Annotated in this window: 58 protein-coding genes, 4 tRNA genes and 1 pseudogene; 9 read left to right on the forward strand and 54 right to left on the reverse strand. The window is 67.9% G+C overall.

Annotated features, from left to right (window positions below; genetic code table 11):
* The 45 genes and pseudogenes from ACIQU6_RS34495 to ACIQU6_RS34715 form a co-directional block, all read right to left on the reverse strand.
* Positions 1-533, reverse strand: a pseudogene (locus tag ACIQU6_RS34495) (DNA-directed RNA polymerase subunit alpha); the annotation flags it as partial.
* 108 nt (positions 534-641) lie between these two features.
* Positions 642-1,268, reverse strand: a complete 627-nt coding sequence (gene rpsD / locus ACIQU6_RS34500; RefSeq protein ID WP_274915086.1) for a 30S ribosomal protein S4 — start codon at positions 1,266-1,268, stop codon at positions 642-644.
* A gap of 27 nt (positions 1,269-1,295) precedes the next feature.
* On the reverse strand, positions 1,296-1,700 hold the full coding sequence (rpsK, locus tag ACIQU6_RS34505; RefSeq protein ID WP_004571845.1) for a 30S ribosomal protein S11: 405 nt from the start codon (positions 1,698-1,700) through the stop codon (positions 1,296-1,298).
* Between the two features lie 64 nt (positions 1,701-1,764).
* Positions 1,765-2,145 carry a 30S ribosomal protein S13 gene (gene rpsM, locus ACIQU6_RS34510; RefSeq protein ID WP_018538741.1) on the reverse strand — a complete coding sequence of 127 codons (381 nt, stop codon included), beginning with the start codon at positions 2,143-2,145 and terminating at the stop codon, positions 1,765-1,767.
* Between the two features lie 198 nt (positions 2,146-2,343).
* Positions 2,344-2,457: a 50S ribosomal protein L36 gene (gene rpmJ / locus ACIQU6_RS34515; RefSeq protein WP_003956441.1), complete on the reverse strand. Its 114-nt coding sequence runs from the start codon at positions 2,455-2,457 to the stop codon at positions 2,344-2,346.
* A gap of 59 nt (positions 2,458-2,516) precedes the next feature.
* Positions 2,517-2,738: a translation initiation factor IF-1 gene (gene infA / locus ACIQU6_RS34520; RefSeq protein WP_003956442.1), complete on the reverse strand. Its 222-nt coding sequence runs from the start codon at positions 2,736-2,738 to the stop codon at positions 2,517-2,519.
* A gap of 173 nt (positions 2,739-2,911) precedes the next feature.
* On the reverse strand, positions 2,912-3,748 hold the full coding sequence (map, locus tag ACIQU6_RS34525; RefSeq protein ID WP_376564397.1) for a type I methionyl aminopeptidase: 837 nt from the start codon (positions 3,746-3,748) through the stop codon (positions 2,912-2,914).
* Between the two features lie 105 nt (positions 3,749-3,853).
* Entirely contained in the window at positions 3,854-4,507 is a 654-nt protein-coding gene (locus tag ACIQU6_RS34530; RefSeq protein ID WP_403485687.1) for an adenylate kinase, read from the reverse strand.
* The gene (gene secY / locus ACIQU6_RS34535; RefSeq protein ID WP_403485688.1) at positions 4,507-5,820 is read right to left on the reverse strand and encodes a preprotein translocase subunit SecY; all 1,314 of its coding nucleotides are present in this window, start codon (positions 5,818-5,820) and stop codon (positions 4,507-4,509) included. Before secY ends, ACIQU6_RS34530 begins: the two co-directional genes overlap by 1 nt.
* 225 nt (positions 5,821-6,045) lie before the next feature.
* Positions 6,046-6,501, reverse strand: a complete 456-nt coding sequence (gene rplO, locus ACIQU6_RS34540) for a 50S ribosomal protein L15 (RefSeq protein ID WP_274915082.1) — start codon at positions 6,499-6,501, stop codon at positions 6,046-6,048.
* A 1-nt stretch (position 6,502) separates the two neighbouring features.
* Positions 6,503-6,685 (reverse strand): 50S ribosomal protein L30, encoded by a 183-nt coding sequence (gene rpmD, locus ACIQU6_RS34545; protein ID WP_403485689.1) that lies wholly within the window; start codon positions 6,683-6,685, stop codon positions 6,503-6,505.
* Positions 6,682-7,284 carry a 30S ribosomal protein S5 gene (gene rpsE, locus ACIQU6_RS34550; protein ID WP_403485690.1) on the reverse strand — a complete coding sequence of 201 codons (603 nt, stop codon included), beginning with the start codon at positions 7,282-7,284 and terminating at the stop codon, positions 6,682-6,684. The genes rpmD and rpsE overlap by 4 nt, the downstream gene beginning before the upstream one ends.
* 46 nt (positions 7,285-7,330) lie before the next feature.
* A complete protein-coding gene (gene rplR, locus ACIQU6_RS34555) occupies positions 7,331-7,714 on the reverse strand; it encodes a 50S ribosomal protein L18 (RefSeq protein WP_274915078.1) in 384 nt (127 codons plus the stop codon).
* Positions 7,715-7,717: 3 nt separating this feature from the next.
* On the reverse strand, positions 7,718-8,257 hold the full coding sequence (rplF, locus tag ACIQU6_RS34560) for a 50S ribosomal protein L6 (RefSeq protein ID WP_403485691.1): 540 nt from the start codon (positions 8,255-8,257) through the stop codon (positions 7,718-7,720).
* Positions 8,258-8,278: 21 nt separating this feature from the next.
* Complete coding sequence (gene rpsH, locus ACIQU6_RS34565; RefSeq protein ID WP_274915076.1) at positions 8,279-8,677, reverse strand: 30S ribosomal protein S8; 399 nt, start codon at positions 8,675-8,677, stop codon at positions 8,279-8,281.
* A gap of 240 nt (positions 8,678-8,917) precedes the next feature.
* On the reverse strand, positions 8,918-9,103 hold the full coding sequence (locus tag ACIQU6_RS34570; RefSeq protein ID WP_003956452.1) for a type Z 30S ribosomal protein S14: 186 nt from the start codon (positions 9,101-9,103) through the stop codon (positions 8,918-8,920).
* 5 nt (positions 9,104-9,108) lie between these two features.
* The gene (rplE, locus tag ACIQU6_RS34575; RefSeq protein ID WP_274915075.1) at positions 9,109-9,669 is read right to left on the reverse strand and encodes a 50S ribosomal protein L5; all 561 of its coding nucleotides are present in this window, start codon (positions 9,667-9,669) and stop codon (positions 9,109-9,111) included.
* Complete coding sequence (gene rplX, locus ACIQU6_RS34580) at positions 9,669-9,992, reverse strand: 50S ribosomal protein L24 (RefSeq protein ID WP_274915074.1); 324 nt, start codon at positions 9,990-9,992, stop codon at positions 9,669-9,671. The genes rplE and rplX overlap by 1 nt, the downstream gene beginning before the upstream one ends.
* A gap of 3 nt (positions 9,993-9,995) precedes the next feature.
* Entirely contained in the window at positions 9,996-10,364 is a 369-nt protein-coding gene (rplN, locus tag ACIQU6_RS34585; RefSeq protein WP_003974257.1) for a 50S ribosomal protein L14, read from the reverse strand.
* A 100-nt stretch (positions 10,365-10,464) separates the two neighbouring features.
* A complete protein-coding gene (rpsQ, locus tag ACIQU6_RS34590; protein WP_274915073.1) occupies positions 10,465-10,749 on the reverse strand; it encodes a 30S ribosomal protein S17 in 285 nt (94 codons plus the stop codon).
* Positions 10,749-10,973: a 50S ribosomal protein L29 gene (rpmC, locus tag ACIQU6_RS34595; protein ID WP_046927445.1), complete on the reverse strand. Its 225-nt coding sequence runs from the start codon at positions 10,971-10,973 to the stop codon at positions 10,749-10,751. Before rpmC ends, rpsQ begins: the two co-directional genes overlap by 1 nt.
* Positions 10,973-11,392, reverse strand: a complete 420-nt coding sequence (gene rplP / locus ACIQU6_RS34600; protein WP_366329817.1) for a 50S ribosomal protein L16 — start codon at positions 11,390-11,392, stop codon at positions 10,973-10,975. Before rplP ends, rpmC begins: the two co-directional genes overlap by 1 nt.
* 5 nt (positions 11,393-11,397) lie before the next feature.
* Positions 11,398-12,219: a 30S ribosomal protein S3 gene (gene rpsC / locus ACIQU6_RS34605; RefSeq protein ID WP_043264894.1), complete on the reverse strand. Its 822-nt coding sequence runs from the start codon at positions 12,217-12,219 to the stop codon at positions 11,398-11,400.
* Positions 12,219-12,566 carry a 50S ribosomal protein L22 gene (rplV, locus tag ACIQU6_RS34610; RefSeq protein ID WP_009997296.1) on the reverse strand — a complete coding sequence of 116 codons (348 nt, stop codon included), beginning with the start codon at positions 12,564-12,566 and terminating at the stop codon, positions 12,219-12,221. The genes rpsC and rplV overlap by 1 nt, the downstream gene beginning before the upstream one ends.
* Positions 12,567-12,610: 44 nt before the next feature.
* Positions 12,611-12,892, reverse strand: coding sequence for a 30S ribosomal protein S19 (gene rpsS / locus ACIQU6_RS34615; RefSeq protein WP_004571826.1), 282 nt, complete (start codon positions 12,890-12,892; stop codon positions 12,611-12,613).
* 12 nt (positions 12,893-12,904) lie between these two features.
* Positions 12,905-13,741 (reverse strand): 50S ribosomal protein L2, encoded by an 837-nt coding sequence (gene rplB / locus ACIQU6_RS34620; protein WP_016571056.1) that lies wholly within the window; start codon positions 13,739-13,741, stop codon positions 12,905-12,907.
* Positions 13,742-13,780: 39 nt separating this feature from the next.
* Positions 13,781-14,104: a 50S ribosomal protein L23 gene (rplW, locus tag ACIQU6_RS34625; RefSeq protein WP_383411246.1), complete on the reverse strand. Its 324-nt coding sequence runs from the start codon at positions 14,102-14,104 to the stop codon at positions 13,781-13,783.
* Positions 14,104-14,754 carry a 50S ribosomal protein L4 gene (gene rplD / locus ACIQU6_RS34630; protein WP_233657580.1) on the reverse strand — a complete coding sequence of 217 codons (651 nt, stop codon included), beginning with the start codon at positions 14,752-14,754 and terminating at the stop codon, positions 14,104-14,106. Before rplD ends, rplW begins: the two co-directional genes overlap by 1 nt.
* An 8-nt stretch (positions 14,755-14,762) precedes the next feature.
* Entirely contained in the window at positions 14,763-15,407 is a 645-nt protein-coding gene (gene rplC, locus ACIQU6_RS34635; RefSeq protein WP_403485692.1) for a 50S ribosomal protein L3, read from the reverse strand.
* Positions 15,408-15,421: 14 nt separating this feature from the next.
* Positions 15,422-15,730, reverse strand: coding sequence for a 30S ribosomal protein S10 (rpsJ, locus tag ACIQU6_RS34640; RefSeq protein WP_003948644.1), 309 nt, complete (start codon positions 15,728-15,730; stop codon positions 15,422-15,424).
* Positions 15,731-16,153: 423 nt separating this feature from the next.
* Positions 16,154-17,347 carry an elongation factor Tu gene (tuf, locus tag ACIQU6_RS34645; protein ID WP_403485693.1) on the reverse strand — a complete coding sequence of 398 codons (1,194 nt, stop codon included), beginning with the start codon at positions 17,345-17,347 and terminating at the stop codon, positions 16,154-16,156.
* A gap of 157 nt (positions 17,348-17,504) precedes the next feature.
* Positions 17,505-19,625: an elongation factor G gene (gene fusA, locus ACIQU6_RS34650; protein ID WP_403485694.1), complete on the reverse strand. Its 2,121-nt coding sequence runs from the start codon at positions 19,623-19,625 to the stop codon at positions 17,505-17,507.
* Positions 19,626-19,664: 39 nt separating this feature from the next.
* Positions 19,665-20,135, reverse strand: coding sequence for a 30S ribosomal protein S7 (rpsG, locus tag ACIQU6_RS34655; RefSeq protein WP_018538761.1), 471 nt, complete (start codon positions 20,133-20,135; stop codon positions 19,665-19,667).
* Between the two features lie 2 nt (positions 20,136-20,137).
* Positions 20,138-20,509, reverse strand: coding sequence for a 30S ribosomal protein S12 (rpsL, locus tag ACIQU6_RS34660; protein WP_003948652.1), 372 nt, complete (start codon positions 20,507-20,509; stop codon positions 20,138-20,140).
* Positions 20,510-20,855: 346 nt separating this feature from the next.
* Positions 20,856-21,335 carry a DUF1707 and DUF4190 domain-containing protein gene (locus ACIQU6_RS34665; protein WP_383411229.1) on the reverse strand — a complete coding sequence of 160 codons (480 nt, stop codon included), beginning with the start codon at positions 21,333-21,335 and terminating at the stop codon, positions 20,856-20,858.
* Between the two features lie 202 nt (positions 21,336-21,537).
* Entirely contained in the window at positions 21,538-25,437 is a 3,900-nt protein-coding gene (locus ACIQU6_RS34670; RefSeq protein ID WP_403485695.1) for a DNA-directed RNA polymerase subunit beta', read from the reverse strand.
* Positions 25,438-25,535: 98 nt separating this feature from the next.
* Positions 25,536-29,021 (reverse strand): DNA-directed RNA polymerase subunit beta, encoded by a 3,486-nt coding sequence (gene rpoB / locus ACIQU6_RS34675; RefSeq protein WP_403485696.1) that lies wholly within the window; start codon positions 29,019-29,021, stop codon positions 25,536-25,538.
* A gap of 630 nt (positions 29,022-29,651) precedes the next feature.
* Positions 29,652-30,038, reverse strand: a complete 387-nt coding sequence (rplL, locus tag ACIQU6_RS34680) for a 50S ribosomal protein L7/L12 (protein WP_274915061.1) — start codon at positions 30,036-30,038, stop codon at positions 29,652-29,654.
* Between the two features lie 118 nt (positions 30,039-30,156).
* Positions 30,157-30,687, reverse strand: coding sequence for a 50S ribosomal protein L10 (rplJ, locus tag ACIQU6_RS34685; RefSeq protein WP_403485697.1), 531 nt, complete (start codon positions 30,685-30,687; stop codon positions 30,157-30,159).
* Between the two features lie 361 nt (positions 30,688-31,048).
* The gene (locus tag ACIQU6_RS34690; RefSeq protein ID WP_403485714.1) at positions 31,049-31,864 is read right to left on the reverse strand and encodes a hypothetical protein; all 816 of its coding nucleotides are present in this window, start codon (positions 31,862-31,864) and stop codon (positions 31,049-31,051) included.
* Between the two features lie 213 nt (positions 31,865-32,077).
* On the reverse strand, positions 32,078-32,794 hold the full coding sequence (gene rplA, locus ACIQU6_RS34695; RefSeq protein WP_403485698.1) for a 50S ribosomal protein L1: 717 nt from the start codon (positions 32,792-32,794) through the stop codon (positions 32,078-32,080).
* Between the two features lie 82 nt (positions 32,795-32,876).
* Positions 32,877-33,311 carry a 50S ribosomal protein L11 gene (gene rplK / locus ACIQU6_RS34700; protein ID WP_016571043.1) on the reverse strand — a complete coding sequence of 145 codons (435 nt, stop codon included), beginning with the start codon at positions 33,309-33,311 and terminating at the stop codon, positions 32,877-32,879.
* Positions 33,312-33,476: 165 nt separating this feature from the next.
* Positions 33,477-34,361: a transcription termination/antitermination protein NusG gene (gene nusG / locus ACIQU6_RS34705; RefSeq protein ID WP_403485699.1), complete on the reverse strand. Its 885-nt coding sequence runs from the start codon at positions 34,359-34,361 to the stop codon at positions 33,477-33,479.
* A 71-nt stretch (positions 34,362-34,432) separates the two neighbouring features.
* On the reverse strand, positions 34,433-34,729 hold the full coding sequence (gene secE / locus ACIQU6_RS34710) for a preprotein translocase subunit SecE (RefSeq protein WP_403485700.1): 297 nt from the start codon (positions 34,727-34,729) through the stop codon (positions 34,433-34,435).
* A 107-nt stretch (positions 34,730-34,836) separates the two neighbouring features.
* Positions 34,837-34,909, reverse strand: a tRNA-Trp gene (locus ACIQU6_RS34715).
* Positions 34,910-35,091: 182 nt separating this feature from the next.
* Here ACIQU6_RS34715 and ACIQU6_RS34720 point away from each other — a divergent pair.
* A complete protein-coding gene (locus tag ACIQU6_RS34720) occupies positions 35,092-36,327 on the forward strand; it encodes a pyridoxal phosphate-dependent aminotransferase (protein ID WP_403485701.1) in 1,236 nt (411 codons plus the stop codon).
* Between the two features lie 134 nt (positions 36,328-36,461).
* Complete coding sequence (locus ACIQU6_RS34725) at positions 36,462-37,490, forward strand: adenosine deaminase (RefSeq protein ID WP_403485702.1); 1,029 nt, start codon at positions 36,462-36,464, stop codon at positions 37,488-37,490.
* Between the two features lie 27 nt (positions 37,491-37,517).
* Here the strand turns inward: ACIQU6_RS34725 and ACIQU6_RS34730 are convergent, their stop codons facing one another.
* The 6 genes from ACIQU6_RS34730 to ACIQU6_RS34755 all read right to left on the reverse strand — a co-directional run bounded on the left by ACIQU6_RS34730 (position 37,518) and on the right by ACIQU6_RS34755 (position 40,065).
* A complete protein-coding gene (locus ACIQU6_RS34730) occupies positions 37,518-38,582 on the reverse strand; it encodes a UDP-N-acetylmuramate dehydrogenase (RefSeq protein WP_403485703.1) in 1,065 nt (354 codons plus the stop codon).
* Between the two features lie 59 nt (positions 38,583-38,641).
* Positions 38,642-39,076, reverse strand: coding sequence for a MaoC family dehydratase (locus tag ACIQU6_RS34735; protein WP_403485704.1), 435 nt, complete (start codon positions 39,074-39,076; stop codon positions 38,642-38,644).
* Position 39,077: 1 nt separating this feature from the next.
* Positions 39,078-39,533, reverse strand: coding sequence for a MaoC family dehydratase N-terminal domain-containing protein (locus ACIQU6_RS34740; RefSeq protein ID WP_403485705.1), 456 nt, complete (start codon positions 39,531-39,533; stop codon positions 39,078-39,080).
* Between the two features lie 85 nt (positions 39,534-39,618).
* Positions 39,619-39,783 (reverse strand): 50S ribosomal protein L33, encoded by a 165-nt coding sequence (gene rpmG / locus ACIQU6_RS34745; protein ID WP_006604855.1) that lies wholly within the window; start codon positions 39,781-39,783, stop codon positions 39,619-39,621.
* Positions 39,784-39,872: 89 nt separating this feature from the next.
* Positions 39,873-39,945 (reverse strand) — tRNA-Met (locus tag ACIQU6_RS34750).
* A 47-nt stretch (positions 39,946-39,992) separates the two neighbouring features.
* A tRNA-Thr gene (locus tag ACIQU6_RS34755) sits at positions 39,993-40,065 on the reverse strand.
* A 182-nt stretch (positions 40,066-40,247) separates the two neighbouring features.
* Between ACIQU6_RS34755 and ACIQU6_RS34760 the strand changes: the two genes are divergently transcribed.
* Both ACIQU6_RS34760 and ACIQU6_RS34765 read left to right on the forward strand, forming a co-directional pair.
* Entirely contained in the window at positions 40,248-41,501 is a 1,254-nt protein-coding gene (locus ACIQU6_RS34760; RefSeq protein WP_403485706.1) for an amidohydrolase family protein, read from the forward strand.
* Between the two features lie 72 nt (positions 41,502-41,573).
* Positions 41,574-42,236 carry an NAD(P)H-binding protein gene (locus tag ACIQU6_RS34765; protein WP_403485707.1) on the forward strand — a complete coding sequence of 221 codons (663 nt, stop codon included), beginning with the start codon at positions 41,574-41,576 and terminating at the stop codon, positions 42,234-42,236.
* 450 nt (positions 42,237-42,686) lie between these two features.
* Here the strand turns inward: ACIQU6_RS34765 and ACIQU6_RS34770 are convergent.
* Positions 42,687-42,768, reverse strand: a tRNA-Tyr gene (locus tag ACIQU6_RS34770).
* A 189-nt stretch (positions 42,769-42,957) separates the two neighbouring features.
* Here ACIQU6_RS34770 and ACIQU6_RS34775 point away from each other — a divergent pair.
* Positions 42,958-43,446 carry a YajQ family cyclic di-GMP-binding protein gene (locus tag ACIQU6_RS34775; RefSeq protein WP_274915042.1) on the forward strand — a complete coding sequence of 163 codons (489 nt, stop codon included), beginning with the start codon at positions 42,958-42,960 and terminating at the stop codon, positions 43,444-43,446.
* 28 nt (positions 43,447-43,474) lie between these two features.
* Here the strand turns inward: ACIQU6_RS34775 and ACIQU6_RS34780 are convergent, their stop codons facing one another.
* Positions 43,475-44,797: a tyrosine-type recombinase/integrase gene (locus ACIQU6_RS34780; protein WP_403485708.1), complete on the reverse strand. Its 1,323-nt coding sequence runs from the start codon at positions 44,795-44,797 to the stop codon at positions 43,475-43,477.
* Complete coding sequence (locus ACIQU6_RS34785) at positions 44,790-45,653, reverse strand: helix-turn-helix domain-containing protein (protein WP_403485709.1); 864 nt, start codon at positions 45,651-45,653, stop codon at positions 44,790-44,792. Before ACIQU6_RS34785 ends, ACIQU6_RS34780 begins: the two co-directional genes overlap by 8 nt.
* A gap of 91 nt (positions 45,654-45,744) precedes the next feature.
* Here ACIQU6_RS34785 and ACIQU6_RS34790 point away from each other — a divergent pair, with 91 nt between their 5' ends.
* The 4 genes from ACIQU6_RS34790 to ACIQU6_RS34805 all read left to right on the forward strand — a co-directional run bounded on the left by ACIQU6_RS34790 (position 45,745) and on the right by ACIQU6_RS34805 (position 49,024).
* Complete coding sequence (locus ACIQU6_RS34790; RefSeq protein WP_403485710.1) at positions 45,745-45,963, forward strand: helix-turn-helix transcriptional regulator; 219 nt, start codon at positions 45,745-45,747, stop codon at positions 45,961-45,963.
* 146 nt (positions 45,964-46,109) lie between these two features.
* Positions 46,110-46,406, forward strand: a complete 297-nt coding sequence (locus ACIQU6_RS34795) for a hypothetical protein (protein ID WP_403485711.1) — start codon at positions 46,110-46,112, stop codon at positions 46,404-46,406.
* 3 nt (positions 46,407-46,409) lie between these two features.
* Positions 46,410-47,456, forward strand: coding sequence for a bifunctional DNA primase/polymerase (locus tag ACIQU6_RS34800; RefSeq protein ID WP_403485712.1), 1,047 nt, complete (start codon positions 46,410-46,412; stop codon positions 47,454-47,456).
* Between the two features lie 278 nt (positions 47,457-47,734).
* Positions 47,735-49,024 (forward strand): hypothetical protein, encoded by a 1,290-nt coding sequence (locus ACIQU6_RS34805; protein WP_403485713.1) that lies wholly within the window; start codon positions 47,735-47,737, stop codon positions 49,022-49,024.
* The last annotated feature ends 499 nt before the right edge of the window (positions 49,025-49,523 follow it).

Genomic DNA, 49,523 nt, shown 5'->3' on the forward strand with positions numbered 1-49,523 from the left:
ACCTTGTACGTGACCTTGAGCACCGGCGAGTAGATCGAGTCGACCGGGATCCGGCCGATCTCCTGGCCGACCTGCTTGTTCTGGACGGCGGAGACGTAGCCGCGACCGCGCTCGACGGTCAGCTCCATCTCCAGCTTGCCCTTGCCGTTCAGCGTGGCCAGGACCAGGTCGGGGTTGTGCACCTCGACACCGGCCGGCGGCGCGATGTCGGCGGCGGTGACGACGCCGGGGCCCTGCTTGCGCAGGTACATCACGACCGGCTCGTCGTGCTCGGAGGAGACGACGAGCTGCTTGATGTTGAGGATCAGGTCGGTGACGTCTTCCTTGACGCCGGGCACGGTGGTGAACTCGTGCAGCACGCCGTCGATGCGGATGGACGTGACCGCCGCACCCGGGATCGAGGAGAGCAGGGTCCGGCGAAGGGAGTTGCCGAGGGTGTAGCCGAAGCCGGGCTCCAGCGGCTCGATGACGAACCGGGAGCGGTACTCGTCGACGACCTCTTCGGTCAACGAGGGGCGCTGAGCGATCAGCATGATGTGTTTCCTTCAGTCGTGGACGCCCGCTATTTGACGTCCGCTGTACTGACAAGGGTACGGGCGGCACGGCGCCATCGGCTCCGTACCGCCCCCACCGGTCAGCTCTTACTTGGAGTAGAGCTCGACGATCAGCTGTTCCTGCACCTGGGTGTCGATCACCTGGCGCTCGGGCAGGCTGTGCACGAGGATCCGCAGCTGCCCGGGGACCGCCTCCAGCCATGCCGGAACGGTCTTCTCGCCGGCCTCGGCCTTGGCCACCTCGAAGGGGGTCAGGGCGCGAGAGCCCTCGCGGACCTCGATGACGTCGTGCACGGCCACGCGCGCCGACGGGATGTCGGTCTTGCGGCCGTTGACCTGGATGTGTCCGTGACGCACCAGCTGACGGGCGTGGTCGCGGGACTTGGCGAAGCCGGCCCGGTAGACCACGTTGTCGAGGCGGGTCTCAAGGATGCGCAGAAGGTTCTCACCGGTCTTGCCGGTCTTCTGGTTCGCTTCCTTGTAGTAGTTCACGAACTGCTTCTCAAGGACGCCGTAGATGCGGCTGCACTTCTGCTTCTCGCGAAGCTGCAGCAGGTACTCGCTGTCCTTGGTGCGCCCGCGACCGTGCTCACCCGGGGGGTAAGGACGGATCTCGATCGGGCACTTTGCGCTCTCGCACTTGCTCCCCTTGAGGAAGAGCTTCTGCTTCTCCCGACGGCAACGCTTGCAGTCGGCCCCGGTGTAACGCGCCATTGTCTAGTTGTCTCCTACTTCAGTGGGTCAGACGCGGCGACGCTTGGGCGGGCGGCATCCGTTGTGCGGGGTGGGGGTGACGTCCTGGATGGAGCCCACCTCAAGGCCGGTCGCCTGCAGCGAACGGATGGCGGTCTCGCGGCCCGAGCCCGGACCCTTGACGAAGACGTCGACCTTGCGCATGCCGTGCTCCTGCGCGCGGCGGGCGGCCGACTCGGCGGCCATCTGCGCGGCGAAGGGGGTGGACTTGCGCGAGCCCTTGAAGCCGACGTGGCCGGCAGAGGCCCAAGAGATCACGTTCCCGGTCGGGTCGGTGATCGAGACGATCGTGTTGTTGAACGTGCTCTTGATGTGAGCGTGCCCGTGGGCGACGTTCTTCTTCTCCTTGCGGCGCACCTTCTTGGCGCCGGCCGTACGGCCCTTCGGAGGCATTCAATAACTCCCGTGGAGGTGGTCGGTCCTACAGCGAAGACCGCTGGCGGGGTCCTGCTGAGGACTACTTCTTGCCCGGCTTCTTCTTGCCGGCGATCGCGCGACGCGGACCCTTGCGGGTACGGGCGTTCGTGCTGGTGCGCTGACCGTGCACCGGCAGGCCGCGGCGGTGACGCAGACCCTGGTAGCAGCCGATCTCGACCTTGCGGCGGATGTCGGCCTGGATCTCGCGACGGAGGTCACCCTCGGTCTTGAGGTTGTTGTCCACGTACTCGCGGATCTTGACGAGGTCTTCCTCGGTCAGGTCGCGAACCCGGGTGTCCGGGTTCACGCCGGTCGCGGCGAGGGTCTGCTCCGAGAGCGTGCGCCCGATGCCGAAAACGTAGGTGAGGCCGACCACCACGCGCTTGTCGCGCGGGAGGTCAACGCCTGCGAGGCGTGCCATTGATGTGGCTCCTGATGGCTATTCGGAGGTCTTCCGCAGCACCGTTCCCGTAAGACTCTGCGGCATTACGAGCCGGGTCCCCGGCCTCCGAGCCGGGGGTGTCGTCCCCTCGCGCCGGGCGCGGGGGTCGGGTGACTGCGTATGTACGTGTACTTCTCGCGTCGCGCGAACTGCGAAGTTGCAGGTGGTCGGCGTGCGTCAGCCCTGGCGCTGCTTGTGGCGCAGGTTGTCGCAGATGACCATGACCCGGCCGTGGCGGCGGATCACCTTGCACTTGTCGCAGATCTTCTTGACGCTCGGCTTGACCTTCATGGGTGTGAGGTTCTCCGGGTCAGTGCCCATGCCCCACGGGAGCGGGGCTTCGGCAAGATCTACTTGTAGCGGTAGACGATTCGGCCACGCGTCAGGTCGTAGGGAGAGAGCTCCACGACGACCCGGTCATCCGGGAGGATGCGGATGTAGTGCATCCGCATCTTGCCGCTGATGTGCGCGAGGACCTTGTGACCGTTCTGGAGCTCCACCTTGAACATCGCGTTCGGCAGAGACTCGATCACGGTGCCCTCGATCTCGATGGCACCTTGCTTCTTGGCCACGCTTCGCCTTTCGGATCGGCTACCTTGATCGACTCATGTGCACGGCCGGCACCCTATGTGCGGGCACACGGATGCACGAGAGCCGACGCGTCAGTCTACGTCAGTGCCTGAGAAAAGACGAATCCAGGGTTATTGCCCGCGGACGAAGATCCTTATGCGCCAAGGCCGGTGACTTAGCCCAGGGGGTCGGGCGCCGCGGTGATGCCGAGGGAGGCCAGCTTGGCCTTGCCGCCGTCCGGCGCGGTCAGCACCAGCGGGCCGTCCTCGGTCAGCGCGACCGAGTGCTCCCAGTGCGAGGACCAGCTGCCGTCGTTGGTCTTGACCGTCCAGTCGTCGTCCAGGACGTGGGTCTTGGCGGTGCCGAGGTTGACCATCGGCTCGATGGCGATGCAGAAGCCGGGCACCAGCTTCGGGCCCCGGCCGCGCTTGCGGTCGACGTAGTTCAGCAGGTGCGGGTCCATGTGCATCTGCGAGCCGATGCCGTGGCCGCCGTAGTCCTCGACGATGCCGTACTTGCCGCTGGCCGGGCGGGGTTGGCGACGGATGTAGCCCTCGATCGCCTTGGAGATGTCCACCAGCCGGTTGCCCTTGGCGACCGCGGCGATGCCGGCCCACATCGACTCCTCGGTGACCCGGCTGAGTTCGACCAGCTCGGCGGAGTGGCCGGAGCCGACGAAGGCGGTGTACGCCGCGTCGCCGTGCCAGCCGTCGATGATCGCGCCGCAGTCGATGGAGATGATGTCGCCGTCGGCCAGGACCGTGTCGGCGGACGGAATGCCGTGCACCACAACGTCGTTGACGGAGGTGCAGATCGTGGCGGGGAAGCCGCCGTAGCCGAGGAAGTTGGACTTCGAGCCGTGCTCGGCGAGCACCTTGCGCGCGGCCTCGTCCAGGTCCTTAGTCGTGGCGCCCGGCACCGCGACCTCACGGGTCGCGGCGTGGATGGCGGCGACCACCAGCCCCGCCTCGCGCATCTTCGCGATCTGCGCGGGGTTCTTGATCTCCAGCATGCCGGTGCCTACCGCCTTCGCTCGTGTCCGCGGGTCCGTCCCGCCCACCCAACACTACGGCCGCGGCGCCCGTGTGGGACACCGCGGCCGTACCGAGTTGCTCGCTTATTCGCCGCGCCCCAGGGCGTTCATCGCCCGCTGGGTGACCTCCGCGACCTTGCCGAGGGCCGGGATCGTGACGACCAGGTCCTGGGACTTGTAGTAGTCGATGATCGGCTCGGTCTCCGAGTGGTAGACCTCCAGCCGCTTGCGGACGGTGTCCTCGCGGTCGTCCTCGCGCTGGTACAGCTCGCCGCCGCACACGTCGCAAACGCCCTCGGCCTTGGGCGGGTTGTACTCGACGTGGAAGACGTGGCTGGAGTCCTTGCGGCAGATCCGCCGGCCGGCGATCCGCTTGACCACCTCGTCCTCGGGGACCTCAAGGTCCAGCACCGCGTCCAACTTCAGGCCCTGGCCCCGGAGGTACGCGTCCAGCGCCTCGGCCTGACCGAGGTTGCGCGGGAACCCGTCCAACAGGAATCCCTCGGCCGCGTCGGCCTGCCCCATGCGGTCCTCGGCCATCCCGATGGTGACCGAGTCCGGGACGAGGTTGCCGGCGTCCATGTAGGACTTGGCCTCGACGCCCAGGGGCGTGCCCTGCGAGATGTTGGCCCGGAACAGGTCCCCCGTGGAGATGTGCGGGATCGCCAGGTCCTTGGCGAGGTACGCGGCCTGCGTACCCTTACCGGCTCCCGGGGGTCCGACGAGGACGATTCGCATCAGCGGAGGAACCCTTCGTAGTTGCGCTGCTGAAGCTGGCTCTCAATCTGCTTCACGGTCTCCAGACCCACACCCACGATGATCAGGATGCTCGTCCCGCCGAACGGGAAGTTCTGGTTCGCGTTGAACAGCACCAACGCCACTGTTGGTACGAGCGCGATCAGCCCCAGGTACAGCGAGCCCGGCCACGTGATCCGGTTGAGCACGTAGCTGAGGTACTCGGCCGTCGGGCGACCAGCCCGGATGCCCGGGATGAAGCCACCATACTTCTTCATGTTGTCGGCAACTTCTTCGGGGTTGAAGCTGATGGCCACGTAGAAGAAGGCGAAGAAAACGATGAGCAAGAAGTACGCCGCGATGTAAACCGGGTGATTTCCCTTGGTGAAGTTGGTGGCGATCCACGTCGCCCAGCCCGCCTTCGAACCGCTGAACTGAACGATCAGGGCCGGGATGTAGAGCAACGATGACGCGAAGATGACGGGAATCACACCCGCCTGGTTCACCTTCAGCGGGATGTACGTGGACGTACCGCCGTAAGACCGGCGACCGATCATGCGCTTCGCGTACTGCACCGGGATCCGCCGCTGCGCCTGCTCGACGAAGACCACCAGGGCGACCATCGCCAGGCCCACCACGATCACCGAGAAGAACTCGATCCAGCCGTCGGCCAGCTTGCCGGTCAGCTTGATCTGCCACAGCGCGCCCGGGAAACCGGCGGCGATCGAGATGAACATCAGGATGGACATGCCGTTGCCGATGCCGCGGTCGGTGACCAGCTCACCGAGCCACATGATCAGGCAGGTGCCGGCGGTCATCGTGATCACCATCGTGATGGTGGTGAAGATCGAGTCGTTGGGCACGATCTGGCTGGCGACCGGGCAGCTCTGGAAGAGCGCACCGCTGCGGGCGGTGGCCACCAGACCGGTGCCCTGCAACACGGCCAGCGCCACGGTCAGATAGCGGGTGTACTGGGTGATCTTCGCCTGGCCGGACTGCCCCTCCTTCTTGAGGGCCTCCAGCCTGGGGATCACCACGGTCAGCAGCTGGAGGATGATGCTCGCCGTGATGTACGGCATGATCCCCAGCGCGAAGATCGTGATCTGCAGCAGCGCTCCACCGCTGAACATGTTCACCAGGGCGAACAACCCGCTGTTGCCGCCGGCCTGCTTCATGCAGGTCTCGACGTTCGCGTAGTTCACCCCTGGGACCGGGATGTGCGCCCCGATCCGGTAGAGCACGATGATGCCCAGTGTGAACAGCAGCTTCTTGCGCAGGTCGGGCGTCTTGAACGCTCGGGCGAACGCGGTGAGCACGGTGCCTCCTGCGCCCCCCGCCCCATGCGGTCGGGAGGTGACGGTCTTGAGGATCGACGAATTAGCGGCTGTACCGTGCGGAGTCGGCCCGCACGGCGGGTGCCGGGGCGGCCCCCGGACAAATCAAACAGTGCAGGCCACCTTACCGGCGACCGTACCCCCGTGGAACGACCAACCGGGGATGCCCCAATCGATGGGCATCCCCGGTCAGTTGAACCAACGAACTCAGAGGAGTTCGGTGACGCTGCCACCGGCAGCGGTGATCTTCTCCTTGGCGGAACCGGAGACGGAGTCCACCGTCACCTGGAGCGCCACGGAGATCTCGCCCTGGCCCAGGACCTTGACGAGCTCGTTCTTGCGCACCGCGCCCTTGGCGACCAGGTCGGCCACCGTGACCTCGCCACCCTGCGGGTAGAGCGCGGCCAGCTTCTCCAGGTTCACGACCTGGAACTGCTTGTGGGCGGGGTTCTTGAAGCCCTTCAGCTTCGGGAGGCGCATGTGGAGGGGCATCTGCCCACCCTCGAAGCGCTCCGGAACCTGGTAACGGGCCTTGGTGCCCTTGGTACCACGACCAGCGGTCTTACCCTTGGACGCCTCACCACGACCGACACGGGTCTTGGCGGTCTTGGCGCCCGGGGCGGGCCGGAGGTTGTGGACCTTCAGCGGGTTGGTCTCCGCCATGTCAGTCGACCTCCTCGACCGTCACGAGGTGACGCACGGTGTGGACCATGCCGATGACCTCGGGACGGGCATCCCGGACAACACTGTCGTTCAGGCGCTTGAGGCCCAGCGAACGGAGCGTGTCACGGTGGTTCTGCTTGCTACCGATGTAGGACTTGGTCTGGGTGATCTTGATGCGCATCACGCATTCACCCCGGCACGCGCCCGCAGCAGAGCGGCGGGAGCAACGTCCTCCAGCGGCAGACCACGACGGGCGGCGATCTCCTCGGGCCGCTGCAGGCCCTTGAGCGCCGCCACCGTGGCGTGCACGATGTTGATCGGGTTCGACGAACCGAGCGACTTGCTCAGCACGTCGTGGATGCCCGCGCACTCCAGGACGGCGCGCACCGGGCCACCGGCGATCACACCGGTACCGGGGGAAGCCGGCTTGAGCAGGACGACGCCCGCAGCCTTCTCGCCCTGGATCGGGTGCGGAACGGTACCGGCGATACGGGGGACCTTGAAGAAGTTCTTCTTGGCCTCTTCCACGCCCTTGGCGATGGCAGCCGGAACTTCCTTGGCCTTGCCGTAACCGACACCTACGGTGCCGTCACCGTCGCCCACCACGACCAGCGCGGTGAAGCTGAAACGACGACCACCCTTGACAACCTTGGCGACGCGGTTGATCGCGACAACGCGCTCAACGTACGCGGTCTTCTCGGCGGCAGCGCCACCGTCGCGACCCTTCCGGTCCCGCCGCTCGCCGCCACCGGCACCGCTGCCGCGGCGCTGGGGTCCAGCCATTGGATTTACCTCTCTCTGTTACGTCCGCTAGCTCCGGAACCGGGGCTTAGAACTTCAGCCCGGCTTCGCGGGCGGCGTCGGCCAGAGCGGCAATCCGCCCGGCGTACTGCTTGCCACCGCGGTCGAACACGACGGCCTCGACACCGGCGGCCTTGGCACGCTCGGCGACCAGGGCGCCAACCTTCTGGGCCTGGGCGCTCTTGTCACCCTCGCCACCACGGATCGACGCGTCCAGGGTCGAAGCCGACGCCAGGGTGTGACCCTGAACGTCGTCGATGACCTGGGCGAAGATGCCGCGGTTCGACCGCGTCACGACCAGACGGGGGCGCTCCTGCGTACCCGAAATCCGCTTGCGGATGCGGATGTGGCGACGCTTGGCGGCAGCGCGCTTGTAGGCGTTGCCCTTAGCGATCTTCACACCGTATGCCATGGCTTACTTACCAGCCTTTCCGACCTTGCGGCGGATGACTTCGCCCTCGTACTTGACGCCCTTGGCCTTGTACGGGTCGGGCTTCCGCAGCTTGCGGATGTTCGCGGCGACCTCGCCGACCTTCTGCTTGTCGATGCCCTCGACGCTGAACTTCGTCGGCGACTCGACCTTGAAGGAGATGCCCGCGGGCGCCTCGATCAGGATCGGGTGGCTGTAGCCCAGGGAGAACTCCAGGTTGGAACCCTTGGCCTGGACGCGGTAACCGACACCGCTGATCTCAAGCTTCTTCGCGTAGCCCTGGGTCACGCCGGTGATCATGTTCGCCACCAGCGTGCGGGACAGGCCGTGCAGGGCCTTGTTCTGACGCTCGTCGTTCGGACGGGAGACGGCGATGGAGCCGTCCTCACCCTTGGCGACCTCGATGGGCGCCGCGACGGTGTGCGAAAGGGCACCCTTGGGGCCCTTCACGTTGACCGTGCGGCCCTCGATGGTGACGTCCACACCAGCGGGAACCTGGATGGGCAGCTTGCCAATGCGCGACATTAGCTATTCCTCCGTTCCCTGTTACCAGACGTAGGCGAGGACTTCCCCACCCACGCCCTTCTTCTGCGCCTGCTGGCCGGTCAGGAGACCGTGGGACGTGGAGATGATCGCCACGCCCAGGCCACCGAGGACCCGCGGCAGGTTGGTGGACTTGGCGTAGACCCGCAGACCCGGCTTCGAGATCCGCTTGATGCCGGCGATCGAGCGCTCGCGGTTCGGGCCGAACTTGAGCTCCAGGACGAGGTTCTTGCCAACCTCGGCGTCCTCGACGCGCCAGCCGGTGATGTAACCCTCCTGCTGGAGGATCTCCGCGATGTGCGACTTGATCTTGCTGTGCGGCATCAACACGGTGTCGTGGTATGCCGAGTTCGCGTTCCGCAGACGGGTCAGCATGTCTGCGATGGGATCAGTCATGGTCATGAATTGGCCTTCGGCCTCTCTCGCCGGGGTTTCCTATCTGCGCCATCCCTCTCCCCGATCAGGGTCGGGACGGGTGCGGCACGGGGACCTACGGCGTAGTAAGCGACGTTATGCGGGTGGGTACCCGCGGTCGGTCTCGGGCGGCGGGGCGCCCAAACCCTTCCAGCGTACGGGAAGTGGGTCTGGGCACCCGCCGACCGATTGCTTACCGAGAGCCTCCGGTAATCCCCAACTGGGGGATTACCAGGAGCTCTTGGTCACGCCCGGCAGCTCGCCGCGGTGAGCCATCTCACGAAGGCACACGCGGCAGAGGCCGAACTTGCGGTACACGGAGTGCGGACGGCCGCAGCGCTGGCAGCGGGTGTACGCGCGCACACCGAACTTCGGCTTGCGAGCAGCCTTGGCAATCAGAGCCTTCTTCGCCATCTCGCTCACGCCTCCTTGAACGGGAAGCCGAGGTGACGAAGGAGGGCGCGGCCCTCGTCGTCGTTGGTCGCCGTGGTGACCACGGTGATGTCCATACCCCGGGTGCGGTCGATCTTGTCCTGGTCGATCTCGTGGAACATGACCTGCTCCGTGAGACCGAAGGTGTAGTTGCCCCGACCGTCGAACTGCTTCGGGGACAGACCACGGAAGTCGCGGATGCGCGGCAGCGCCAGCGACAGCAGGCGGTCCAGGAACTCCCACATGCGGTCACCGCGGAGGGTGACGTGGGCGCCGATCGGCTGGCCCTCGCGCAGCTTGAACTGCGCGATGGACTTCCGGGCCTTGGTGACGGCCGGCTTCTGGCCGGTGATCGTGGTGAGGTCGCGCACGGCGCCCTCGATCAGCTTGGAGTCGCGGGCGGCGTCGCCCACACCCATGTTGACCACGATCTTGGTCAGACCGGGGATCTGCATGACGTTCTCGTAGGAGAACTCGTCCTTCAGCTTCCCGGCGATCTCTTCGCGGTAGCGCGTCTTCAGACGCGGCGCGTTGGTGGTGGCAGTCATCAGATGTCCTCACCGGTCCGCTTGGCAACGCGGATCTTGTTGCCCTCGTCGTCGAAGCGGTACCCGACGCGGGTGACGACCTTGTTGCCGTCCTTCTCCACGACCAGCTGAACGTTGCTGACGTGGATGGGGGCCTCGGTCGTCACGATGCCGCCGGTCTGCGACCCACGAGCGGTCTGTCCGGCCTTGGTGTGCTTCTTGACCCGGTTGACACCCTCGACCAGGACGCGGTCCTCGCGGGGGTAGGCCGCGATGACCTTGCCCTGCTTGCCCTTGTCCTTACCGGTGATGACCTGGACCAGGTCGCCCTTCTTGATCTTCATCGGTTACAGCACCTCCGGCGCGAGCGAGATGATCTTCATGAACTTCTTCTCGCGCAGCTCACGGCCCACGGGGCCGAAGATACGGGTGCCGCGGGGGTCGCCATCGTTCTTGAGGATGACGGCCGCGTTCTCGTCGAAGCGGATGTACGAGCCGTCCGGACGGCGGCGCTCCTTGACGGTGCGAACGATGACGGCCTTGACGACGTCACCCTTCTTCACGTTGCCGCCGGGGATCGCGTCCTTGACGGTGGCAACGATGACGTCACCGATGCCCGCGTAGCGTCGACCCGAGCCACCGAGAACACGGATGGTGAGGATTTCCTTCGCACCCGTGTTGTCGGCGACGCGAAGCCGAGACTCCTGCTGGATCACGTCTATCTCCTGAATGTCTGCCGGTTCCCGGCAGGTGTTTCGCGAGGAAACACCTGCCGAGCCTGGCGGAACTGTTCCTAGGGGGTCCCCCTAGGAGGGATTACTTGGCCTTTTCGAGGATCTCGACGACGCGCCAGCGCTTCGTCGCGGACAGCGGCCGGGTCTCCATGAGGAGGACACGGTCGCCGACGCCAGCGGCGTTCTGCTCGTCGTGCGCCTTGAGCTTGTTGGTACGGCGGATGACCTTGCCGTACAGCGCGTGCTTGACGCGGTCCTCGACGGCGACGACGACGGTCTTGTCCATCTTGTCGCTGACGACCAGACCCTCACGGGTCTTGCGGAAACCGCGCTCGGTCTTCTGCTCAGTCACATTCTTCTCGCTCATCAGGCGCTCTCCACCGTCTCGATGCCGAGCTCGCGCTCACGCATCAGGGTGTAGATCCGGGCGATGTCCTTGCGGACGGCCTTCAGCCGGCCGTGGTTCTCGAGCTGTCCGGTCGCCGCCTGGAAGCGGAGGTTGAACAGCTCTTCCTTGGCCTCACGGAGCTTGGCAACGAGGTCCTCGTTGTTCAGCTCGCGCAGCTCGGACGCCTTGGTAACGGCCGACATCACGATTCACCTGCCTCGCGCCGAACGATGCGGCACTTCATCGGAAGCTTGTGGGCGGCGCGGGTCAGCGCCTCCTTAGCAACCTTCTCGTTCGGGAAGGACAGCTCGAACATCACCCGACCCGGCTTGACGTTCGCGATCCACCACTCCGGCGAACCCTTACCGGAACCCATGCGGGTCTCGGCAGGCTTCTTCGTCAGCGGGCGGTCGGGGTAGATGTTGATCCACACCTTGCCGCCGCGCTTGATGTGACGGGTCATGGCGATACGAGCGGACTCGATCTGCCGGTTCGTCACGTAGGCCGGGGTGACGGCCTGAATGCCGTACTCACCGAAGGCAAGCTCGGTACCGCCCTTGGCCATACCGTTCCGCTTCGGGTGGTGCTGCTTGCGGTGCTTGACCCTGCGAGGGATCAGCATGTCGGTCAGCCCTCCGTTCCAGGGTTCTCCGCCGGAGCAGCGGCAGCGGCCTCGGCCTTGGGGGCCTCGGCAGCGGCGCTCTGCTGCTGCGGCTTGCGGCCGCGACCGCCACGCTCGCCACCGCGGCGCGGACGCTCGTTGCCACCGCGGGCCGGGCGGTTGCCCGCACGGGCGGCGGCGTTCTCGGCGCGCACCTCAGCGATGTTCTTGACGTCGCCCTTGTAGATCCAGACCTTCACGCCGATGCGGCCGAAGGTGGTCTTGGCCTCGAAGAAGCCGTAGTCGACGTTCGCGCGGAGGGTGTGCAGGGGCACACGACCCTCGCGGTAGAACTCCGAGCGGGACATCTCGGCGCCGCCGAGACGGCCACCACACTGGATCTTGATGCCCTTGGCGCCGGCCTTCATCGTCGACTGCATGCTCTTGCGCATGGCGCGACGGAAGGAGACGCGGGACGAGAGCTGCTCGGCGACGGCCTGGGCCACGAGCTGAGCATCGGTCTCGGGGTTCTTGACCTCGAGGATGTTCAGCTGGACCTGCTTGCCGGTCAGCTTCTCCAGCTCACCGCGGATGCGGTCGGCCTCGGCGCCGCGGCGGCCGATGACGATGCCCGGGCGAGCGGTGTGGATGTCAACGCGGACGCGCTCACGGGTGCGCTCGATCTCCACCTTGGAGATACCGGCGCGCTCCATGCCCTTCGTCATCATGCGACGAATGGCGACGTCTTCCTTGACGTAGTCCTTGTACAGCTTGTCGGCGTACCAGCGGGACTTGAAGTCCGTCGTCACGCCGAGCCGGAACCCGTGCGGGTTTACCTTCTGGCCCATTACCGGGTTCCTTCCTTGCTGCTGACGACCACGGTGATGTGGCTGGTCCGCTTGCGGATCCGGTAGGCACGACCCTGGGCACGCGGACGGAACCGCTTCAGGGTCGGGCCCTCGTCCACGTACGCCTCGCTGATAACCAGCGTGGAGGCGTCCGTGTGGTCGTAGTTGTGCGCGGCGTTGGCAATGGCGCTGTCCAGCACCTTGCCCACCGGCACGCTCGCGGCCTGCGGGGCGAAACGCAGGACCGCCTGAGCCTCCGTGGCATCCATGCCACGGATAAGGTCCACCACGCGGCGGGCCTTCATGGGCGTGACGCGGATGTACCGCGCCTGGGCCCTGGCTTCCATGGTTGTCCCTTCGGTGTCAGTCATAGTCTTCGCACTCCGGTCGATCAGCGACGACGCGACTTGCGGTCGTCCTTCTCGTGGCCGCGGAAGGTGCGGGTCGGCGCAAACTCGCCGAGCTTGTGGCCGACCATCGACTCGGTGACGAACACCGGGACGTGCTTGCGGCCGTCGTGCACCGCGATCGTGTGGCCGAGCATGGCCGGGACGATCATGGAGCGGCGGGACCAGGTCTTGATGACGTTCTTGGTGCCGGCTTCGTTCTGAACATCCACCTTCTTGGCGAGGTGGTCGTCGACGAAGGGCCCCTTCTTGAGACTGCGCGGCATCTAAACCCGCTCCTAGCGCTTCTTGTTCGTCTTGCGGCGGCGGACGATGTACTTGTTGCTGGCCTTCTTCGGCGAGCGAGTACGACCCTCCTTCTTGCCCCAGGGCGAGACCGGGTGGCGACCACCGGAGGTCTTGCCCTCACCACCACCGTGCGGGTGGTCAACCGGGTTCATCACGACACCACGCACGGTCGGGCGGACGCCCTTCCAGCGCATACGGCCGGCCTTGCCCCAGTTGATGTTCGACTGCTCGGCGTTGCCGACCTCGCCGACGGTGGCGCGGCAGCGAACGTCGACCAGGCGGATCTCGCCGGACGGCATGCGCAGGTGGGCCATGGAGCCCTCACGCGCCAGCAGCTGCACGGAGGCACCCGCGGAGCGGGCGAACTTCGCGCCGCCGCCGGGCCGCAGCTCGATGGCGTGGATGGTCGTACCGACCGGGATGTTGCGCAGCGGCAGGTTGTTGCCCGGCTTGATGTCGGCGCCAGCGCCATTCTCAATCCGGTCACCCTGCTGCAGGCCGCGCGGCGCGATGATGTAGCGCTTCTCGCCGTCGGCGTAGTGCAGCAGCGCGATGCGCGCGGTGCGGTTCGGGTCGTACTCGATGTGCGCGACCTTGGCCGGCACGCCGTCCTTGTCGTGACGACGGAAGTCGATCACGCGGTAGGCGCGCTTGTGGCCACCGCCCTGGTGGCGAACGGTCACACGACCGGCGTTGTTACGGCCGCCCTTGCTGTGCAGCGGGCGGACCAGCGACTTCTCCGGCGTGGACCGCGTGATCTCGACAAAGTCGGCGACGCTGGAGCCACGACGGCCCGGGGTCGTCGGCTTGTACTTGCGGATACCCATTTCTCAGTCCTCGTCCGATTCCGGACGACTCGGACTCCGTTAGGAGACCGGGCCGCCGAAGATGTCGATACGGTCGCCCTCGGCGAGGGTCACGATGGCGCGCTTGGTGTTGGCGCGCTTACCGAAACCGGTGCGGGTGCGCTTGCGCTTGCCCTGCCGGTTGATCGTGTTGACCCCGGTGACCTTGACCGAGAAGACCGCCTCGACGGCCTGCTTGATCTGGGTCTTGTTCGCGCCGGGCGCGACGATGAACGTGTACTTGTTCTCGTCCAGCAGCGCGTAGCTCTTCTCGGAGACGACCGGCTTGACGAGGACGTCACGCGGGTCCGAGAAGGTCTTGCTGGTGACGACGGCCTCAGTCATCAGGCGTCGCTCCCTTCGGTCTCAACGGCCTTGGGGCCAGACACGAAGGACTCGAAGGCGGCCTTGGTGAAGACCACGTCGTCGGAGACGAGCACGTCGTACGTGTTCAGCTGGCCCGGCTCCAGGATGTGGACCTGGGGCAGGTTGCGGGCGGACAGCCACGCGGCCTCGTCGGAGCGCTCGGCAACCAGCAGGACGTTCTTGCGGTCGCTGACCTTGCCGAGCAGGCCCTTGGCGGCCTTGGTGGACACCGCGCCGTCGACCACGCCGGAGACGACGTGGATGCGGCTGTGGCGGGCCCGGTCGGAGAGGGCACCGCGCAGGGCGGCGGCCTTCATCTTCTTCGGGGTCCGCTGGCTGTAGTCACGCGGCACGGGGCCGTGGACGACGCCACCGCCGGCGAACTGCGGCGCACGGGTCGAACCCTGGCGCGCGCGGCCGGTGCCCTTCTGGCGGTAAGGCTTCTTGCCACCGCCGCGGACCTCGCCGCGGGTCTTGGTCTTGTGCGTGCCCTGACGGGCAGCGGCCAGCTGCGCGACGACGACCTGGTGGATCAGCGGAACGCTGACCTTCGCGTCGAAGATCTCCGCGGGGAGCTCGACGGTCCCGGCCTTGTCGCCTGCCGGCGAAAGGATGTCAATGGTGCTCATCGGTTACCTCAGGCCCCCTTGGCCGCGGTACGGACCAGGACGAGGCCGCCGTTCGGACCAGGAACTGCGCCCTTGATGAGCAGCAGACCCTTCTCCGCGTCAACGGCGTGGACGGTCAGGTTCTGGGTGGTGACCCGCTCATTGCCCATACGGCCGGCCATCCGCATGCCCTTGAACACGCGGCCCGGGGTGGCGCAGCCACCGATGGAGCCCGGCTTGCGGTGCACGCGGTGGGCACCGTGGGACGCCTTGCCGCCATGGAAGCCGTGACGCTTCATGACACCGGCGAAGCCCTTGCCCTTGCTCTTGCCGGTCACGTCCACCTTCACGCCGGCCTCGAAGACCTCGGCGGAGAGCTCCTGGCCGAGGGCGTACTCGCTCGCGTCGGCGGTACGGACCTCGACGAGGTGACGGCGGGGGGTGACGTCGGCCTTCGCGAAGTGGCCCTTGAGGGGCTTGTTCACCTTGCGCGGGTCGATCTCGCCGAAGGCGATCTGGACGGAGTCGTAGCCGTCCTGGTCATTGGTGCGCACCTGGGTAACGACGCAGGGGCCGGCCTTCACCACGGTCACCGGGACGACACGGTTGTTCTCGTCCCAGACCTGGGTCATGCCGAGCTTCTCGCCCAGGAGCCCCTTGATCTGCTTAGCCATCTCTTCCGCGCCTCTCAGAGCTTGATCTCGATGTCAACGCCGGCCGGAAGGTCCAGGCGCATCAGCGAGTCAACGGTCTTGGGCGTCGGGTCGAGGATGTCGATCAGGCGCTTGTGCGTGCGCATCTCGAAGTGCTCGCGCGAGTCCTTGTACTTGTGCGGCGACTTGATGACGCAGTACACGTTCTTCTCAGTGGGCAGCGGCACCGGGCCCGCGACCGACGCACCAGTGCGGGTCACCGTCTCGACGATCTTCTTCGCCGAGGAGTCGATGACCTCGTGGTCGTAGGCCTTGAGCCGGATGCGGATCTTCTGTCCCGCCATGGCTACTTCGTAGTCCTGTCTCTCGTAACGCTCTGGGACCCGATGGGGTCGATACTCTTCTCCGACCCACGCGGTCGGGCGTGTCGCGCTCCTTCTCGTAAGTCTCCGCGAAGGAGATCCCTCAAGGAGGAGAGCGTGGGGAAGAACACCCACCGGGCGCCTGGCAGAGGCACCCCGCTGACGCTTCCCGGAAGATTCCCGTACTTCCACCCCTGAAAAGGGGCGACGAATACCTGGGACTCGCTTCCGGTCCCCCCGGCGGGAGGCGCGCAGCATCGGCACTCAACCGAGCAACCTGGACAGTGTGCCATACGGGGGTTGCGTAAGGCCAATCGGGGCCCAACTGTCAAGGAGCCCCGCCCACCTGGTGGTGAGCGGGGCTCCTCAAGTGCTCCGGGGAGCTACCGGGTCAACCGGATCAACTTACTTGTTGATCTTGGTGACCTGGCCGGCGCCGACGGTCCGGCCACCCTCACGGATGGCGAACTTCAGGCCCTCCTCCATGGCGACCGGCTGGATCAGCTGGACCGACATCTCGGTGTTGTCGCCCGGCATGACCATCTCGGTGCCCTCGGGGAGGGTCACAACACCGGTCACGTCAGTCGTACGGAAGTAGAACTGCGGACGGTAGTTGTTGAAGAACGGCGTGTGACGGCCACCCTCGTCCTTGGACAGGATGTAGGCCTGCGCCTCGAACTCGGTGTGCGGGGTGACCGAGCCCGGCTTGATGATGACCTGGCCGCGCTCGACGTCCTCGCGCTTGATGCCGCGGAGCAGCAGACCGACGTTCTCACCGGCCTGGCCCTCGTCGAGCAGCTTGCGGAACATCTCGATGCCGGTGACGGTCGTCGAGGTCTTGTCCTGCTTGATGCCGATGATGTCAACCTGCTCGTTGACCTTCAGGACACCGCGCTCGATACGACCGGTGACGACGGTGCCACGACCGGTGATCGTGAAGACGTCCTCGATCGGCATCAGGAACGGCTTGTCAACGTCGCGCTCCGGCTGCGGGATCGACTCGTCGACGGCCTTCATCAGCTCAAGGATGGAGTTGCCCCACTCCTTGTCGCCCTCAAGGGCCTTCAGAGCGGAGACCTTGACGACCGGAACCTCGTCGCCGGGGAACTCGTACTCGGAGAGGAGCTCACGGACCTCGAGCTCGACGAGCTCCAGGATCTCCTCGTCGTCCACCATGTCGGCCTTGTTCAGGGCGACAACGATGTACGGAACGCCGACCTGGCGGGCCAGGAGCACGTGCTCCTTGGTCTGCGGCATCGGGCCGTCGGTCGCGGCGACCACCAGGATCGCGCCGTCCATCTGGGCGGCACCGGTGATCATGTTCTTGATGTAGTCCGCGTGACCGGGGCAGTCAACGTGGGCGTAGTGACGCGTCTCGGTCTGGTACTCGACGTGCGCGATGGAGATGGTGATACCGCGCTGGCGCTCCTCAGGAGCCTTGTCGATCTGGTCGAAGGCCGAGGCCTCGTTCAGGTCCGGGTACGCGTCGTGCAGCACCTTGGTAATGGCGGCCGTGAGGGTCGTCTTACCGTGGTCAATGTGACCGATGGTGCCGATGTTGACGTGCGGCTTAGTCCGCTCGAACTTCGCCTTCGCCACTGGGGTCCTCCTGTGGAGTGGTTCTGTACGCCTTACTCATCGGCGCCAGGTGATCTTTGCTGGATAGCCCGGGGCCCGGGGGCATTCCTCCGCTGTTGCGGCGGAATGCCCCGGCAGGCTCCGGAGTCAAGCCTAGAGCGTGAACTCGGTGGGTGAGTTACTCGCCCTTGGCCTTGGCGATGATCTCCTCGGCGACGTTCTTGGGAACCTCGGCGTAGGAGTCGAACTGCATCGAGTAGCTCGCGCGACCCGACGTCTTGCTGCGGAGGTCTCCGACGTAGCCGAACATCTCCGAGAGCGGAACCAGGCCCGTGACGAGCTTGGCGCCGGCGCGGTCCTCCATGGACTGGATCTGACCACGGCGGGAGTTGATGTCGCCGATCACGTCGCCCATGTAGTCCTCGGGCGTGGTGACCTCGACCTTCATCATCGGCTCCAGCAGGGCCGGGCTGGCCTTGCGGGCGGCCTCCTTGAAGGCCATCGAGCCGGCGATCTTGAACGCCATTTCCGACGAGTCGACCTCGTGGAAGGCGCCGTCGAGGAGCGTGACCTTGACACCGGTCAGCGGGTAGCCGGCGAGAACACCGAACTCCATGGCCTCCTGGCAGCCCGCGTCCACGGACGGGATGTACTCCCGCGGGATGCGGCCACCGGTGACCTTGTTCTCGAACTCGTACCCGTCGCCCTCAAGCGGTGCGATGGCGATCTGCACCTTCGCGAACTGGCCGGAACCACCAGTCTGCTTCTTGTGCGTGTAGTCGAGGCGCTCAACCGCCTTGCGCAGGGTCTCGCGGTACGCGACCTGCGGCTTGCCGACGTTGGCCTCGACCCGGAACTCGCGCTTCATACGGTCGACCAGCACGTCGAGGTGCAGCTCGCCCATACCCGCGATGATGGTCTGGCCGGTCTCCTCGTCGGTGTGCACCTGGAACGAGGGGTCTTCCTCGGCGAGACGCTGGATCGCGACGCCCAGCTTCTCCTGGTCGCCCTTCGACTTGGGCTCGATGGCGACCTGGATGACCGGGGCCGGGAACTCCATCGACTCAAGGATCACCGGGTTCGACGCGTCGCAGAGGGTCTCACCGGTGGTGGTCTGCTTCAGACCCATGACGGCGACGATGTCGCCGGCACCCACCGCGTCGATCTCCTCACGCTTGTTCGCGTGCATCCGGTAGATCTTGCCGATGCGCTCCTTCTTGCCCTTCACCGAGTTCTGCACCTGCGAGCCGGCCTCAAGGCGACCCGAGTACACGCGGATGAAGGTGAGCTTGCCCAGGTGGGGGTCGCTCGCGATCTTGAACGCCAGGGCGGACAGCGGCTCGTCCTCGGACGGCTTGCGCTTGACGACCTCGTCCGCGTTGCCGACCGCGTGGCCCTCGATGGCCTCGACGTCCAGCGGGGAGGGGAGGTAGCGCACGACCGCGTCGAGCAGGGGCTGCACGCCCTTGTTCTTGAACGCGGTGCCACAGAACACCGGGGTGACGGTGGTGGCGTCAGCCTTGCCGGAGGCGATGGTGATCCGACGGATCGCCGCGTAGAGCTGCTCCACGGTGGGCTCCTGGCCCTCCAGGTACAGCTCCATGACCTCTTCGTCGTTCTCGGCCACGGCCTCAAGGAGCTTGCCGCGCCATTCGTCGGCAGCCTCGATGTGCGTTTCCGGGATGTCGACGGTGTCGTACATCTCGCCCTTGGCGGCCTCGGCCGACCAGACCAGGGCCTTCATGGTGACGAGGTCGACGACACCCTTGAAGTCCGCCTCGGTGCCGATCGGGAGCTGCATCACGATCGGGGTCGCGCCGAGGCGGTCCACGATCATGTCGACGCAACGGTGGAACTCGGCGCCCGTGCGGTCCAGCTTGTTGACGAAGCAGATGCGCGGAACGCCGTAGCGGTCCGCCTGACGCCAAACGGTCTCGGACTGGGGCTCGACACCGGCGACGCCGTCGAACACCGTCACCGCACCGTCGAGCACGCGCAGCGAGCGCTCCACCTCGACGGTGAAGTCGACGTGGCCCGGGGTGTCGATGATGTTGATGGTGTTGTCGACGTCGTCCAGCGGCCAGTGGCAGGTCGTCGCGGCAGACGTGATGGTGATGCCACGCTCCTGCTCCTGCTCCATCCAGTCCATCGTGGCAGCGCCGTCGTGGACCTCACCGATCTTGTAAGAAACACCGGTGTAGAACAGGATCCGCTCGGTGGTGGTCGTCTTGCCCGCGTCGATGTGGGCCATGATCCCGATGTTGCGGACCTTGGCCAGGTCAAGCGAAGTGGTAGCCATAGTGGCTCAGTCTTCTCTCGGTCTCGATGTGGGTTGCGACTACCAGCGGTAGTGCGCGAAGGCCTTGTTGGACTCGGCCATCTTGTGCGTGTCCTCACGCTTCTTGACCGAAGCGCCGAGGCCGTTGGAGGCGTCGAGCAGTTCGTTCATGAGGCGCTCGGTCATGGTCTTCTCGCGGCGGGCGCGGGAGTAGCCCACGAGCCAGCGGAGCGAGAGGGTGGCGGCGCGGCCGGGCTTGACCTCGACCGGGACCTGGTAGGTCGCGCCACCGACACGGCGGGACTTGACCTCAAGGGTCGGCTTGATGTTCTCCAGCGCGCGCTTCAGCGTGATGACCGGGTCGGTGCCGGTCTTCTCGCGCAGACCCTCCATGGCGCCGTAGACGATGCGCTCAGCGGTGGAGCGCTTGCCGTTCAGCAGCACCTTGTTGATGAGGGAGGTCACCAGAGGAGAGCCGTAGACCGGGTCGATGATGACCGGGCGCTTCGGGGCGGGGCCCTTACGAGGCATTCTTACTTCTCCTTCTTGGCGCCGTAGCGGCTGCGAGCCTGCTTGCGGTTCTTGACGCCCTGCGTGTCGAGGGAGCCGCGGATGATCTTGTACCGAACACCCGGCAGGTCCTTCACACGGCCGCCGCGCACGAGCACGATCGAGTGCTCCTGCAGGTTGTGGCCCTCACCCGGAATGTAAGCGGTGACCTCGATCCCGCTGGTCAGGCGCACACGTGCGACCTTACGCAGGGCCGAGTTCGGCTTCTTCGGGGTGGTCGTGAACACACGCGTGCAGACGCCACGGCGCTGGGGCGAACCCTCAAGTGCGGGCGTCTTGTTCTTCTCGACCTTGTCCTGCCGGCCCTTACGGACCAGCTGCTGGATCGTAGGCACTACTTCTCCGGTTTCTGTGTGCCAGTCTCGGTAAAGCTAACCTGGAACGCTCCCCGACCCACGCGGTCGGGTGTGTCGAATACTGCAGACCTGCCTCGCTGGAACGAGGGCGGCGGCAGATTGCGGTGTCAAAACCCGGCTTCCGTGCTGCCGGGATTCTCCGGTCGGTACCAACGGGAGAAGGCGCGCACGGCAGCCCAGGGACACCCCAGGCACAAGGTCAGAGCGTACCTAGCGCATTGGCTGCGGTCAAAACAAATGCACACGCGAAGGACACGCCGGACTCCCCCCGCGCTGCGGCCACCGTAGTGCGTCCCCGGCACCTACGGAAGAAGGCGCACGCCCCTCAGGAGTGGGCCACCGCGATCAGTGCCATCACCAGGAAGAACAGGGCCCAGGCCCCGATCCCGAGCCAACCGATCACCAGCCCGGCGATCGCCTGGCCGTCCCCCCGCTCCCCCGTGCGCCGGATCTCGGCCCGCGCCTTGTGCCCCAAGATCACCGCGGGGACCGACGTCACCCCCCAGGTGAACGGCGCGAGCAACCCGCAGACCAGGGCACCCGTGGCGGAGCCGTTGGTCGACTGCGGCATCGGCATCTGCATCGGGAGGAACGTCGCGGGCACCGCCGGCCGCGGCGCGAACTGCGCCTGGGGAACCGGCCCTTGGGGCAGGTCCGCGACCAACATCTGCAGTTCCGCGTGGGTTTGGGCCTGGTACGCGCGGGAGATCCGCTGCTCGTACTCGGGCTGGGCGAGCCGCCCCTCGGCGAAGCCCGCCTTCAACACGTCGACCGCCCGCTCGCGATCGGCGTGCGAGGCACGCATGGCCGGTGCCTGGTAAGGGTTTTGAGCAGGTTGCCCACCCTGCCACGGCTGGAATGCCATGTCGCGAACCTCCCCCCGCTCAACAGTTGTCCCCATCCTCTCATCACAGACGCGGCAATGGGAGAACAAGTTCCCAGGGTGCGCGAACGCCGCAGGGCGGCCACCCACGTGGGGTGACCGCCCTGCGGACGGAACGGCGTGCTTACTGGTTGTACGGACCGTAGTCGTAGTCCTCCAGCGGGACCGCCTGGCCAGAGCCGGTGCCGAACGGCGAGTAGTCGATGTCGTCGTAACCGACGGCCGAGTACATCGCGGCCTTGGCCTCTTCGGTGGGCTCGACCCGGATGTTGCGGTAACGGGACAGGCCCGTACCGGCCGGGATGAGCTTACCGATGATGACGTTCTCCTTGAGGCCGATGAGGCTGTCGGACTTGGCGTTGATCGCCGCGTCCGTCAGGACTCGGGTCGTCTCCTGGAAGGAGGCGGCCGACAGCCAGGACTCCGTCGCCAGCGAGGCCTTGGTGATACCCATCAGCTGCGGACGGCCGGAGGCCGGGTGGCCGCCTTCCGCCACCACGCGACGGTTCTCGCCCTCGAACTTCGAGCGCTCCACGAGCTCGCCCGGCAGCAGCTCCGCGTCGCCGGACTCGATGATCGTCACGCGGCGCAGCATCTGCCGGATGATGATCTCGATGTGCTTGTCGTGGATCGCCACGCCCTGGCTGTTGTAGACCTTCTGGACCTCGCCGACCAGGTGGACCTGGACGGCACGCTGACCCAGGATCCGCAGCACGTCGTGCGGGTTGATCGCACCGACGGTCAGCGGCTGGCCGACCTGCACGTGGTCGCCCTCGGTCACCAGCATGCGGGCGCGCTTGGAGACGGGGTAGGCCGTCTCGTCGCTGCCGTCGTCCGGCGTGACGATGACCTTCTTGGTCTTCTCGGTCTCCTCGATCCGGACGCGGCCGGCCGCCTCCGAGATCGGGGCGACGCCCTTGGGCGTACGGGCCTCGAAGAGCTCGACGACACGCGGCAGACCCAGGGTGATGTCGTCACCGGCCACACCACCGGTGTGGAAGGTACGCATCGTCAGCTGGGTGCCGGGCTCACCGATGGACTGGGCGGCGATGATGCCGACCGCCTCACCGATGTCGACCAGCTTGCCGGTGGCCAGCGAACGGCCGTAGCAGAAGGCGCAGGTGCCGACCGCGGACTCACAGGTCAGGACCGAGCGGGTCTTGACCTCCTCCACGCCGTGCGCGATCAGCTGGTCGATCAGCACGTCACCGAGGTCGACGTTGGCCGGGGCGACGACCTTGCCGTCGACCACCACGTCCTCGGCGAGCATCCGCGCGTACACGGAGGACTCGACGTCGTCCGCCTTGCGCAGGATGCCGTCCGCGCCCTTCGAACCGATCCGCAGCTTCAGGCCGCGCTCGGTGCCGCAGTCCTCCTCGCGAATGATGACGTCCTGGGAGACGTCGACCAGACGACGGGTGAGGTAACCGGAGTCGGCGGTACGCAGGGCGGTGTCGGCGAGACCCTTACGGGCACCGTGGGTGGAGATGAAGTACTCCAGCACGGTCAGACCCTCGCGGAACGACGCCTTGATCGGACGCGGGATCGTCTCGTTCTTGGCGTTCGACACCAGACCACGCATACCCGCGATCTGACGCATCTGCATCATGTTTCCGCGCGCACCCGAGTCCACCATCATGAAGATGGGGTTGGTCTTCGGGAAGTTCTCATTCATCGCCTCGGCGACCTCGTTGGTCGCCTTGGTCCAGATGTTGATGAGCTCCTGCGTGCGCTCGTCCTTGGTGATCAGACCGCGCTCGTACTGCTTCTGGACCTTCTCGTCCTGCGCCTCGTAACCGGCGACGATCGCCTTCTTGGCCTCCGGCACGACGATGTCGGAGACGGCGACGGTGACGCCGGAGCGGGTGGCCCAGTAGAAGCCGGACGCCTTCAGGTTGTCGAGCGTCGCCGCCACGATGACCTTCGGGTAGCGCTCGGCCAGGTCGTTGACGATCGCGGAGAGCTGCTTCTTGCCCACCGAGTAGTCGACGAACGGGTAGTCCTCGGGCAGCAGCTCGTTGAAGAGCGCGCGACCCAGGGTCGTCCGCAGCCGGAAGCTGTCGCCCTGCTGCCACTCCGGCTCGCCCTCCGCCGGGGCCGGCGGGGTCCAGCCGCGGGGCGGCACGGTGCCGATCGGGAAGCGGATGTCGACCTTCGCCTGGAGCGAGAGCTCGCGGGCGTCGAAGGCCATGATCGCCTCGGAGACCGAGGCGAACGAGCGGCCCTCACCCTTGACCTCGCGCTCCTCCTCGTCCGTGGTGAGGAAGAAGAGGCCCAGCACCATGTCCTGGGTCGGCATGGTGACCGGCCGGCCGTCGGCCGGCTTGAGGATGTTGTTCGAGGACAGCATCAGGATGCGGGCCTCGGCCTGCGCCTCCGCGGAGAGCGGCAGGTGGACGGCCATCTGGTCACCGTCGAAGTCCGCGTTGAACGCGGTGCAGACGAGCGGGTGGATCTGGATGGCCTTGCCCTCGACCAGCTGCGGCTCGAAGGCCTGGATGCCGAGGCGGTGCAGGGTGGGCGCACGGTTCAGCAGCACCGGGTGCTCGGCGATGACCTCTTCGAGGACGTCGTAGACCACGGTGCGGCCGCGCTCGACCATGCGCTTGGCCGACTTGATGTTCTGCGCGTGGTTGAGGTCCACCAGGCGCTTCATCACAAACGGCTTGAAGAGCTCCAGCGCCATCGCCTTGGGCAGACCGCACTGGTGCAGCTTGAGCTGCGGGCCGACGACGATGACGGAACGGGCCGAGTAGTCGACGCGCTTACCGAGCAGGTTCTGACGGAAGCGGCCCTGCTTGCCCTTGAGCATGTCGGACAGCGACTTCAGCGGACGGTTGCCGGGGCCCGTCACCGGGCGACCACGACGGCCGTTGTCGAAGAGCGCGTCGACGGCCTCCTGGAGCATGCGCTTCTCGTTGTTCACGATGATCTCGGGCGCACCGAGGTCGAGAAGGCGCTTCAGGCGGTTGTTGCGGTTGATGACGCGGCGGTACAGGTCGTTCAGGTCGGAGGTCGCGAAGCGGCCACCGTCCAGCTGCACCATCGGACGCAGGTCCGGCGGGATCACCGGGATGCAGTCCAGCACCATGCCCTTGGGGCTGTTGCGGGTCTGCAGGAAGGCGGAGACGACCTTGAGGCGCTTGAGCGCACGGGTCTTCTTCTGGCCCTTGCCGGTCCGGATGATCTCGCGGAGGCGCTCGGCCTCCTCGTCGAGGTCGAAGGTCTCCAGGCGCTTCTGCAGCGCGGCGGCGCCCATGGAGCCGTCGAAGTACGTGCCGAAGCGGTCACGCAGCTCGCGGTAGAGGAGCTCGTCGCCCTCCAGGTCCTGGACCTTGAGGTTCTTGAAGCGGTTCCAGACCTCGTCGAGGCGGTCGATCTCGCGCTGCGCGCGGTCGCGGAGCTGCTTCATCTCGCGCTCGGCGCCCTCGCGCACCTTGCGGCGGGCGTCCGCCTTGGCGCCCTCGGCCTCCAGCTCGGCCAGGTCGGTCTCGAGCTTCTTGGCGCGGGCCTCCAGGTCGGAGTCGCGGCGCTGCTCGATCTGCTGGCGCTCGACGGAGACGTGGGCCTCCAGCGAGGGCAGGTCGCGCGTACGGCGCTCCTCGTCCACCCACGTGATCATGTAGGCGGCGAAGTAGATGACCTTCTCAAGGTCCTTGGGCGCGAGGTCCAGCAGGTAGCCCAGCCGGCTCGGGACGCCCTTGAAGTACCAGATGTGGGTCACGGGCGCGGCCAGCTCGATGTGGCCCATCCGCTCACGACGCACCTTGGCGCGAGTGACCTCGACGCCGCAGCGCTCGCAGATGATGCCCTTGAAGCGGACGCGCTTGTACTTACCGCAGTAGCACTCCCAGTCCCGGGTGGGACCGAAGATCTTCTCGCAGAAGAGCCCGTCCTTTTCCGGCTTGAGGGTGCGGTAGTTGATGGTCTCCGGCTTCTTGACCTCACCGTGGGACCACTGACGGATGTCGTCAGCGGTGGCGAGGCCGATCCGCAGCTCGTCGAAGAAGTTGACGTCGAGCACTATGCGTCAATCCCTCTCAGGGTCGTATCTAGATGGTCTGTACGGGGTCCGGGGAGGGGCCGGGAGCTCCTGGGGAAAGGAGCTCCCGACCAGACCCGTCAGACCTCTTCGACGCTGCTCGGCTCGCGCCGGGACAGGTCGATGCCGAGCTCCTCCGCAGCGCGGAAGACGTCCTCGTCGGTGTCGCGCATCTCGATGGACATGCCGTCCGAGGACAGCACCTCCACGTTGAGGCACAGGGACTGCATCTCCTTGATGAGCACCTTGAAGGACTCGGGGATGCCGGGCTCGGGGATGTTCTCGCCCTTGACGATGGCCTCGTAGACCTTCACGCGGCCGGTGACGTCGTCGGACTTGATCGTCAGCAGCTCCTGGAGGGCGTACGCGGCGCCGTAAGCCTCCAGCGCCCACACCTCCATCTCACCGAAGCGCTGACCACCGAACTGAGCCTTACCGCCCAGCGGCTGCTGGGTGATCATCGAGTACGGACCGGTCGAGCGGGCGTGCAGCTTGTCGTCGACCAGGTGGTGGAGCTTGAGGATGTACATGTACCCGACCGAGATCGGGTCCGGGAACGGCTCACCGGAGCGGCCGTCGAACAGCTGGGCCTTGCCGGACGGGAGGACCATGCGGTCGCCGTCGCGGTTCGGGCGGGTGTTCTCCAGCAGACCGGCGAGCTCGTCCTCGCGGGCGCCGTCGAAGACCGGGGTCGCGACGTTGGTGCGCGGCTCGACCTGGTCGGCGGCGATGGACTGCAGCCGCTGGGCCCACTCCTCACCGAGGCTGGAGACGTCCCAGCCCTGGCTGGCGAGCCAGCCGAGGTGGATCTCCAGGACCTGTCCCGGGTTCATTCGGGACGGGACACCCAGCGGGTTCAGGATGATGTCGACCGGGGTGCCGTCCTCCATGAACGGCATGTCCTCGACCGGCAGGATCTTCGAGATGACGCCCTTGTTGCCGTGACGGCCGGCGAGCTTGTCACCGTCGGTGATCTTGCGCTTCTGCGCGACGTAGACGCGGACCAGCTGGTTCACGCCCGGGGGCAGCTCGTCGCCCTCTTCACGGTCGAAGACGCGGACGCCGATGACCTTGCCGATCTCACCGTGCGGGACCTTCAGCGAGGTGTCACGGACCTCGCGCGCCTTCTCACCGAAGATCGCGCGCAGCAGGCGCTCCTCGGGGGTCAGCTCGGTCTCGCCCTTGGGCGTGACCTTGCCGACGAGGATGTCGCCGGCGACGACCTCGGCACCGATGCGGATGATGCCGCGCTCGTCGAGGTCGGAGAGGACCTCCTCGGAGACGTTCGGGATGTCCCGGGTGATCTCCTCGGGGCCGAGCTTGGTGTCACGGGCGTCGACCTCGTGCTCCTCGATGTGGATCGAGGAGAGGACGTCGTCCTGCACGAGGCGCTGCGACAGGATGATCGCGTCCTCGTAGTTGTGACCCTCCCACGGCATGAACGCCACGAGCAGGTTCTTGCCGAGCGCCATCTCGCCCTCGTCCGTGGACGGACCGTCGGCGAGGACCTGGCCCTCGATGACCCGCGCGCCCTCGTCCACGACGACCTTCTGGTTGAAGGAGGTGCCCTGGTTGGAGCGGGTGAACTTGGCGACGCGGTACGTGGTGTACGTGCCGTCGTCGTTGGCGACGGTGATGTAGTCCGCGGAGACCTCCTGGACCACACCGTTCTTCTCGGCCTTGATGACGTCGCCGGCGTCGACCGCGCAGCGGTACTCCATGCCGGTGCCGACCAGCGGCGACTCCGCCTTGATCAGCGGGACGGCCTGGCGCATCATGTTCGATCCCATGAGCGCGCGGTTGGCGTCGTCGTGCTCGAGGAACGGGATCATGGCGGTCGCGGCCGACACCATCTGGCGCGGCGAGACGTCCATGTAGTGCACCTCGTCGGCGGGGACGAGGTCGACCTCGCCGCCACGGCGACGGACCAGCACACGCTGCTCGGCGAAGCGCAGGTCCTCGCTGAGCTTGGCGTTGGCCTGGGCGATCAGGAAGCGGTCCTCCTCGTCCGCGGTGAGGTAGTCCACCTCCTCCGTGACCTGGCCGTCGACGACCTTGCGGTACGGCGTCTCGATGAAGCCGAAGACGTTGACGCGGCCGTAGGACGCGAGCGAACCGATCAGACCGATGTTCGGGCCTTCGGGCGTCTCGATCGGGCACATGCGGCCGTAGTGCGAGGGGTGCACGTCACGGACGTCCAGACCGGCCCGCTCACGGGAGAGACCACCCGGGCCCAGCGCCGACAGACGACGCTTGTGGGTCAGACCCGACAGCGGGTTGGTCTGGTCCATGAACTGGGAGAGCTGGCTGGTGCCGAAGAACTCCTTGATGGAGGCGACGACCGGCCGGATGTTGATCAGGGTCTGCGGCGTGATCGCCTCGACGTCCTGGGTGGTCATGCGCTCGCGCACGACGCGCTCCATACGGGCGAGACCCGTACGGACCTGGTTCTGGATCAGCTCGCCGACGTTGCGCAGGCGGCGGTTGCCGAAGTGGTCGATGTCGTCGGTCTCGACGACGATCGTGTTGCCGTTGTCGGCGACCGTCTCGACCTCACCGGCGTGCAGCTTCACCAGGTACTTGATCGTGGCGATGATGTCGTCCACGGTCAGCACGCCGGCGTCCAGCGGCTCGTCGCCACCCAGCTTCTTGTTGACCTTGTAGCGGCCGACCTTGGCCAGGTCGTAGCGCTTGGGGTTGAAGTAGAGGTTCTCCAGCAGCGTCTGCGCGGCCTCACGCGTCGGCGGCTCGCCCGGGCGCAGCTTGCGGTAGATGTCGAGCAGCGCGTCGTCCTGGCCCTGGGTGTGGTCCTTCTCCAGGGTGGCGCGCATCGACTCGTACTCGCCGAACTCCTCCAGGATCTGGTCGGTGGTCCAACCGAGAGCCTTGAGCAGAACGGTCACGGACTGCTTGCGCTTGCGGTCGATGCGCACACCGACCATGTCGCGCTTGTCGATCTCCATCTCCAGCCAGGCACCCCGGGACGGGATGATCTTGGCGGAGAAGATGTCCTTGTCGGACGTCTTGTCGATGGAGCTGTCGAAGTACACACCCGGCGAGCGGACCAGCTGCGACACCACGACACGCTCGGTGCCGTTGATGACGAAGGTGCCCTTGTTGGTCATGAGCGGGAAGTCGCCCATGAAGACCGTCTGGGACTTGATCTCGCCGGTCTCGTTGTTGGTGAACTCGGCGGTGACGAACAGCGGAGCGGCGAAGGTGAAGTCGCGCTCCTTGCACTCGTCGATGGAGTTCTTCGGAGGCTCGAAGCGGTGGTCGCGGAACGTCAGCGACATCGACCCGGAGAAGTCCTCGATCGGGGAGATCTCTTCGAAGATCTCTTCCAGACCGGACTTGGTGGGAACTTCCTGCCCACTCTCCAGCGCAGCCTCGACGCGACCCTTCCATGCGGCATTGCCGAGCAGCCAGTCGAAGCTTTCGGTCTGCAGCGCAAGGAGGTTCGGAACCCCGAGGGGCTCCTTGATCTTCGCAAAAGAGATGCGCAGCGGGGCGGTGCTGTCGCCGTTGTTCGTATTGGCAGTCGAGGCGTTGCGCGAGGCGGCCAAGAGGGGGTCCTTCCGAGGGCTCGGACTCACTACGCGCGTACCGGTCCCGAATCGAGCAGAGCGATCGATATGCCCAGGTCAGGGCGGGTCAATGAGCCTTGCTCAGGTTCGGGCATGCCCCTGGTGACGGGCAGGGAGCAGCTAACAGGCAGCGCAAAGGGTCAGTGTAGCCACATGGCCCACTGATGTCCAGAGCGAGTTTCCGGAGACCGGTACCGCACCGCGTCCCGATCTTCTCCCTCCGGGAGGTCATGCCCTCCGCAGCGGAGGAGCGCCTCGTTGTTCTTCACTTCGCCCAATGCCCTGCGCCTGCCGAAAAGCCCTGCGCCGATGGCGCACACCGATGCTTCCCTCTTCGTCGGCGATCCATGCCTCGAACCTGGACCGCTTCTGCGTCGCGTCCCGAGAATTGCGCGCCGCGTCCGGTTCGTCAAGGCCCCCCGCCTCTGGGCGATCGTCACATGGAGGTGCGTCCGGACAACGAAGATCACCATACTCGCTCTCCGACTCCTGACAACGCAGCCGGGGCGGGTACGCGGAAGGGCGACCACCCGTATGGGTGATCGCCCTTCGCGGTGTCCGCGTTACACCTCACAGGCGGCGCGGACGGGAGTCAGAGACTCACCAAGGTCACTTGACCTCGACGGAGGCGCCGGCGCCCTTGAGGGACTCGGCGGCCTTCTCGGCGGCGTCCTTGGCAACCTTCTCCAGGACCGGCTTCGGGGTGCCGTCGACCAGGTCCTTGGCCTCCTTCAGGCCGAGAGAGGTCAGCTCGCGCACGACCTTGATGACCTGGATCTTCTTGTCGCCGGCGCCGGTCAGGATGACGTCGAACTCGTCCTTCTCCTCAACGGCGGCAGCCTCGCCACCGGCGGCACCGCCGGCAACGACGACCGGCGCGGCAGCGGCGGCGGTGACGTCGAACTTCTCCTCGAAGGCCTTCACGAACTCGGAGAGCTCGATGAGGGTCATGCCCTCGAACTGGGCCAGCAGCTCGTCCTGGGTGAGCTTCGCCATGATGGCGGTCCTTCCACTAATCGGCAGGTGCCGGATGTACTGGGTGAGGCGGGCGTACGTCGAGCCCGCTGGTGACCCCTGCCGCACTCAGGCGGCGAGGATCAGATAGCGAGCCGAATTACTCGGCACCGCCCTGCTCGGCCTGCTTGGCGCGCAGCGCGTCCACGGTGCGGACGAGCTTCGACGGCAGCGCCTGGAAGACGGAGGCAGCCTGGGACTGCTTCGCCTTGAAGGCACCGGCCAGCTTGCTGAGCAGAACCTCGCGGGACTCAAGGTCCGCAAGCTTCTTGATCTCGTCGGCGGAGAGCGCCTTGCCGTCAAGGACGCCGCCCTTGATGACGAGGTTCTGGTTCTCCTTGGCGAAGTCACGAAGACCCTTCGCCGCCTCGACCGGGTCACCGGTCACGAAGGCGACGGCCGTCGAGCCACTGAGGTGCTCGTCCAGCGCAGAGATCCCGGCCTCCTTGGCCGCGATCTTGGTCAGCGTGTTCTTCACCACACGGTACTGAGCGTTGTCACCGAGCGAACGACGCAGGTTCTTGATCTGCGCAACGGTGAGCCCGGTGTACGCGGTCACAACAGCGCCGTTGGAGTTACGGAACTTCTCCGTGATCTCCTCGACGGCTGCGACCTTGTCGGGGTTCGCCATGAGCCTCGGCCTCCTTCCGGGTGATGAGGACCGCGCAGAAGGGGCTGGGCAAAGCAAACGCCCCGACGCAGGCGCGCACGGGGCGATTCTCAACCGGACAGAAAACTGCCTGGGAGTTCCCATTCACAACCTGCGCAGGCCGTCCGCAGCTAGCGGATCCTTCGGCCACCACGCGCCCGGGTACGGACACGCAGAGACAACCAGCGGTCTTTGGCTTCCGGGACACCGTACGGGACTTGCCTGGGCCAGAGCAAATCGGCTGGACGGGGCATCGGGGACGCGCCCCGGGCCCCGCCCAGCCGACGCCGGATACGGGCGTTGAGCCCGGACTCCCCCGGGCTCAACTCACCGAATTTCGGGCTTACTTGATCTCCGTGGTGTCGCTCGCCGGCGGCGGCGTCACCGAGACCTTGGTGCCGTAGTCGGAGTAGTAGACCGTCGAGTCGTACGGCGACGTCTTGCTCTCGATCTGCTCGCGCTTCTTGACCAGCAGGTTGTCCGGGCCGACCCAGAGGTCGATGGTCTCGGTCGTGGCGCCCATCTGCTGGAGCTGCTGCTCCAGGGCCTTGAGGTCCGCCTCGCTGACGTTCTTCGTCTGCATGCGGGTCAGCTCGCTCACCGAGAGCGTGCCGTTGTAGTGGGTCGCCTGGACGCCGCGGACGTCCTCCTTGCCGACCTGCTTGACCTTGCCCGAGGCGATCAGCAGATCCACCGACCGGCCCGGGTTGTTGTTGTTCATCATGTCCTTCATCAGGGCACCGGCCGGGCCCATCTTCTTGGCCATGACGTCGTAGTCGTACTTGATCCAGTTCTTGCCGCCCATGGGCATGCCCATGTTCATGTACACCGCGTCCGGCGTGTACAGGGCCTTCGCGGGCTTGCCGGAGCCGCCCATCGGGCCACCGGCCTGGGTGATGTCCACCGACATGTGCATGCCGGACGACCAGTCCATCGCGCCCTTCATGGTCGTGGACGCCGTGCCGTTCTTGGTGGTGCCCTCGACCTTGGCGGAATTCTTGCCGTTCGTCTGCTGCGAGACCGTCTTCAGCGAGGCCAGTGCGGCCTCCAGCGGAGACTTCGCCCCCGAAGCGTCGTTGCTGCCACCGCCGGCGCTGCCACCGCCGGTCCCGTTGCTCTTGTCGCCACCGCCGTTACAGGCGGTCAGGCCGGCCATCATGACAACTCCCGCCGCGACGGCGGCGGCTATACGCGTGCTGCGCACTTGAGGCTCCCCCTTTGAATTCCTTTACGGACCTCGCAGGGGACTGTAGTGCAGGCCACTGACAGTGCACACGGCAACCCTGTTATGAACGCGTCAGGCCCCGCTCTCCGTACGGAGAGCGGGGCCTGACGGCAAGCGTCACGCGCTATGAGGCATCGATCGCGAGGATCAGACGGCCTCGTCCTCGACGAGGAGGTTGCGGGTGCGGTTGGGGTCCACCGGGACGCCGGGGCCCATGGTGGTGGAGACCGTCGTCTTCTTGATGTAGCGGCCCTTGGCGGCGGACGGCTTCAGACGGGTGATCTCCTCCAGCGCCGCGGCGTAGTTCTCCACCAGCTTGGTGTCGTCGAAGGACACCTTGCCGATGATGAAGTGGAGGTTCGCGTGCTTGTCCACGCGGAACTCGATCTTGCCGCCCTTGATGTCGGTGACAGCCTTGGCGACATCCGGGGTGACGGTGCCGGTCTTCGGGTTCGGCATCAGACCACGGGGACCGAGCACGCGGCCGAGGCGGCCGACCTTGCCCATGAGGTCCGGGGTGGCGACGACGGCGTCGAAGTCCAGGCGGCCCTTGGAGACCTCGTCGATCAGTTCGTCCGAGCCGACGATGTCGGCGCCGGCGGCCTCCGCGGCCGCAGCACGGTCACCGGTCGCGAAGACCAGGACCCGGGCGGTCTTACCGGTGCCGTGCGGGAGGTTCACGGTGCCACGGACCATCTGGTCGGCCTTGCGCGGGTCAACGCCCAGACGCATGGCGACCTCGACGGTCGAGTCGAACTTGATGGACGCGGTGTCCTTGGCGAGACGGACGGCCTCAAGCGGGGCGTACAGCCGCTCCCGGTCGATCTTCGCGTCCGCGTTGCGAAGAGTCTTGCTGCGCTTCACTTCTGCTCCTGATGCAGTGGGTGGAGTCGTGGTACGGACCAGCGCCTGGTCCTTCCACGGAGGTGCCGTTGAGGGCTGAGGGTCAGCCCTCGACCGTGATGCCCATGGAGCGGGCGGTGCCGGCGATGATCTTCGACGCGGCGTCCAGGTCGTTGGCGTTCAGGTCGGGCATCTTGGTGGTGGCGATCTCGCGGACCTGCGCCTCGGTGATCTTGGCGACCTTGGTCTTGTGCGGCTCGCCGGAGCCCTTCTCCACGCCCGCGGCCTTCAGGATCAGCTTGGCGGCCGGCGGGGTCTTGGTGACGAAGGTGAAGGAACGGTCTTCGTAGACCGTGATCTCCACCGGCACGACCATGCCACGCTGCGACTCGGTCGCGGCGTTGTAGGCCTTGCAGAACTCCATGATGTTGACGCCGTGCTGACCCAGCGCGGGGCCGACCGGCGGGGCCGGGTTGGCGGCACCAGCCTGGATCTGGAGCTTGATCAGCCCCGTGACCTTCTTCTTCTTGGGAGGCATGCTCTCTCCGGGTCCTAGTGAGAGGTGGTTCGCCTCGATCCGGGTCATCCGGATGGAGGCATACCGCACAACGATAACGGGTACCGTCCTGCGGCCAAAAACCGCGCAGGTCAGACCGGCTAAGCGCCGGTCTGACCTGGTCGGTGGCTGTGGGTCCGGAAGAACCTAGTTCTTCTGGATCTGGTCGAAGCTGAGCTCGACCGGGGTCTCGCGGCCGAAGATCTCGACCAGGCCCTTGACCTTCTTCGAGTCGGCGTTGATCTCGTTGATCGTCGCCTGGAGGGTCGCGAACGGACCGTCGGTGACGGTGACGGAGTCGCCCACCTCGAAGTCCAGGACCTGAACCTCGACCTTGCGGGACGGCGCCGGCTTGCCCTCGGCCGCGGCGGCCTCCTTGGCGGCCTTCTCCTCGGCCTCCGGGGCGAGCATCTTGACGATCTCGTCCAGGGTCAGCGGGTACGGGTCGTAGGCGTTGCCGACGAAGCCGGTGACGCCGGGGGTGTTGCGCACCACGCCCCAGGACTCGTTCGTCAGGTCCATGCGCACCAGGACGTAACCCGGCAGCTTGTTCTGACGGACGGTGCGGCGGTCACCGTTCTTGATCTGCACGACCTCTTCCTGCGGCACCTCGGCCTGGAAGATGTAGTCCTCGACGTTCAGCGAGACGGCACGCTGTTCGAGGTTGGTCTTCACGCGGTTCTCGTAGCCCGCGTAGGTGTGGATGACGTACCACTCGCCGGGGAGCCCGCGCAGCTCGTCACGGAGGGCGGCCACCGGGTCGACCGGCTCCTGCTCCTCCGCCTCCTCGGAAGCCTCGGCGGCCTCCTCGTCCTCGACGTGCACGGCGTCCACCTCGGCGGGCTCGCCGGCGGCGGCGTCCTCGGCGTCCAGCTCGTCGACGTCGTCGGCGTCGGCGACGACGTCCGCGGCGCCCTCTTCGTCAGCGATGGCCGCAGCGTCCCCCTCGACCTCGGCCGAGACGGCCTCGTCAACCTCGGCCTCTGCGGCCGCGACGGGCTTGGCGGCGTCGTTCAGGTTCGGGTCAGACACGTGGCTGCTTCTTCCTTGCTTCAAGGGGTTGAACGTGCGAAGGGCCGCCCGCGGAAGGCGCCCCCGCGGGATCAGCCGAAGACGTACCCGACGACTCGGTTGATTCCCAAGTCAATCACGGTTACGAGACCAATGATGATGGCCACGAAGACGATCACCACGGTGGTGTACGACGAGAGCTGACTGCGCGAGGGCCAGACGACCTTGCGGAGCTCCGCGATGACCTGACGGTAGAAGAGCGCGAGGCGCGCGAAGGGCCCCTTCTTGCCGCGCTTACCTCCGCGGCGGGGCTTCTTCTGGGATTCCGGGGTCTCGGCCTCGGAGCGACCGCGCTCAGGCATGTCGATGGAGCCCAGGGCGTCCGTCACTCGTCCTCACCTGAATCCGGGTCGTGGCCGTGCCGCGCCCGGCCCGGCCGCACGGCGGTGCATTTCGTACGTACGCGTGCACGCACTCGGTGATGTGGTGCGTGTAGCAGGGCCGGAGGGACTTGAACCCCCAACCGCTGGTTTTGGAGACCAGTGCTCTACCAATTGAGCTACGACCCTTTGTGGTTCCCCCAACCTACCGCATGCGGGCGACTGCTCTACGTCGTGCACCGCGGCGACCCGGTGGGAGCCAACGGTCAGCGAGTGTACGTGGTTCGCGGCCGGGCGTCGAACACGAACCTCGCGTACCCGCCCCGCAAACCCGTGCGCCGGGCCCCCGGGAGGTCTGCGACGATGCCTCTATGAGCGCTGCAACTCCCTCCGCATCGTCCCCCTCCGACCGCCGGGTCTCCGTCCGGGTCGGTTCGATCTCCGAGTCCGCCACCCTCGCCGTCGACGCCAAGGCCAAGGCCCTCAAGGCCGCCGGGCGCCCGGTGATCGGCTTCGGCGCCGGGGAGCCCGACTTCCCCACGCCCGGCTACATCGTCGAGGCGGCGGTGGAGGCCTGCCGCAACCCGAAGTTCCACCGCTACACCCCGGCGGGCGGCCTGCCCGAGCTGAAGAACGCGATCGTCGAGAAGACCCGGCGCGACTCCGGCTACGAGGTCGAGGCCGCGAACGTCCTGGTGACCAACGGCGGCAAGCAGGCCATCTACGAGGCGTTCGCCGCGATCCTGGACCCGGGTGACGAGGTCATCGTCCCGGCGCCGTACTGGACCACCTACCCGGAGTCGATCCGGCTGGCGGGCGGCGTGCCGGTCGACGTCGTCGCCGACGAGACCACCGGGTACCGGGTGAGCGTCGAGCAGTTGGAGGCGGCCCGCACCGAGCGCACCAAGGTGGTGCTCTTCGTCTCGCCGTCGAACCCGACCGGCGCGGTCTACCCCCGCGAGCAGGTCGAGGCGATCGGCCGCTGGGCCGCCGAGCACGGCCTGTGGGTGCTGACCGACGAGATCTACGAGCACCTGGTCTACGGCGACGCGGAGTTCTCGTCGCTGCCGGTGGTCGTGCCGGAGCTGCGCGACAAGTGCATCGTCGTCAACGGCGTGGCGAAGACGTACGCGATGACCGGCTGGCGGGTGGGTTGGGCGATCGGCCCCAAGGACGTCGTCAAGGCGGCCACCAACCTCCAGTCGCACGCCACCTCCAACGTCTCCAACGTGGCGCAGGCCGCGGCTATCGCGGCGGTCAGCGGCGACCTGGCGGCCGTCGAGGAGATGAAGGTGGCCTTCGACCGGCGCCGGCGGACCATCGTGCGGATGCTCAACGAGATCGAGGGCGTGCTCTGCCCGGAGCCGGAGGGCGCGTTCTACGCGTACCCGTCGGTGAAGGGGCTGCTGGGCAAGGAGATCGGCGGCAAGCGCCCGCAGACCAGCGTCGAGCTGGCCGAGCTGATCCTGGAGGAGGCGGAGGTCGCCGTCGTCCCGGGTGAGGCGTTCGGCACCCCCGGCTACCTGCGGCTGTCCTACGCGCTGGGCGACGAGGACCTGGTCGAGGGCGTCTCCCGGATCCAGAAGCTGCTGGCGGAGGCCAAGTAGCCGGTGCCGTAGGGCGTTTCGCGCCATCGGCGGGTGCGGGGTCGGGCGTCGTCCGGCCCCGCACGCCTTTGCGGTGGTCCCTTCGTTCGGGGCGGGGCCTATGCCACCGGCGCGAGGTGCGGCAGTATCTGCGGATGGAGCGTGTTCGTGATCTGCGTCAACTGCCGAAGGCCCATCTGCACCTGCACTTCACCGGCTCGATGCGCCCGGCGACCCTGCTGGACCTCGCCGACAAGTACGGCGTGCACCTGCCGGACGCGCTCACCAGCGGGCGGCCGCCCCGGCTGAGCGCCACCGACGAGCGTGGCTGGTTCCGCTTCCAGCGGCTCTACGACATCGCCCGGTCGTGCCTGCGCTCTCCCGAGGACATCCAGCGGCTGGTGCGGGAGGCCGCGGAGGAGGACGTCCGGGACGGCTCGCGCTGGTTGGAGATCCAGGTCGACCCGACCTCGTACGCGCCGCGGCTGGGCGGCCTGATCCCGGCGCTGGAGATCATCCTGGACGCGGTGGACCGGGCGTCCCGGGACACCGGACTGGCCATCCGCGTCCTGGTGGCGGCGAACCGGATGAAGCACCCGTTGGACGCCCGCACCCTGGCCCGGCTCGCGGTGCGCCACGCCGACCGCGGCGTGGTCGGCTTCGGGCTCTCCAACGACGAACGCCGGGGCCTCGCGCGGGACTTCGACCGGGCCTTCGCCATCGCCAGGGACGGCGGTTTGCTCTCGGCGCCGCACGGCGGGGAGTTGGCCGGGCCGGCGAGCGTCCGGGACTGCCTGGACGACCTGCACGCGTCCCGGATCGGGCACGGGGTGCGGGCCGTGGAGGACCCGGTGCTGCTGCGCCGGCTGGCGTCCCGCGGGGTGACCTGCGAGGTGTGCCCGGCCTCCAACGTGGCGCTGGGCGTCTACGGCAAGCCGGAGGACGTGCCGCTGCGGACGTTCTACGAGGCGGGCGTGCCGATGGCGCTGGGCGCCGACGACCCGCTGCTGTTCGGCTCCCGGTTGGCGGCCCAGTACGAGATCGCCCGCACCTCGCACGGGTTCACCGACGCCGAACTGGCGGAGCTGGCCCGGCAGTCCGTACGGGCCTCCCGGGCGCCCCAGGAGGTGCAGCGGGCGGTGCTGGCGGACGTGGACGCGTGGTTGGCCGCGCCGGCGCCGTAGCGGGCCGGCGCGGCCGTCCGCGGTCCCTCAGAGGGTGACGCCGACCGTCACCGGCTCGTTGACGAGGGTGACCCCGAAGGCGTCCCGGACGCCGTCGCGGACCTCGCGGGCGAGGGTGAGCAGGTCCTCGGTGGTGGCCTCGCCGCGGTTGGTGAGGGCGAGGGTGTGCTTGGTGGAGATCCGGGCCGGGCCGCTTCCGTAGCCCTTGGTGAAGCCGGCCCGGTCGATGAGCCAGGCCGCGGAGGTCTTCACCCGTCCGTCGCCGTCGGGGAAGGCGGGCGGGGCGGTGTCCGGGCCGAGGCGGTCGTGCACCCGGCGGACGAACTCGGCGTGCTCGGCCTCGGTGAGGACCGGGTTGGTGAAGAAGGAGCCGGCGGACCAGGTGTCGTGGTCGTCGGGGTCCAGCACCATGCCCTTGCCGGCCCGCAGCGCCAGGACGGTCTCACGGGCGACCGCGAGCGGCACCCGCTCCCCGACGCCGACGCCGAGCGCGCGGGCCGTCTGGTCGTAGCGCAGGGGCGCGGAGAGGCCGCCGGCGTCCTCCAGGGCGAGCCGCACCCGCAGCACGACGAACCGCTCGGGGTGCTGCTTGAAGCGGCTGTGGCGGTACGAGAAGCCGCACTCCTCATTGCTGAGGGTGACCGTCTCGCCGGTGCGGCGGTCGTAGGCGACGACCTCGGTGAGGGTCTCGGAGACGTCCTGCCCGTAGGCGCCGACGTTCTGGACCGGGGTGGCGCCGGCCGAGCCGGGGATGCCGGCCAGGCACTCGACGCCGGCCAGCCCGGCCTCGACGGTGCGGGCGACGGCGTCGGACCAGTTCTCGCCCGCGGCGAGCTCCAACGACGTGCCGTCGAGGGCGAAGCCGCGGGTGGCGATGCGCAGGGCGGTGCCGTCGAAGCCCTTGTCGCCGATGACGAGGTTGCTGCCGCCGCCGATGATCAGCAGCGGGGTGCCGGCCTCGTCGGCTTCGCGGACGGCGGCGATCACCTCGTCGTCGGTGGTGGCCGTGACGAGCCGGTTCGCGGGACCACCGAGGCGGAAGGTGGTCAACGGGGCGAGGGGGGCGTTGTCTGCTACGTGACGTTCCTGCACCCGGCCAAGGGTACGGGGGCGGCCCGGCGACGCCGGGCCGGCCGTCCCGTCCAGCGGCCTCAGGCGAGCCTGACCACGGCGCGGGACATGCCCAGCACCTTCTGGCCGGCGCTCCTGGCGACCAGGTCGACCCGGACCGTGCGCTCCGCGTCGTCCAGCTTGGCCCCGACGGTGCCGGTGACCTCGATCAGCGCGCCGGTCTCGTCGTTGGGCACCACGACCGGCTTGGTGAAGCGCACGCCGTACTCGGCGACCGCGCCCGGGTCGCCGACCCAGTCGGTGACCACCCGGACCGCCGAGGCCATGGTGAACATGCCGTGCGCGATGACGTCCGGCAGTCCGACCTCCTTGGCGAACTTCTCGTTCCAGTGGATCGGGTTGAAGTCCCCGGAGGCACCGGCGTATTGGACGAGGGTGGCGCGGGTCACCGGGAAGTTCTGCGCGGGCAGCACGGTGCCGACCTCGACGTCGTCGTAGGCGATCTGCGCGGTCATCTCAGGCCGCCTCCTCAGCGCGCCGGGCAACGAGTTTGGTGAATGCGGTCACAACGTGCTCGCCGGCCTCGTCGTGCACCTCACCACGGATGTCGATGACCTCGTTGCCGGCCATGGTCTTGATGGCCTCGATGGTGGAGGTCACGGTCAGCCGGTCACCGGCGCGCACCGGACGCCGGTAGGCGAATTTCTGGTCGCCGTGGACCACGCGGTTGTAGTCCAGGCCGAGTTGCGGGTCGGCGATGACGAATCCGGCGGCCTTGAATGTGATGGCGAACACGAAAGTCGGCGGCGCGATCACATCGGAGTGGCCGAGCGCCTTGGCGGCTTCGGCGTCCGTGTAGGCGGGGTTGGGGTCCCCGATCGCCTCGGCGAATTCGCGGATCTTTTCCCGGCCGACCTCGTACGGGTCGGTGGGCGGGTATGTGCGTCCGACGAACGACTGGTCGAGCGCCATGGGCTCGCAACCTCCCTGGACTGATGGGGCCAATACGGCGAGGCCGCCCCCAGAGAATGGGGACGGCCTCACAGACGAGCCTGAGTTATCGCGTCTCGCGGTGCGCAGTGTGCGAGTTGCAACGGGGGCAGTGCTTCTTCATCTCAAGACGGTCCGGGTCGTTACGCCGGTTCTTCTTGGTGATGTAGTTCCGCTCCTTGCACTCCACGCAGGCCAGCGTGATCTTCGGGCGGACGTCGGTGGCAGCCACGTGAGTGCTCCTTGACGAACGGATAGATGAATCGAACGCATAGAAGAGTAGCCGACCGGAGGACCGACCCCACAATCGGCTACTGTTAGTAGCGGTGACCGGACTTGAACCGGTGACACAGCGATTATGAGCCGCTTGCTCTACCGACTGAGCTACACCGCTGTGATGCGAGAGTTACCCGCCCGAAGGCGGGGTCCCTCACACATCAGAGCCCCAAAACGGAATCGAACCGTTGACCTTCTCCTTACCATGGAGACGCTCTGCCGACTGAGCTATTGGGGCGAGCGATGAAGACATTACACGGCCCGCCGCCAAACGTGAAATCCAGATCCGCATCGCGCCCCAACAGCCCCGCGCACCACGCTGGTACGACTATTTCGCGCCTGCGCGAAGCTCTCCGGGGCGCGCCCTAGGCTCGGACCCACGCTGCGTGATCTTGCACGCCCGGGGCTTCTAGGAGCGCGATGTCCGACAGCAGTTCGCCGCAGCCGGGGAAGCCCGGGGGCGCCGGCCGGTACGCCCGGCCGGATTCCGGCGCGCTGGTCCTGTGCGGCGCCCGGCTCGCCGACGGCCGCACCGTGGACGTCCGGCTCGGCGGCGGGCGGATCGAGGCGGTCGGCACGGCCGGCAGCCTCGCCCCGCAGGGCGCCCGGGTGGACCTCGCCGGCTATCTGCTGCTGCCGGCCCCCGCCGAGCCGCACGCGCACTGCGACACCGCGCTGACCGCGGACGCCGACGGGCCCGCCTCCGACTCCGCCGAGGACGTCCAACGCCGCACCACCGAGGCGGCGCTGTTGCAGCTCGGGCATGGGGCGACCGCCTCGCGCAGCCATGTGCGGATCGGCGGCGTCCAGGGGCTGCGGGCGCTGGCGGCGGTGCTCCAGGCGCGGCGGGCGCTGCGCGGACTGGCGGACCTTGCGGCGGTGGCGGTGCCCCGGGTGCTGACCGGGGTGGCCGGCGCCAACGGGCTGGCGATGCTGCGGGACGCGGTCAACATGGGCGCCACGGTCATCGGCGGGTGCCCGGACCTGGACCCCGACCCGGCCGGGTACGTGGAGTCCGTCCTGGAGGTGGCCGGTGAGCACGGCTGCCCGGTGGACCTGCACACCGATGGTGACGATCCGGCGCGGCTGGCGCGGTTCGCGGCGATGTGCGGCGGGCTGCGGCCAGGGGTGGCGATCGGGCCGTGTGCCGGGATGGCGCGGATGCCGCGCAGCGTGGCGGCGCGGGTGGCGGAGCAGTTGGCGGCCGCCGACGTCGCCGTCGTCTGCCTGCCGCAGGGCGACTGCACCGGTCTGGAGCGGAACGGCACCCGGGTGTCGCGGCCGGCGCCGGTGCGGCTGCTGCGGGCGGCCGGGGTGCGGGTGGCGGCCGGCAGCGGGGCGTTGCGGGACGCGGCCAACCCGGTGGGGCGGGGCGACCCGTTGGAAGCCGCTTACCTGCTGGCCTCGTTGGGCGAGGCGACGCCGGAGGCGGCCTACGAGACGGTGAGTTCGGCGGCGCGGGAGACGCTGGGGCTGCCCGAGGTCCGCGTCGAGGCGGGATTTCCGGCGGAGTTGCTCGCGGTGCGCGGGGAACGGATCGCGGGGGTGCTCTCGCTGGCGTACAGCCGGATCGTGGTGCACCGGGGACGCGTGGTGGCGCGCACCAGCGCGGTGCGCGAGTACTGCGATTCGGTGGACGTGGCGCTGGAGTTGCCGCGCCAGTCGCAGCGCTAGGACCGGCCCCCGGGGGCGCCGCACCGGCCGGTCCTCGGGTGCGCCGGGGCGGTTCGGCGTACGGTCGGCAGCATGCGCATTGTCATCGCAGGTGGACATGGTCAGATCGCGCTGCGGCTGGAGCGGTTGCTGCACGCGCGCGGGGACGAGGTCGCGGGGATCGTCCGGCGGCCGGAACAGGCCGGCGATCTGCTGGCCGCGGGCGCCGAACCGGTGGTCTGCGACCTGGAGTCGGCGACGGTGGCCGATGTCGCCCGGCATCTGGAGGGCGCGGACGCGGCCGTCTTCGCGGCGGGCGCCGGGCCGGGCAGCGGCGCGGCGCGCAAGGACACCGTGGACCGCGGTGCGGCAACGCTGTTCGCGGACGCGGCCGAGGCGGCCGGGGTGCGGCGCTTCGTGGTCGTCTCGGCGATGGGCGCGGACCGGGAGCCCCCGGAGGGCACCGACCCGGTCTTCGCGGCCTATCTGCGGGCCAAGGGCGCCGCGGACGCCGACGTCCGGGCCCGCGCCGGGCTGGACTGGACGATCCTGCGGCCCGGCCTGCTCACCGACGACCCGGGCGCCGGCCAGGTGACGCTGGCCGACGCGACCGGGCGTGGGCCGGTGTCGCGGGACGACGTGGCGGCCGTCCTGGTGGCGCTGCTGGACGAGGTGGGCACCATCGGGCGGACGTTGGAACTGATCGGCGGGGACGTGCCGGTGGCGGACGCGGTGCGGAACGTGGCGTCGCACTGAGGCGTCCGGCGGCGGGCCCGCCGGGGTGGCCCTGAGCGCGCGTCTGCCGCCCTCGGACGGCCGGCGGGTCGCGCCGGGGCCCGCCGGCGACGCGCGGCGCTCAGCGGCGCTGTGACGCCCGCGACAAGCGCCTGTTGGTCTTTCCCTCATCGGCGCCCCGCAGCACGAGCACGTGCTGCGGCTGCTGAAGCGCGGCGAGACGGCACGGGTAGCCGACACCCTGCGGACGCCGGTCACCGGGTTGCTGGACGCCGCCCCGCCGGCCACCGGGGACACGCCCGGGACATGAGCCGCGGACCGCCCGGAAAATTCACCCGCCGCGGCCCCGCGACACCTGGAGGGTCAGGGCGTCGAGCATCGGGCGGCAGGCGGCTCCACGGCCGCATCGATCGACAACACGAAGAAGCCCCCGGATCGCATCGCTACGATCCGGGGGCTTTTTCTAGGCTGTGGCGGCGCCAGGATTCGAACCTGGGAAGGCGAAGCCGGCAGATTTACAGTCTGCTCCCTTTGGCCGCTCGGGCACACCGCCGGGTTGTGTTGTGGGGAATTCCGCTGTGGGGCGGTGCTCCTTGGCAACGACGTAAACCATACCCGATGACAGGGGGTGCTTTGCCACTCGCTTCCCGGGCACCGGATCTTGGCCGGGTGACTAGGCTTGGCGGGCGGCCCGGTAAGGGCCGCATCCCTGATGGATCTACGTACGAGGAGCCAACTCACGATGGCCGACTCCAGTTTCGACATCGTCTCGAAGGTCGAGCGGCAGGAGGTCGACAACGCCCTCAACCAGGCCGCCAAGGAGATCTCGCAGCGCTACGACTTCAAGGGCGTGGACGCGTCGATCCAGTGGTCGGGCGAGAAGATCGAGATGCGGGCCAACGCCGAGGAGCGCGTGAAGGCCGTGCTGGACATCTTCCAGTCCAAGCTGGTCAAGCGCGGGATCTCGCTGAAGGCCCTGGAAACCGGCGAGCCGCAGGCATCGGGCAAGGAGTACAAGATCTCCGCCTCGATGCAGGAGGGCATCTCGCAGGAGAACGCGAAGAAGGTCGCCAAGATCATCCGCGACGAGGGGCCGAAGGGCGTCAAGGCGCAGGTGCAGGGCGACGAGCTGCGGGTCAGCTCCAAGAGCCGGGACGACCTCCAGACGGTGCAGCAGCTGCTGCGCGGCAAGGACCTGGACTTCGCGATCCAGTTCGTCAACTACCGCTGAAAAACCGGCCTGACCTGCACGAACGTCGTCACGCAGACTTCGCAGGGCACAACGGGGGCACATCGCCGAGGACAGCCTCGACGGCGGCCCGCGTTGTGTCCTCCTCGTCAGGCCACAGGTGCGTGTATGTGTCGAGCGTGATCGACGGCTTTGCATGACCGAGCCGCTTCTGCACCGTCTTGACGTTCTCCCGGTGCCGGATGAGCAGCGAGGCGTAGAAGTGGCGTAGGTCGTGCAGGCTGGCGCCGTCCGGCACCTCTATGGGCGGCGGCTCGCCGCCCTCGGGCTTGCCCTGCCGAATCCACGCGGTACGCGCCTGGTCGTACGCTCCGCCAAGCGCCTTGTTCGCCCTGCGTCGGGCTCTTCGCCACACGTGGGCCCAGGCGCCGCGCCGGACCGGTACGCCGTACTGGTTCGGGAAGACCAGGTGTGCGGTGCGCTGGCGGGGCTTCCGGGGGTCGGTCCGGTCCTCGATCTTCACCGCGGGCGCGGGGAATTGTTGCAGGTGGGCGGCGAGCGCATCGATCGCCGCTTTGGTGAGCGGCACGGTGCGGTAACTCTCATGCGTCTTGGGCTCGCCGAGGTACGGCTCGCCCTTCTCCGGGTCGACGAGTTGCTGTCGCACCGTCACCTCACGGCGTAGGAAGTCGATGCAGTCGACCTCCAGCCCGAACAGCTCCCCCTGACGAAGTCCGGACGACGCCGCGAGCAGCAACAGGGCGCGGTACCGGGCAGGCGCCGCGTCGACCAACGCCCGCACGGCGTCGGCGTGCAGCGGCACGATCTCGGGTTTGCGCTGCTTGGGCAGGCGCACCCCTTCACAGGGGTTGCTCGCGATGATCCGGTCACGGACGGCCGTTTGGAGCGGCGTGATCAGGTACGCGTACGTCACGACCAGCGTCGAGGGCGCGAGGACCTGCGCCCGATCCTTGATCCACGCCTGTATGTCGGATGGGCGGATGCTGGCGACGGGGCGGTCACCGAACGTCGGATAGACGTGATTGCGCAGCCCCCGCTCGACCCTGGACGCCGTCGACGGACGGTGAACCGCGGAGGTGCGCCATCGCTCGGCGACGGCCCGGAAGCTCTCTTTCCCCGCGGCGGGGTCGACGTACATGCCGCGGTCTAGGTCGGCCTTGACGGTGGCCGCGCGGGTCTCGGCGTCGGCCTTCTTGTCGAAGTTCTCTTTGCGCTGCTTCCCGCTGGCATCGCGCCAACGGACTTGCCACCGCTTGCCCTTGCCGTGCTCGCCGCTCGGGACGAGCGTGCGCGTCTTGCTGGTGTGCTCCGCGCACGGCTTGTCGTCCTTGGCCGGGCGGGACTTGTGCCACCGGTCGTAGACGTCAGCCATTCGCTTCTCTCTCCTTCTTGGCTGTCTTCATGGGGGCGACGTCGAGCCGTTCCGGCTCGCCGCGCCGTTCCTCGTGGGCCTTCACGATCGGCTCCAGTTCGGCGACGAGCGTGCGCGTGATGTGGCCGCGTGCGGACTGGAGAGCCCGTTTCCCCTCCGGTAGTTCGCCGCGCTCCCGCAGCCGTGCCTCGCGTTCGGCGGCGAGGCCGCGCCCCCAGGTCTCGCGCGCGGCGTAGGCGACGTAGTGCGGGGTGGTGCCGAGCCGTTTGGCCGCCTTCGTTTCAGCATCGTCGGGTTTGCCCTGCACGTAACGCGCCTGCGCATTGTGCGGCCACGGCGAGTGCGCCTCCAGATAGGCCACCGCTTGCGCCACGTGACGGGCGGTTTCCTCCTTGTCCTGATCGCTGAAGCCCTTGACGTGCCAGCCGCCGGGCAGGCGCAGCGCGCGGGCACTGGGGTTGTAGTCGCCGGCGAGCGCTTTGCGTACCTCTCGGTCGTAGACGCCGACGTCGGGCGTCAGCCACATCGTCCCGTCGGGCAACAAGTCGCCCAGTGGGCACCCGTAGATGAGCGGCAGCATGATCAGCTCGACGGCAGAGAGGGCGCGGCGCCCCCGCTCGATCTGACTGACGGTCGGCCGGTGCCATGAAAGGCCGAGTTGCTGCGCCTGGCGCGCTACGTCTTCCGCGGTGCGTCCCTTCTCCTCTCGCACGCGCTGTAGTTGCTTCCCGATCGCTTCGCCGAAAGCGGGGGCCTGCGCGAGGGCGTGCTCCCAGCGCTCCTGCTCTGTGGCAGGGGCGTCACCCGCGGCCGCCCGGTCTTCCGGTTCTCGTTCCTTGCCAACACCTTGACTCATGGAGCGTAACGATACATTCCGCTGGACAGCAACGCGCAAGATCACTAAGTTTGGAGAGAACGATTCTGTAACGCTTCACGAAGGAGTCTCCGTGCCCCGCGTCCCCCTCGCCAGTGCCACCGCTTCGGACCGCCGCAAGCTGGCCACCGCCCGCGAACTCGCCGACTACTGTGGCGTTCCGCTCGCGACCGTCTACCAGTGGAGTCACCGCGGCGGCGGCCCTCGCATGCTCAAGGTCGGCCGCCATCTGCGGGCCCGGTGGGAGGACATCGACCGCTGGCTCGACGCGCAGGCGATAGACGCCGCATGACGCGCGCCTCACTCGCCCCCGCAACGCACAAGGGCCGCCGGCGCAGCCACGCCGACGGCCCGAACGCCCTCGCCCACCACTTCGCCAGTGATCGCCAGCGGCCCCGGGTCTCTCACCACCCGGGCCGCTCAGAAGGACGCTCCGCCATGCACAGTACGCACCCCCGCCAGCGCCTCACCCCACCGACGATGACCTACTGCCTGCCCGTGTGGCACGGGTGGGCGGTGCTGCCCACTCCGACCCGCGAGTACGGCGGCCTCACGCCCACCCCGCGCGGCTTTCGCGCCCGCGTCTTCATCGGGGACGCGTGCGACATCCACGAGCACACCGCACGCGAACTCGCCGCCGCCCTGGCCCACTGCTCCGGCTACCGCGTGCACGGCACCGACCCGCACGGCCTCGCCACCGCCGTGGGCCTGCTCGCCGTGCTGCTGGGGCGGTGACCGATGACCACTCCGGCCCCCGACCCGCTGCGCGTAGCCCTGTGGCTGGCCGGCCAGGGCTACGCGGTGCACCCGCTCGCCCCGGGCCTGAAGGTCCCCGTGCGCGGCTGCGACCGCTGCTCGCCCGGCACCGCCGAACGCCCCAACCCTGCCCACGTCGAGCACGACGGGCGCGCCTGCCCGTGCCACGCGTCCGGCCGCCCCTGTCATGGCGTGTTGGCCGCCACCACTGACCCCGACCGCATCACCGCCTGGTGGACGCGCACACCCGCCGCCGGTGTCGGTGTGGCCGCCGGCCCGTCCGGACTGGTGATCCTCGACGTCGACTGCCACGGCGGAGAGGCACCCACCGATCCCGAGCGGCTGCTGCCCGGCGTCGAACTGCCCGATGACATCGTCCCGGGCAGCATCGTCGACGGGCGCGACGTTCTCGCGCTGCTGGTGGAGGCGCGGCGCGCCACCCTTCCCGGCTGCGCCCCGGAAACGCTCACCGTGCGCACCCCCTCGGGAGGACTGCACTACTGGTTCCGCGCGCCCGCCGGTACGCAGTGGCGTCCCCAAGCGGGGGCGCTGGGCTGGCAGTTGGACGTGCGTGCCGGGGCGTCGTACGCCGTCGCCCCAGGCACGGTCACCCGCCAAGGTGCCTACACCGCGCTTGGGGACTGCCGCGCGGTCGCCGAGCTGCCCGTGTGGCTGGCCCGTGACCTTGACCGCACCGGGCACCGGGTACGTCCGGAGCGGCCACGCGTCGTCCTGCCCTGGCGCCCCCGCCGGATGGGCAACGGGTACGTGGCCGCTGCCGTCGAGGCCGAACTGCGCACGGTCGCCGAGGCATTGCCGGGCACCCGGAACGACACGCTCAACCGTGCTGCGTTCAGCCTGGGCACCCTGTGCGGTGCCGGCCGCCTCGATCGCGCCCAGGTCGCCGATGTCCTCGCCGACGCTGCCCGGCACGCCGGACTGCCCGAGCGTGAAGCCGAAGCCGCTATCCGTTCCGGACTGGCCGCCGGTGAGCGCCAGCCGCGCACCACGACCGGGGCCGCCGCGTGAACCAGGCCCCGACTTTCAACCCCGCCGCCGCGGCGCGCTCCGTCGTCCCCTTCCCCCGATCGGGAGCAGGCGCCGAAGCGCCCCACGCCCCGAAGCCTGAGCGCAAGCCGCCGCAGGCCGAGCTGTTGCGCACGCTCGGACAGAACCGTTTCCGCTACTTGCACCACAACGGCGCCCCCTACGCCGTTCCCTACGATGGGCCGCCGATCGCCGTACCGTTGCGCGGCACTGCCCACAGCGGGAGCGGAAGCCTGCGCCAACACCTCATCCGGGTAAGCGTGACCGAGCACAACCTCACCCCCTCGCAGTCCGCGCTCGCTGACGCGCTGGCCGCCCTCGACGCGCTCGCCATGAGCGCCCCCGAGGTCGAGCTGCCCCTGCGCATCGCTCCCGACCCGGACGACCCCGAGGTGACCTGGCTCGACCTCGGCCGCCCCGACGGGGAATCGGTACGCCTCGCCCCGGACGGCTGGACGCTGACGCTCCCCGATCCCGAGGCCGGGCCGGTGTGGCGGCGCAGCAAGCTCATTCGCCCCCTGCCGCGCCCGGACCGCGCGGTCGGAGGCTGGCAAGCGGGCATCGAGGAGTTCGCCGCGCTGCTGCCGTTCACGCCCGAGACGCTGCCGCTGGCCGTCGGCTGGCTGCTCGCCGCCCTGCGCCCCGACATACCCCGCCCAGTCGCCTACCTCACGGGCGAGCAGGGCACGGGCAAGAGCACGTCCGGGCAGATGCTCGCCGGCGTCATCGAGGGCCCGCGCGCGCCGCTGCGCCAGGCGCCCGAGAACCCGCGGGACCTCGGCCCAACCACGGCGGCCGGCTGGGTGCTCGCCCTCGACAACCTCTCGGGCATGCCCGGCTGGCTCTCCGACTCCCTGTGCCGCGTCGTCACCGGCGACGCCCAGGTAACCCGCGCCCTCTACACCGACGACGACGTGAACGTCCTGACCTATCAACGCCCCGTGCTGCTCACTGGAATTGACCTCGGCGCGCTCCGTAACGACCTCGCCGAGCGCATGCTGCCTCTCGAACTCCAACCCATCCCACGGAGCAAGCGGCGCACCGCCGGCGCCCTGTGGGCGACATACGAGCAGGCGCACCCGCGCATTCTCGGAGCACTGCTCGACCTGGCCGCCGCTGTATGGGCAGAACTCCCCCGTGCTGCGGCAGAGTTGACCGAGCGCCCGCGACTGGCCGACTTCGCCGAATTGCTGCACGCTCTCGACCGCGTCACCGGCTGGCACAGCCTCGACACCTTCAACAGGGCACAGGACACGCTGAACGACGCGGTTCTCGACGGACACCCAGTCGCCGCCGCCTTGCGAACGTGGACGGCCTCCCCCGCCTTCCCCGTGGGTGGTTGGTCGGGGACCATGACGGAGTTGCACGACCTACTCGGCGACCGCGGCGGGAAGTTCACCAAGGGATGGCCTCAGACGCCTGCCATCCTCAGTGCCCGCATCCGCCAGGTTGCCCCCGCGCTCCGCTCCCGCGGCATTCACGTCGGCCGCACCTCGGGCAGCAACAAGCACGGCAAGCTATGGACCGTCACCTACACACCAACGCCATAACTCGCTGTCTCCACACGCGCCCCGGCACGGCACCCGCCGACCGGGGCGCAGTCGCGTTCAGGGGACGCATGGGGGACGCCCCGGGGTCGCCAGGGGACGCGCCCAGCGTCGCGAGGCGTCCCCCGCTACGCCCGCTTCTGCCTGGGGAGACGGACGCAACCCCCCACACGGGGGACGCGGGGACGCCTCAACCCCCGCTCCTCTCTGTCCCATTGAGAAGAAGAAAGAGGAAGGTAGAGAGCAGCCCGGAAACGGCGTCCCCCGAGTCCCCATCGTCCCCCTGTCCACAACGCAATGTCCGGCTGCGACCGGTCGTGTCCTTGCGCGCGCCCGCGCGCGCGATTACCACACCGCACCGTCATTTCCCGGCGCCGGGAAATGACGGTGCCGACAACGCCGCGACTCCCGAGTTCATCAGTTGGTGGGCACATGAGCCGGGCCGGGCTGGTGTCGTAGCGGGTCAGCGAGGTGCGGTTTGGTGGAGGGCTGCGAAAGCGTG

The organism is Streptomyces sp. NPDC090442 (assembly GCF_044769405.1).
Classification (GTDB): domain Bacteria; phylum Actinomycetota; class Actinomycetes; order Streptomycetales; family Streptomycetaceae; genus Streptomyces.

Coding starts and splice junctions, on each gene's coding strand:
- rplB (WP_016571056.1), bottom strand. CDS start 13,741: ATGGGTATCCGCAAGTACAAGCCGACGACCCCGGGCCGTCGTGGCTCC.
- ACIQU6_RS34720 (WP_403485701.1), top strand. CDS start 35,092: ATGAGCGCTGCAACTCCCTCCGCATCGTCCCCCTCCGACCGCCGGGTC.
- ACIQU6_RS34570 (WP_003956452.1), bottom strand. CDS start 9,103: ATGGCGAAGAAGGCTCTGATTGCCAAGGCTGCTCGCAAGCCGAAGTTC.
- rplW (WP_383411246.1), bottom strand. CDS start 14,104: ATGACTGAGGCCGTCGTCACCAGCAAGACCTTCTCGGACCCGCGTGAC.
- ACIQU6_RS34775 (WP_274915042.1), top strand. CDS start 42,958: ATGGCCGACTCCAGTTTCGACATCGTCTCGAAGGTCGAGCGGCAGGAG.
- fusA (WP_403485694.1), bottom strand. CDS start 19,625: ATGGCTACCACTTCGCTTGACCTGGCCAAGGTCCGCAACATCGGGATC.
- map (WP_376564397.1), bottom strand. CDS start 3,748: ATGCTGGAGATCAAGAACCCCGCGCAGATCGCGAAGATGCGCGAGGCG.
- ACIQU6_RS34740 (WP_403485705.1), bottom strand. CDS start 39,533: ATGGCGCTCGACCAGTCGTTCGTCGGACGCACATACCCGCCCACCGAC.
- rplR (WP_274915078.1), bottom strand. CDS start 7,714: ATGGCATACGGTGTGAAGATCGCTAAGGGCAACGCCTACAAGCGCGCT.
- rpsE (WP_403485690.1), bottom strand. CDS start 7,284: ATGGCTGGACCCCAGCGCCGCGGCAGCGGTGCCGGTGGCGGCGAGCGG.
- rpmJ (WP_003956441.1), bottom strand. CDS start 2,457: ATGAAGGTCAAGCCGAGCGTCAAGAAGATCTGCGACAAGTGCAAGGTG.
- ACIQU6_RS34530 (WP_403485687.1), bottom strand. CDS start 4,507: ATGCGAATCGTCCTCGTCGGACCCCCGGGAGCCGGTAAGGGTACGCAG.
- rpsQ (WP_274915073.1), bottom strand. CDS start 10,749: ATGAGCGAGAAGAATGTGACTGAGCAGAAGACCGAGCGCGGTTTCCGC.
- rpmC (WP_046927445.1), bottom strand. CDS start 10,973: ATGTCGGCCGTTACCAAGGCGTCCGAGCTGCGCGAGCTGAACAACGAG.
- rplL (WP_274915061.1), bottom strand. CDS start 30,038: ATGGCGAAGCTCACCCAGGACGAGCTGCTGGCCCAGTTCGAGGGCATG.
- ACIQU6_RS34765 (WP_403485707.1), top strand. CDS start 41,574: ATGCGCATTGTCATCGCAGGTGGACATGGTCAGATCGCGCTGCGGCTG.
- rplC (WP_403485692.1), bottom strand. CDS start 15,407: ATGGCTAAGCAGATCAAGGGGCTCCTGGGCGAGAAGCTCGGCATGACC.
- rplJ (WP_403485697.1), bottom strand. CDS start 30,687: ATGGCGAACCCCGACAAGGTCGCAGCCGTCGAGGAGATCACGGAGAAG.
- rpsM (WP_018538741.1), bottom strand. CDS start 2,145: ATGGCACGCCTCGCAGGCGTTGACCTCCCGCGCGACAAGCGCGTGGTG.
- ACIQU6_RS34725 (WP_403485702.1), top strand. CDS start 36,462: ATGGAGCGTGTTCGTGATCTGCGTCAACTGCCGAAGGCCCATCTGCAC.
- ACIQU6_RS34780 (WP_403485708.1), bottom strand. CDS start 44,797: ATGGCTGACGTCTACGACCGGTGGCACAAGTCCCGCCCGGCCAAGGAC.
- rplF (WP_403485691.1), bottom strand. CDS start 8,257: ATGTCGCGCATTGGCAAGCTGCCCATCCAGGTTCCCGCTGGTGTGGAC.
- rplV (WP_009997296.1), bottom strand. CDS start 12,566: ATGGAAGCCAGGGCCCAGGCGCGGTACATCCGCGTCACGCCCATGAAG.
- rplE (WP_274915075.1), bottom strand. CDS start 9,669: ATGACTGCCACCACCAACGCGCCGCGTCTGAAGACGCGCTACCGCGAA.
- rplD (WP_233657580.1), bottom strand. CDS start 14,754: ATGAGCACCATTGACATCCTTTCGCCGGCAGGCGACAAGGCCGGGACC.
- rpsC (WP_043264894.1), bottom strand. CDS start 12,219: ATGGGCCAGAAGGTAAACCCGCACGGGTTCCGGCTCGGCGTGACGACG.
- ACIQU6_RS34795 (WP_403485711.1), top strand. CDS start 46,110: ATGCACAGTACGCACCCCCGCCAGCGCCTCACCCCACCGACGATGACC.
- ACIQU6_RS34760 (WP_403485706.1), top strand. CDS start 40,248: ATGTCCGACAGCAGTTCGCCGCAGCCGGGGAAGCCCGGGGGCGCCGGC.
- rplP (WP_366329817.1), bottom strand. CDS start 11,392: ATGCTGATCCCTCGCAGGGTCAAGCACCGCAAGCAGCACCACCCGAAG.
- ACIQU6_RS34785 (WP_403485709.1), bottom strand. CDS start 45,653: ATGAGTCAAGGTGTTGGCAAGGAACGAGAACCGGAAGACCGGGCGGCC.
- ACIQU6_RS34665 (WP_383411229.1), bottom strand. CDS start 21,335: ATGCGTGCCTCGCACGCCGATCGCGAGCGGGCGGTCGACGTGTTGAAG.
- rpsK (WP_004571845.1), bottom strand. CDS start 1,700: ATGCCTCCGAAGGGCCGTACGGCCGGCGCCAAGAAGGTGCGCCGCAAG.
- ACIQU6_RS34690 (WP_403485714.1), bottom strand. CDS start 31,864: ATGATGGCCGGCCTGACCGCCTGTAACGGCGGTGGCGACAAGAGCAAC.
- rpsG (WP_018538761.1), bottom strand. CDS start 20,135: ATGCCTCGTAAGGGCCCCGCCCCGAAGCGCCCGGTCATCATCGACCCG.
- rpsS (WP_004571826.1), bottom strand. CDS start 12,892: ATGCCGCGCAGTCTCAAGAAGGGGCCCTTCGTCGACGACCACCTCGCC.
- rplK (WP_016571043.1), bottom strand. CDS start 33,311: ATGCCTCCCAAGAAGAAGAAGGTCACGGGGCTGATCAAGCTCCAGATC.
- ACIQU6_RS34735 (WP_403485704.1), bottom strand. CDS start 39,076: ATGACCGCGCAGATCGCCTACGACGACGTCGAGGTCGGCACCGTGCTG.
- rplO (WP_274915082.1), bottom strand. CDS start 6,501: ATGGCGGAGACCAACCCGCTGAAGGTCCACAACCTCCGGCCCGCCCCG.
- rpsJ (WP_003948644.1), bottom strand. CDS start 15,730: ATGGCGGGACAGAAGATCCGCATCCGGCTCAAGGCCTACGACCACGAG.
- ACIQU6_RS34800 (WP_403485712.1), top strand. CDS start 46,410: ATGACCACTCCGGCCCCCGACCCGCTGCGCGTAGCCCTGTGGCTGGCC.
- rplX (WP_274915074.1), bottom strand. CDS start 9,992: ATGAAGATCAAGAAGGGCGACCTGGTCCAGGTCATCACCGGTAAGGAC.
- rpsD (WP_274915086.1), bottom strand. CDS start 1,268: ATGGCGCGTTACACCGGGGCCGACTGCAAGCGTTGCCGTCGGGAGAAG.
- rpsH (WP_274915076.1), bottom strand. CDS start 8,677: ATGACCATGACTGATCCCATCGCAGACATGCTGACCCGTCTGCGGAAC.